This is a genomic window from Paenibacillus sp. J22R56 (assembly GCF_056269375.1).
Genome location: NZ_JBWDNV010000008.1, coordinates 345,285 through 402,955, shown reverse-complemented (window position 1 = coordinate 402,955; position 57,671 = coordinate 345,285). Strand labels below are relative to the sequence as shown.

50 protein-coding genes and 2 pseudogenes (2 of these 52 cut by a window edge) are annotated in these 57,671 nt (G+C 46.2%); 39 read left to right on the top strand and 13 right to left on the bottom strand.

All coding sequences use genetic code 11. From position 1 onward, the window contains the following. From AC0YNT_RS20925 to AC0YNT_RS20900, 6 genes are all read left to right on the top strand, one after another. Window positions 1-767, top strand: the 3' portion of a protein-coding gene (locus AC0YNT_RS20925; protein WP_475806373.1) for a Gfo/Idh/MocA family protein. It extends 205 nt beyond the left edge of the window; only the last 767 of its 972 coding nucleotides appear in the window; its start codon lies beyond the left edge, outside the window; its stop codon occupies window positions 765-767. A gap of 264 nt (window positions 768-1,031) precedes the next feature. Further along, a complete protein-coding gene (locus AC0YNT_RS20920; protein WP_475806372.1) occupies window positions 1,032-1,385 on the top strand; it encodes a CidA/LrgA family protein in 354 nt (117 codons plus the stop codon). Further along, entirely contained in the window at window positions 1,378-2,064 is a 687-nt protein-coding gene (locus AC0YNT_RS20915; RefSeq protein ID WP_475806371.1) for an LrgB family protein, read from the top strand. The genes AC0YNT_RS20920 and AC0YNT_RS20915 overlap by 8 nt, the downstream gene beginning before the upstream one ends. A 293-nt stretch (window positions 2,065-2,357) precedes the next feature. Continuing rightward, a complete protein-coding gene (locus AC0YNT_RS20910) occupies window positions 2,358-3,776 on the top strand; it encodes an ABC transporter substrate-binding protein (protein ID WP_475806370.1) in 1,419 nt (472 codons plus the stop codon). Between the two features lie 61 nt (window positions 3,777-3,837). Then, a complete protein-coding gene (locus tag AC0YNT_RS20905; protein WP_475806369.1) occupies window positions 3,838-4,812 on the top strand; it encodes a carbohydrate ABC transporter permease in 975 nt (324 codons plus the stop codon). Window positions 4,813-4,815: 3 nt separating this feature from the next. Then, window positions 4,816-5,667 (top strand): carbohydrate ABC transporter permease, encoded by an 852-nt coding sequence (locus AC0YNT_RS20900; RefSeq protein WP_167278967.1) that lies wholly within the window; start codon window positions 4,816-4,818, stop codon window positions 5,665-5,667. A 314-nt stretch (window positions 5,668-5,981) separates the two neighbouring features. Here the strand turns inward: AC0YNT_RS20900 and AC0YNT_RS20895 are convergent, their stop codons facing one another. Beyond that, entirely contained in the window at window positions 5,982-7,589 is a 1,608-nt protein-coding gene (locus AC0YNT_RS20895) for a response regulator transcription factor (protein ID WP_475806368.1), read from the bottom strand. Next, a complete protein-coding gene (locus AC0YNT_RS20890; protein WP_475806367.1) occupies window positions 7,586-9,340 on the bottom strand; it encodes a sensor histidine kinase in 1,755 nt (584 codons plus the stop codon). The genes AC0YNT_RS20895 and AC0YNT_RS20890 overlap by 4 nt, the downstream gene beginning before the upstream one ends. 395 nt (window positions 9,341-9,735) lie before the next feature. Here AC0YNT_RS20890 and AC0YNT_RS20885 point away from each other — a divergent pair, with 395 nt between their 5' ends. The 6 genes from AC0YNT_RS20885 (at window position 9,736) to AC0YNT_RS20860 (ending at window position 16,650) form a co-directional block, all read left to right on the top strand. Continuing rightward, the gene (locus AC0YNT_RS20885; protein ID WP_167279486.1) at window positions 9,736-10,626 is read left to right on the top strand and encodes an ABC transporter permease; all 891 of its coding nucleotides are present in this window, start codon (window positions 9,736-9,738) and stop codon (window positions 10,624-10,626) included. Between the two features lie 61 nt (window positions 10,627-10,687). Further along, window positions 10,688-11,599 carry a carbohydrate ABC transporter permease gene (locus tag AC0YNT_RS20880; protein WP_475806366.1) on the top strand — a complete coding sequence of 304 codons (912 nt, stop codon included), beginning with the start codon at window positions 10,688-10,690 and terminating at the stop codon, window positions 11,597-11,599. 96 nt (window positions 11,600-11,695) lie between these two features. Further along, complete coding sequence (locus tag AC0YNT_RS20875) at window positions 11,696-13,300, top strand: extracellular solute-binding protein (RefSeq protein WP_475806401.1); 1,605 nt, start codon at window positions 11,696-11,698, stop codon at window positions 13,298-13,300. A 28-nt stretch (window positions 13,301-13,328) separates the two neighbouring features. Then, window positions 13,329-14,066 (top strand): ThuA domain-containing protein, encoded by a 738-nt coding sequence (locus AC0YNT_RS20870; RefSeq protein ID WP_475806365.1) that lies wholly within the window; start codon window positions 13,329-13,331, stop codon window positions 14,064-14,066. A gap of 47 nt (window positions 14,067-14,113) precedes the next feature. After that, window positions 14,114-15,163, top strand: a complete 1,050-nt coding sequence (locus AC0YNT_RS20865) for a Gfo/Idh/MocA family protein (RefSeq protein ID WP_475806364.1) — start codon at window positions 14,114-14,116, stop codon at window positions 15,161-15,163. A 203-nt stretch (window positions 15,164-15,366) separates the two neighbouring features. Continuing rightward, complete coding sequence (locus AC0YNT_RS20860) at window positions 15,367-16,650, top strand: MFS transporter (RefSeq protein WP_475806363.1); 1,284 nt, start codon at window positions 15,367-15,369, stop codon at window positions 16,648-16,650. 375 nt (window positions 16,651-17,025) lie between these two features. Here AC0YNT_RS20860 and AC0YNT_RS20855 read toward each other — a convergent pair whose 3' ends face one another. Next, window positions 17,026-17,421, bottom strand: coding sequence for a VOC family protein (locus tag AC0YNT_RS20855; protein ID WP_475806362.1), 396 nt, complete (start codon window positions 17,419-17,421; stop codon window positions 17,026-17,028). A gap of 186 nt (window positions 17,422-17,607) precedes the next feature. On the opposite strand from AC0YNT_RS20855, the gene AC0YNT_RS20850 reads away from it, so the two are divergent. Continuing rightward, on the top strand, window positions 17,608-18,819 hold the full coding sequence (locus tag AC0YNT_RS20850) for a GTP-binding protein (RefSeq protein ID WP_475806361.1): 1,212 nt from the start codon (window positions 17,608-17,610) through the stop codon (window positions 18,817-18,819). A gap of 107 nt (window positions 18,820-18,926) precedes the next feature. Here the strand turns inward: AC0YNT_RS20850 and AC0YNT_RS20845 are convergent, their stop codons facing one another. Continuing rightward, on the bottom strand, window positions 18,927-22,745 hold the full coding sequence (locus AC0YNT_RS20845; RefSeq protein ID WP_475806360.1) for a fibronectin type III domain-containing protein: 3,819 nt from the start codon (window positions 22,743-22,745) through the stop codon (window positions 18,927-18,929). Between the two features lie 460 nt (window positions 22,746-23,205). On the opposite strand from AC0YNT_RS20845, the gene AC0YNT_RS20840 reads away from it, so the two are divergent. The 6 genes from AC0YNT_RS20840 to AC0YNT_RS20815 all read left to right on the top strand — a co-directional run bounded on the left by AC0YNT_RS20840 (window position 23,206) and on the right by AC0YNT_RS20815 (window position 33,183). Continuing rightward, complete coding sequence (locus AC0YNT_RS20840; RefSeq protein ID WP_475806359.1) at window positions 23,206-27,246, top strand: S-layer homology domain-containing protein; 4,041 nt, start codon at window positions 23,206-23,208, stop codon at window positions 27,244-27,246. 377 nt (window positions 27,247-27,623) lie between these two features. Further along, window positions 27,624-28,724 (top strand): Gfo/Idh/MocA family protein, encoded by a 1,101-nt coding sequence (locus AC0YNT_RS20835; protein WP_475806358.1) that lies wholly within the window; start codon window positions 27,624-27,626, stop codon window positions 28,722-28,724. An 11-nt stretch (window positions 28,725-28,735) separates the two neighbouring features. Further along, entirely contained in the window at window positions 28,736-29,629 is an 894-nt protein-coding gene (locus tag AC0YNT_RS20830; RefSeq protein ID WP_475806357.1) for a carbohydrate ABC transporter permease, read from the top strand. 12 nt (window positions 29,630-29,641) lie between these two features. Next, window positions 29,642-30,478, top strand: a complete 837-nt coding sequence (locus AC0YNT_RS20825) for a carbohydrate ABC transporter permease (protein WP_475806356.1) — start codon at window positions 29,642-29,644, stop codon at window positions 30,476-30,478. A gap of 71 nt (window positions 30,479-30,549) precedes the next feature. Continuing rightward, complete coding sequence (locus tag AC0YNT_RS20820) at window positions 30,550-31,932, top strand: ABC transporter substrate-binding protein (protein ID WP_475806355.1); 1,383 nt, start codon at window positions 30,550-30,552, stop codon at window positions 31,930-31,932. Between the two features lie 204 nt (window positions 31,933-32,136). Continuing rightward, complete coding sequence (locus tag AC0YNT_RS20815) at window positions 32,137-33,183, top strand: LacI family DNA-binding transcriptional regulator (RefSeq protein ID WP_475806354.1); 1,047 nt, start codon at window positions 32,137-32,139, stop codon at window positions 33,181-33,183. A gap of 803 nt (window positions 33,184-33,986) precedes the next feature. Here AC0YNT_RS20815 and AC0YNT_RS20810 read toward each other — a convergent pair. Continuing rightward, on the bottom strand, window positions 33,987-34,892 hold the full coding sequence (locus AC0YNT_RS20810) for a helix-turn-helix domain-containing protein (RefSeq protein WP_475806353.1): 906 nt from the start codon (window positions 34,890-34,892) through the stop codon (window positions 33,987-33,989). A 187-nt stretch (window positions 34,893-35,079) separates the two neighbouring features. Between AC0YNT_RS20810 and AC0YNT_RS20805 the strand changes: the two genes are divergently transcribed. From AC0YNT_RS20805 to AC0YNT_RS20795, 3 genes are read left to right on the top strand one after another with little or no spacing between them, the layout of a single operon-like run. Next, entirely contained in the window at window positions 35,080-35,928 is an 849-nt protein-coding gene (locus AC0YNT_RS20805) for a sugar phosphate isomerase/epimerase family protein (protein ID WP_475806352.1), read from the top strand. Continuing rightward, a complete protein-coding gene (locus tag AC0YNT_RS20800) occupies window positions 35,928-36,950 on the top strand; it encodes a Gfo/Idh/MocA family protein (protein ID WP_475806351.1) in 1,023 nt (340 codons plus the stop codon). Before AC0YNT_RS20805 ends, AC0YNT_RS20800 begins: the two co-directional genes overlap by 1 nt. Before the next feature lie 4 nt (window positions 36,951-36,954). Beyond that, entirely contained in the window at window positions 36,955-37,608 is a 654-nt protein-coding gene (locus AC0YNT_RS20795; RefSeq protein WP_475806400.1) for a carbohydrate-binding family 9-like protein, read from the top strand. Between the two features lie 61 nt (window positions 37,609-37,669). Here AC0YNT_RS20795 and AC0YNT_RS20790 read toward each other — a convergent pair whose 3' ends face one another. Further along, window positions 37,670-38,602, bottom strand: a complete 933-nt coding sequence (locus AC0YNT_RS20790; protein WP_475806350.1) for a ketopantoate reductase family protein — start codon at window positions 38,600-38,602, stop codon at window positions 37,670-37,672. Between the two features lie 157 nt (window positions 38,603-38,759). Here AC0YNT_RS20790 and AC0YNT_RS20785 point away from each other — a divergent pair, with 157 nt between their 5' ends. After that, on the top strand, window positions 38,760-39,320 hold the full coding sequence (locus AC0YNT_RS20785) for a TetR/AcrR family transcriptional regulator (protein ID WP_475806349.1): 561 nt from the start codon (window positions 38,760-38,762) through the stop codon (window positions 39,318-39,320). Window positions 39,321-39,814: 494 nt separating this feature from the next. Here the strand turns inward: AC0YNT_RS20785 and AC0YNT_RS20780 are convergent, their stop codons facing one another. Next, window positions 39,815-41,017, bottom strand: a complete 1,203-nt coding sequence (locus AC0YNT_RS20780) for an ROK family protein (RefSeq protein WP_475806348.1) — start codon at window positions 41,015-41,017, stop codon at window positions 39,815-39,817. A gap of 225 nt (window positions 41,018-41,242) precedes the next feature. Here AC0YNT_RS20780 and AC0YNT_RS20775 point away from each other — a divergent pair, with 225 nt between their 5' ends. The 8 genes and pseudogenes from AC0YNT_RS20775 to AC0YNT_RS20740 all read left to right on the top strand — a co-directional run bounded on the left by AC0YNT_RS20775 (window position 41,243) and on the right by AC0YNT_RS20740 (window position 45,881). Beyond that, window positions 41,243-41,872 carry a chromate transporter gene (locus tag AC0YNT_RS20775; protein ID WP_475806347.1) on the top strand — a complete coding sequence of 210 codons (630 nt, stop codon included), beginning with the start codon at window positions 41,243-41,245 and terminating at the stop codon, window positions 41,870-41,872. An 18-nt stretch (window positions 41,873-41,890) separates the two neighbouring features. Then, the gene (locus tag AC0YNT_RS20770; RefSeq protein ID WP_167279000.1) at window positions 41,891-42,430 is read left to right on the top strand and encodes a chromate transporter; all 540 of its coding nucleotides are present in this window, start codon (window positions 41,891-41,893) and stop codon (window positions 42,428-42,430) included. Between the two features lie 128 nt (window positions 42,431-42,558). Next, window positions 42,559-42,762 carry a zinc ribbon domain-containing protein gene (locus tag AC0YNT_RS20765; RefSeq protein WP_167279001.1) on the top strand — a complete coding sequence of 68 codons (204 nt, stop codon included), beginning with the start codon at window positions 42,559-42,561 and terminating at the stop codon, window positions 42,760-42,762. A 26-nt stretch (window positions 42,763-42,788) separates the two neighbouring features. Continuing rightward, window positions 42,789-43,433: a uridine kinase family protein gene (locus tag AC0YNT_RS20760; protein ID WP_475806346.1), complete on the top strand. Its 645-nt coding sequence runs from the start codon at window positions 42,789-42,791 to the stop codon at window positions 43,431-43,433. 32 nt (window positions 43,434-43,465) lie between these two features. Next, the gene (locus AC0YNT_RS20755; protein WP_167279003.1) at window positions 43,466-43,627 is read left to right on the top strand and encodes a hypothetical protein; all 162 of its coding nucleotides are present in this window, start codon (window positions 43,466-43,468) and stop codon (window positions 43,625-43,627) included. 171 nt (window positions 43,628-43,798) lie between these two features. Then, window positions 43,799-44,682: pseudogene (locus AC0YNT_RS20750) on the top strand (SDR family oxidoreductase). A gap of 40 nt (window positions 44,683-44,722) precedes the next feature. Continuing rightward, window positions 44,723-45,301 carry a TetR/AcrR family transcriptional regulator gene (locus tag AC0YNT_RS20745; protein ID WP_475806345.1) on the top strand — a complete coding sequence of 193 codons (579 nt, stop codon included), beginning with the start codon at window positions 44,723-44,725 and terminating at the stop codon, window positions 45,299-45,301. A 13-nt stretch (window positions 45,302-45,314) separates the two neighbouring features. Beyond that, complete coding sequence (locus AC0YNT_RS20740; protein ID WP_475806344.1) at window positions 45,315-45,881, top strand: hypothetical protein; 567 nt, start codon at window positions 45,315-45,317, stop codon at window positions 45,879-45,881. 14 nt (window positions 45,882-45,895) lie between these two features. Here AC0YNT_RS20740 and AC0YNT_RS20735 read toward each other — a convergent pair whose 3' ends face one another. Beyond that, the gene (locus AC0YNT_RS20735; RefSeq protein ID WP_475806343.1) at window positions 45,896-46,567 is read right to left on the bottom strand and encodes a hypothetical protein; all 672 of its coding nucleotides are present in this window, start codon (window positions 46,565-46,567) and stop codon (window positions 45,896-45,898) included. A gap of 119 nt (window positions 46,568-46,686) precedes the next feature. After that, window positions 46,687-47,136, bottom strand: coding sequence for an SRPBCC family protein (locus AC0YNT_RS20730; RefSeq protein WP_475806342.1), 450 nt, complete (start codon window positions 47,134-47,136; stop codon window positions 46,687-46,689). Between the two features lie 165 nt (window positions 47,137-47,301). Here AC0YNT_RS20730 and AC0YNT_RS20725 point away from each other — a divergent pair, with 165 nt between their 5' ends. The 3 genes from AC0YNT_RS20725 (at window position 47,302) to argC (ending at window position 50,108) form a co-directional block, all read left to right on the top strand. Next, the gene (locus tag AC0YNT_RS20725; RefSeq protein ID WP_475806341.1) at window positions 47,302-48,159 is read left to right on the top strand and encodes a DUF6597 domain-containing transcriptional factor; all 858 of its coding nucleotides are present in this window, start codon (window positions 47,302-47,304) and stop codon (window positions 48,157-48,159) included. 188 nt (window positions 48,160-48,347) lie between these two features. Then, a complete protein-coding gene (pyrH, locus tag AC0YNT_RS20720) occupies window positions 48,348-49,085 on the top strand; it encodes a UMP kinase (protein WP_475806340.1) in 738 nt (245 codons plus the stop codon). Window positions 49,086-49,148: 63 nt separating this feature from the next. Beyond that, window positions 49,149-50,108 carry an N-acetyl-gamma-glutamyl-phosphate reductase gene (argC, locus tag AC0YNT_RS20715; RefSeq protein WP_475806339.1) on the top strand — a complete coding sequence of 320 codons (960 nt, stop codon included), beginning with the start codon at window positions 49,149-49,151 and terminating at the stop codon, window positions 50,106-50,108. A gap of 843 nt (window positions 50,109-50,951) precedes the next feature. Here the strand turns inward: argC and AC0YNT_RS20710 are convergent. Both AC0YNT_RS20710 and AC0YNT_RS20705 read right to left on the bottom strand, forming a co-directional pair. Then, window positions 50,952-51,875, bottom strand: a complete 924-nt coding sequence (locus AC0YNT_RS20710) for an NmrA/HSCARG family protein (RefSeq protein WP_475806338.1) — start codon at window positions 51,873-51,875, stop codon at window positions 50,952-50,954. Window positions 51,876-51,903: 28 nt separating this feature from the next. Continuing rightward, a complete protein-coding gene (locus AC0YNT_RS20705; RefSeq protein WP_475806337.1) occupies window positions 51,904-52,914 on the bottom strand; it encodes an LLM class flavin-dependent oxidoreductase in 1,011 nt (336 codons plus the stop codon). A gap of 297 nt (window positions 52,915-53,211) precedes the next feature. On the opposite strand from AC0YNT_RS20705, the gene AC0YNT_RS20700 reads away from it, so the two are divergent. After that, window positions 53,212-53,481, top strand: a complete 270-nt coding sequence (locus AC0YNT_RS20700) for a winged helix-turn-helix transcriptional regulator (RefSeq protein ID WP_475806399.1) — start codon at window positions 53,212-53,214, stop codon at window positions 53,479-53,481. A gap of 93 nt (window positions 53,482-53,574) precedes the next feature. Here AC0YNT_RS20700 and AC0YNT_RS20695 read toward each other — a convergent pair whose 3' ends face one another. Next, window positions 53,575-53,820: an IS110 family transposase gene (locus tag AC0YNT_RS20695; protein WP_475806336.1), complete on the bottom strand. Its 246-nt coding sequence runs from the start codon at window positions 53,818-53,820 to the stop codon at window positions 53,575-53,577. Window positions 53,821-54,006: 186 nt separating this feature from the next. Here AC0YNT_RS20695 and coaD point away from each other — a divergent pair, with 186 nt between their 5' ends. The 3 genes from coaD (at window position 54,007) to AC0YNT_RS20680 (ending at window position 56,465) form a co-directional block, all read left to right on the top strand. Further along, on the top strand, window positions 54,007-54,495 hold the full coding sequence (coaD, locus tag AC0YNT_RS20690) for a pantetheine-phosphate adenylyltransferase (RefSeq protein ID WP_475806335.1): 489 nt from the start codon (window positions 54,007-54,009) through the stop codon (window positions 54,493-54,495). A 253-nt stretch (window positions 54,496-54,748) separates the two neighbouring features. Further along, on the top strand, window positions 54,749-55,180 hold the full coding sequence (locus tag AC0YNT_RS20685) for a hypothetical protein (protein ID WP_475806334.1): 432 nt from the start codon (window positions 54,749-54,751) through the stop codon (window positions 55,178-55,180). Between the two features lie 289 nt (window positions 55,181-55,469). Next, window positions 55,470-56,465, top strand: a complete 996-nt coding sequence (locus tag AC0YNT_RS20680) for a collagen-like protein (RefSeq protein WP_475806333.1) — start codon at window positions 55,470-55,472, stop codon at window positions 56,463-56,465. A gap of 292 nt (window positions 56,466-56,757) precedes the next feature. Here the strand turns inward: AC0YNT_RS20680 and AC0YNT_RS20675 are convergent. Next, window positions 56,758-57,242: pseudogene (locus tag AC0YNT_RS20675) on the bottom strand (hypothetical protein). Between the two features lie 338 nt (window positions 57,243-57,580). On the opposite strand from AC0YNT_RS20675, the gene AC0YNT_RS20670 reads away from it, so the two are divergent. Then, on the top strand, window positions 57,581-57,671 hold the 5' portion of the coding sequence (locus AC0YNT_RS20670; RefSeq protein ID WP_475806332.1) for a phosphotransferase-like protein. The gene runs 449 nt beyond the window's last position; the window shows 91 of its 540 coding nt (coding positions 1-91); it begins with the start codon at window positions 57,581-57,583; its stop codon lies beyond the right edge, outside the window.

Below are 57,671 nucleotides of genomic sequence, written 5' to 3'. Positions count from 1 at the left end.
ATATTTGTACGCCTCCTTTTGCACATGGTGAGATTGAGCTTGCACTTGTGGAGCGGGGAATTCCATTCTTGGTTGAAAAACCGATTGGTGTTGATGAAGCTACGCCAAATCGGATCCGTCAGGCCGTTAGGGAGAAAGGGCTGCTGACTTCGGTTGGCTATCACTTCCGGTACATGGACAGCACCAATCATGCTAAGGAGCTTCTTGCTAACCGGACACCACTCATGGCACTCGGACAATGGATGGGCTCGATGCCAGGTGTATATTGGTGGCGCAATATGGAGACCTCCGGTGGACAGTTTGTTGAGCAGACGACACATATTGTGGATTTGATGCGCTACTTGCTTGGTGACGTGAATGAAGTTTATGCAGCTTACGGAGATCGGTACATGTCAAGCAAGGAAGAAGGAGTTACAGCTCCTGATGTAGGGACAGTGACGATGAAGCTGGCGAGCGGTGCGGTTGCTACAATCAGCAATACGTGTGCGATTCCAGCCGGTGGTTCTGCAGGTCTGCAGATCTATACGAATACAGGGGTGCTTCAGATTACGGGAGATGCTCTTGTTGATATTGAAACCGACCAGAAGACCGAGTACAAAACATCGAACAATCCATACGTGAGAGAAAATGAAGCCTTCCTTCATGCCGTTAGAACAGGAGACAGCAGCAGAATTCTGTCCACCTATGAGGATGCATGGGAGACTCATCGAGTAACCATGGCGGCTAATGAATCAGCGAGAACGGGACTGCCTGTTAAGCTGAGATAATTTTTTGCTAGAGTTGATCACAACTTAATAAAGGCACCTATCGTTGGTTAACGGTAGGTGCCTTTTTGCAAATATAAGAAAGTATAAATTCACTCTATACTGGGCTTATATTTCACCCGCGAAACGTATGCTGCTCCTCCTAAGGACGGTGCAGCCGTTTACGCTTGACGTTACCTATTCATGATATTAACTTATACATTCAACAATTGCGCTTTTCTCCTGGTAAGGGATATTATTCTCATATATAAAGGAGATGACCAGCTTATGAGAGGATTAGCCATATTACTTGGGTATACGCTATTGGGGAATGCCATTCACACCTTACTGTCCGTACCAATCTCGGGGAACGTCATAGGGTTGGTGCTGCTTGTGATCAGCTTGTTTGCAGGATGGATTAAGCTCACTTGGATTGAGGAGACCGCGCAATTTTTTTTAAAGCATATGATGATTTTTTTCGCACCTGTCATCGTTGGAACAATGATGTTCTTTGGAGTCATTGGAGATCAGTGGTTAGTAGTGTTGGTTACTTTAATTGTTGCAACTATTATTGTTCTACTCGTTACTGCTGGAGTTGCGGCAAGGCAGTCTGGAAAGGTGAAGGAACGTACCTATGAATGAAGCATGGTTTGAGCAGCCGCTCTTTGGAATTACGATTACTGTCGTCTTTTATATGGGGGCTCAACTCCTTAACAGTCGATACCGCTGGTTAAATCCCTTGTTTGTAACATCAGGAGGAATTATTGTACTGCTGCTGCTCAGCGGTATTCCTTATGAGGCTTATCGCGCAGGAGGGGATGTCATTACTTTTTTCCTTGGGCCTGCTACGGTTGCCCTCGCGGTTCCATTTTATAAGAACTTTCAAAAGCTAAGAGATCAGCTTGTCCCTATCGTTACAGCAGTCAGTGCAGGTTTGATTTGCGGTCTGCTGGCCGTTTGGGGAATAAGTAGTCTTCTTCATGGCTCAGAACAGATCATGCTCACCATGCTGCCCAAATCGGTAACAACGCCAATTGCGATCGAAATAGCTGATCTATTAGGCGGCACACCTGAACTGGCTGGTGTATTCGCTGTACTGACAGGGCTGCTAGGCAGTATGATTGGACCCGGTATTCTTAAATTGTGCAAGTTTCGTAGTGATATAGCCATTGGAGCGGCCATGGGTACGGCCTCACATGGTATTGGTACAGCGCGCATCATGCGTGATTCCGAAATCCAAGGCGGCATCAGCGCTTTCGCAATGGGGCTTTCAAGCATATTGACGCCTATATTTTGCATACCACTCATTTGGTGGCTTTAATAGTTCATATTGAAAAAGGTATCTATCGTTATTAGTTGACGACGGGTACCTTTTTTTGCGTTACCTATTTATGAGGTCAAATGTTAAGGTACCAAGCGAACTATTCGTAGTTTGAGGCGAAAGACTTAGATAGAGTTCCATTCACTTGTGACTTTGGAACAATAAACCAATAAAAGTGGAATTTTTACCAACAATGGTATCCTTACGGCTGACAATTATTGGACATATAATTATGAATGCGGTTACAAGATAACGCACACAAAAACAAGGTTTAATTAAAAGGGAGGCAAAGTATGAAACGAATGAAACGTGCTTTAACGGGGATCTCTGCAATGCTTGTAATGACGACGGCTCTTGCAGCGTGTGGGAACTCGAACAACAACTCGAATTCGAACTCAAACTCATCTAGCCCAAGCCCAACAACATCTACTGCTACTGCATCAGAGGCGCCGGCAACAAATGATGGCAAGAAAGTCACGATCAATCTCTGGAGCTTCACTGATGAAATTCCGAACATGACGAAAAAGTATTTGGAAACTCATCCTGATGCAAATGTAGAGTTTAAAACGACAGTAATCGCTACGACAGACGGTGCTTATCAGCCAGCTCTTGACCAAGCTCTGGCCGGCGGCGGCAAGGACGCCCCGGACATCTTCGCAGCTGAAGCGGCGTTTGTACTTAAGTATACACAAGGTGATGCATCCAGCTATGCAGCAAACTATGCTGACCTTGGTCTTGACGACCAACTGGTGAAGGACGCGGGCATCGCGCAATATTCGGTTGATATCGGCAGCAAAGACGGTCAACTAAAAGCTCTTGGTTATCAAGCAACAGGAGGCGGCTTCATTTATCGTCGTTCAATTGCAAAAGATGTATTTGGAACGGATGATCCTGCAGCAATCAAAAACGAAGTTGGTCCCGGCTGGGATAAATACTTCGCTGCAGCTGATAAGCTGAAAGCAAAAGGTTATGCGATTGTTTCCGGCGACGGCGATATTTGGCACGCAATTGAGAACAGCTCCGACAAGGGCTGGATCGTTGACGGTAAGCTTCATATCGATCCTAAGCGTGAAGCATTCCTTGATTTCTCCAAGAAGCTGACAGACAACGGCTACAGCAATGGAACACAAGACTGGCAGGAAGCTTGGTATGCAGATATGTCTGGCACTGGTCCAAAACCAGTCTTCGGATTCTTTGGTCCAGCTTGGCTGATCAACTATGTAATGAACGGTCAAGTGAAAGACACGAATGGTGACTGGGCTGTTACAGAGCCAACAACCGGCTTCTTCTGGGGCGGTACTTGGCTGCTTGCTAACAAAGATGTTACGAAGGACGATGCTAAGAAACAAGCGGTTGCTGACTTCGTTAAGTGGGTTACGCTTGATACGTCTGAGACAGGGCTCCAGTATTACTGGGCTAACGGCACGATGAAAGAGGGCGAGCAAGGCACGAAGGACAGCGTTGCATCCTCTGTTGTTATGTCGAAGTCGAACGGCGAAGTTCCACTGCTTGGCGGACAAAACATGTTCGAAGCTTTTGTTCCGGCTAACGCTAACGCTACAGGCAAAAACTTGACCCAATATGACGAATCGATCAACCTGATCTGGCGTGATCAAGTTCGTGCATATGCTTCAGGCAGCAAGAGCCGCGAACAAGCGCTCAAAGACTTCAAGCAAACCGTTACAGATCAACTCGGAATCGAAAGCGAATAATTTGGCGCCGAAGGGGTGGGAGAGCTTCCCGCCCCTTTATATCAATTGATGAGGTGAGAGCATGCGCCGCAATGGAGTCAACTACTCGAAATACGGCTATATTTTTAGTATTCCTTTTATCATTATCTTTCTGATTTTCTCCCTATATCCAACGCTATATACCGCAGTTATTGGGTTCACGGATATGAAGGGTGTCATACCGAAACCGATTCACATCATGGATAATCCGTTTCAGAACTTTAAAGATCTCATTATGGAGAATGTCTCGTTTAGACAGTCCCTTATTAATACCTTAATCCTATGGATTGCCAACTTTATACCTCAAATCGTGCTTGCGCTTCTGCTCACCGCCTGGTTTACTAACCGGCGCCTTAATGTAAAAGGACAAGGCGCGTTCAAAGTTTTGCTCTATATGCCGAATATAATCACGGCGAGTACGATAGCCGTGCTCTTCAGCACCTTGTTCGCTTATCCGATGGGTCCTGTGAATAGTTTGTTTCACGCGCTGGGGTGGTCGGATGCACCGATCCAGTTTCTTCAGGACAAAAATACCGCGCGGGGTATTGTTTCGTTCATTCAATTCTGGATGTGGTACGGTAACACCATGATTGTTCTTATTGCAGGTGTTATGGGTATTAACCCAGCTCTCTTCGAGGCGGCTTCCATTGACGGCGCCAACGGGATTCAAACCTTTTTCCGCGTTACGCTGCCGAGTCTTCGCACGATCTTACTTTACTCACTGATTACGTCGATGATTGGTGGTCTGCAAATGTTCGATATTCCGCAGCTGTTCATCACTCCAGCGGGAGGACCGGACAATGCTACGCTTACCACCTCCGTGTTCATCTACGGGCAGGCATTCAAGGGAAGTTATATGTACAATAAGGCTGCAGCGGCTAGTATGATTATGTTCATTATTGCAGCTGTTCTGTCCCTAGTTGTGTTCTACCTGATGCGTGATCGCAGTGAGGCAAAGCTTAAGAAACAACAAAAGATGATAAATAAAGCTGCAAAAGCAGCGGCAAGGGGGATGTAATTCATGGCGAATATTAATATTGAGAAAACATCCCGGGGCATAAACAAGACGATTATCTACATCGTCTGCATAGGCCTGTCGCTGCTTAGTATCCTTCCGTTCTGGATTATGTTCGTCAATGCCACACGTTCTACGGCGGAAATTCAAAGTGGTCTATCCTTGCTGCCATCTACACACTTCATGACCAACTGGGACGTACTAGTCAGCAAGAGTTTCGATCCCTTAAAAGGGTTCCTGAACTCGATGACCATCTCCGGTGCTTCGACCATCTGCGCGGTCTATTTCTCATCTTTAACAGCGTACGGGCTTGTTGTGTACAACTGGAAATGGCGTCAGCCATTCTTCACTTTCATTATGTGCGTGATGCTAATTCCGGCACAGGCGAGTGCGATTGGCTTCTATCAGTTCATGTATCAAATGCACTGGACGAACAGCTTCCTGCCGCTGATTCTGCCTTCGATTGCAGCGCCGGCCATTGTATTCTTCATGCGCCAATACCTGCTTGCGACACTTTCGCTTGAGATCGTAGAGGCAGCTCGTGTAGACGGCTCCGGTGAGTTCGCTACCTTCAACAAGATCATCATGCCAATCATGATGCCGGCTGTGGCCACGCAAGCTATCTTTGCTTTTGTTGGCAGCTGGAACAACCTGTTCATGCCGCTGATATTGCTGACGGATAAATCTAAATATACGCTGCCGGTTATGGTAAGTTTGCTTCGTGGTGATATTTACAAGACGGAGTTCGGCTCGATCTATATGGGGCTGGCCCTGACGGCATTACCGCTGTTTGTGATTTACTTCCTGTTGTCCCGTTATATTATCGCGGGTGTAGCGCTTGGAGGCGTAAAGGAATAGTACTTTCGAAGAGAAGAAGGGGCAGCCCTCATAAGTCATTCAAGATGACTTATGAGGGCTGCCCCTGTTTTATTCTAGGCTGCAGCTGCTGCAGCTGCTGGTGGTCTACGTTGGATTTTCTCCAGTATGATCTGGCACTAAGTGACGAGGCAGCAGCTATATTGGATTTCTTCCATTACATTTCTCGAAATTAGGCTGTATAGCTCAACTGAACTGATTATACTGTATCAATCCAACGTAGCTTGAGCTAAGGGGTGCTTGAACAGAATTATGCTGTATATAATCCAGTGTAGCCTCAAAGTTAAAGGATGGCATTACATTGGATTCGCTGCCTCACCTTGTTTATATTCATTTGGTGTCATACCAACCTCTTGCTTGAAAATTTTTGCGAAGTAGGAATAGTTAGCGTAACCAACCTTCTTCGCCACGGCGAACACCGACAGCTGCGTCGATCGGAGAAGCTGCTTAGCAGCCTCGATTCGCGCTCCAATCACATAGTTGCCAAGCGATACCCCTGTTTCTTTCTTGAACAACCGGGCCAGATAGTCGGGATGGAGATAGACAACTTCAGCCAGATTGAGGCGGGTGAGGTCTTCTCCGTAATGCGCATGGATATATTGCTTAATTTCCTCCGCCACAGATTTGGGCTGCTCGGCGAAATCACGATACGACATGGCCGTATGTACCAGGTATCGCAGGTATGCTTCCATATCCTCAATCGAGTGCAAGGAATGGGCGAGCAGTCGTTCATTGGACTTTCCTTTGTACAGCTGATGAGCCTGAATGCCTTTCGACTTAAGGAAGGAGTAGACAAGCTGCATAAGGTCGAGACGGAATAGACCAAGCACAGAGGTGGAGCAATGGTTCTGCTGTGCAGAATCATTCAAATACGCTGTCGTTTCACGTAAGAACTCTTCCGGCAGGTTCCGCTCCAGAAGTTCCTCCAGCCTGGCTAGATCTGGTGGTCTATAGGAATCATCAGCGGCCTTAAGACCATGCTCTGCGAAGAAAATTTGATTGCGTCGCTTGGTGATGTCCTGATTCAGCTGCAGCAATTGCCGAATAATGGGGCTGATGCCCTCAAGCTTGCCTGACATAGCCACGATACAGCACGCATCGCTTTTCAGTGAGCGATTCGCCTGTTGGATGAAGGCGGCACATAACTCATCAAGCGTCTGAGAGTCAGGCGCTTCTTTCCATTTTAAGACGGCGATCCAGTTATGGACACTGTATTCAAGCACAGTCTCCACCGTAAACTGAGGATGCTGAAACAGCTCATACAGGACATTGAGCAGCGCGAAGTCGAACAGATTTTTTTCTTCGATGCCCATGCTGCCGTCGTGAGGGAACAGATTAAGCAGTACGGGCTGAATAAGATCAGTCATGCCGTACGATAGATGCTGTTCCTCGACAGCACGCGAGATGTCTGTAGGCTTAAGAGGGAAGGAGACGCTGCTGCTGATCAGCTTGCGCCAGAAATGCTCAAGAATTTTCGCTTGATTGCGCTGCCAGTAATAGCCCTCCTGAATTGCTTTCTCTTGCTGCTGCTGTTCTTTCGCACGCTCAACGGCCTTCCGGATAATAAGCATCAGCTTATCGAACTGAATGGGTTTTAGGAAATATTCAAAGCTGCGCAGCTCAATTGCCTTCTGTGCATAGTTGAAATCTGCGTAGTTGGTTAAGAAGATCGCCTGCACGTTGTAATTCTCCTCACGAATCCACGCTAGCAACTCCAAACCACTGCCTTGCGGCATTTCGATATCGGATATAAGAATTTGGACCTTGTGGTTTATCAGAATTTCGCGCGCTTGGGCGACATTATGTGCGGTATAGACTGACTCAATGCCAAGCGATATCCAGTCGATCTTCTTCTCCAGCGCGGTCACGACAAAGTAGTCGTCATCTACGAGCAATACATTCATCGTCTCTGCACTCCATTCTCGATTGGACTTACCGGAAGCTCCGGCAGATATAAGGTGACGCATGCGCCACCGCTTTCTCGATTAGAGAAGCGGATCACTGCTCGTTCACCGTACAAATATTCAAGCCGCGAAGCGGTATTCATAATCCCAATTTGCGTGCCATACGTCTGGTCGAGCGGTTGTCCTCGCTGCAGCTTCTCCAGGACATCAGGCGGGAAGCCAGGGCCAGTATCCGCAATCTGAATAACAGTCATTTTCTCTTCCTCGATAAGCTGCTCTTCGACAGTCAGTTCGATCAGCACTTGATTGTCTCGTGATACCGCGTACTTAATTGCGTTCTCGATAAAGGTTTGGAGCACAAGCGGCGGAATTGGAGTGTCCCTCGTTAGTTCGGTTTGCTCAATTCGATAGAGGAAAGATCCCTGATAACGATTCCTCTGAATCTCGAGATAAACACGGACATGCTCGATTTCGTCCTCCATGCGTACGAAGTCTTGACCATTTTGGAAAATATACCGGAAGTAGACGGATGTTGATAAAGCCATTTGCTGGATTTCCTCGGTCATATCCATCTGTGCCATGCTGTGAATGGTCGTCAGGCAGTTCAGGAAGAAATGCGGCTTGATCTGCAGCTTCATATAATCCAGCTGAATTTGCTGTTTTTCGAGCTCACGCTCGTAAATATCGATCTTATAGGTTTTGATTTGCGTTACCAGCTGTGCAAACTGTTTATTGGCCTTCTCAAGCTCCACAATCTTGCTGCTCGTACTATCAATGGGTTCGCCGTCCTCCGTCCAGAAGGCGAGGTTATAGGAGAAGCTCTTGATTGGCTGCAGCACTTTGTTCTTGAAATAAAGCATAATGAAGCTCAGGCTGCCGGCGACGATGACGGCTAGCAGCATAATTAGCAGCTGGACGATCATGATTTTCTCGAAGGCGCCGAATTGAATGACGAGCTTGACGAAGAACGAAGCATTGTCGAACTCTCCGTTGACCGTTGTTTTCGTCTGGAGCGCGTTCAAGAGAGAGGATTTGTTCTGTTCCCGCTCAATATTAAGCAGCTTCCCTTTATTCGAGATCGGACTTGTTACAAGACTACCGTCCTCGGCACGCAAGGAGGCATAGCCGTTCTCACCGAGATTAATTTGACGAAGCGGGCGGATGAGATCATCTGCCGAGATCAGGCAAATCATGTAGCTGTCGTGGTAAGGAACAATATTAACGATATAAAATTTTCCGGCCAGCTGGATGGTAGACCACCGGGAATAGAACTGCTCATAAATGACTTTATCTTCAATATAGACATTAATCTGCTTCTGAAGCTCCTGGTATGCCTTGTACGTGACCCCCATAGGTGCAATGTTAAGCATCAGTTTCTTCTTATTAAAGAAGAGGAAGAAATTATAGCTGGGATTGTAGCTTTTCTGAAGCTCGACGAACCGCCGGTATAAGGTATCGTTCGCTTTCATAAATTCGGTCTCGTTCGTGTCATGCATATCCATGATCTTTACATTCTCGTCGTTCGCCAGCGTCCAGCCCATGAAATGATTGATATAGGAGAAGTCACTGTTAATCCGATTAATGTACAAATAAGCGGTGTCACGCAAATCCCTTGCAGACTGCTGCTTGACGATTGTGATGGACGCGAAGCTGATGATAAAATCCAGAATGAGCGCGGAAAAGGAAATGACGAGAATGATTTTGACGTAATGTTGAATCGGATAGAGCTTGTTTTCCGCTTGTTTGGCCATATGCCCCCGTAACTCCTCGCTATCAGCCTCTAGTATTCGAAATCTATGTCTGATAATTATAATGCCGCTATATGAAAATGCAACCGTTTGCATGCCTCTAATAAACCGAATGTCTGGAATGTGACAGCAGAAAGTCTGGATTGTATGTCTTTCAGTTTGGATCAGGAGAGAATCCCGACATTCGTAATCGAAAAGTCCGGAATGTGTGATTCAGGATGTCCAAATCGCACCGCTTGCTGCAAGTATACTGAAGTCGTTAGAAGAGAAAGCAAGGAACTGTAAGATTAACTATACAGCTAAGCTAATGCTTACGAAGCAAGAATTGCTTCACAATTCTTTTAGGGAGGTTCAAATTCTTGATAAACAGTTCATCTAGCAGCAACTTGCAGCGTCAAATGCATCGAATCAGCAGAAACTGGGGCTTGTACCTGCTCCTCTTGCCGGCTGTCGTCCTGCTGCTTTGTTTTACTTATAAGCCGATGTACGGGGTTATTATCGCGTTTAAAGATTTCAAGCCGGCGCTTGGCATTATGGATAGTCCATGGGTAGGCTTCAAATACTTCGAGAAGTTTTTTCACTCCTACCAATTCTCGGTCACCATTAAGAACACGATATTTATCAGCTTGTACAGCTTCGTAACGTTTCCGCTTCCGATTATATTCGCGATTCTTGTGAATCAGCTGCGGGCGAACCGATTCAAACGGGTGTTCCAGACGGTCACCTATATGCCGCATTTCATTTCTACCATCGTTATCGTTGGTCTTATGATGATTCTGCTGTCGCCTGGGAACGGGTTGATCGGCAGCATCTACCGCTTATTTGGCGCCGAAGCACCAAACCTGATGGGATCGGCCAGCATGTTCAGCAGTTTGTATGTATGGTCTGATGTTTGGCAGCATACCGGATGGGACAGCATTATTTACCTCGCGGCTCTTGCTTCGGTAAGTCCAAGCTTGTATGAAGCAGCAACAGTCGATGGGGCAAGCCGGTGGCAGAAAATCCGATACATCGATATTCCGATGCTTATACCGACAGCTGTAACGCTATTGATCCTGCGAATCGGCGGATTGCTTGGCGTAGGCTTCGAGAAGGCATACCTGCTGCAAAACAACTTGAATATATCCGGCAGCGAGGTTATCTCGACTTATGTGTACAAGATCGGATTGCTCAGCTCCCAATACAGCTTCTCAGCCGCAATTAATCTATTTAATACCGTTATTAATTTCACACTGCTAATTCTGGTTAACTATATATCGAAAAAGTATTCCGAGAACAGTCTCTGGTAAGCAAATGCTTACGAAGGTTGAATTGCTTCGCAATTCATTTTAAAAGGGAGGTCAATCAGCTATGGAGGCTGCAACGAAATTAATTCTGCAACCGAAGAAATTAGGCAACAGCGATAAGATCATGGAGACGCTGCTCTACATTTGGGCTATTCTTGTACTTATTATTGTGTTATATCCGCTTTACTTTATTATTATCGCATCCTTCAGTGATCCTTCGGCTGTCGGAAGCGGGCAGGTATGGGTCATTCCGAAAGGGTTTACACTCGATGGTTATAAGGAATTACTGAATCATTCGAATATTTGGGTCGGCTACCGAAACACGATCATCTATACGGTTGTTGGCACCTTGATCGGGCTTGTCGTCAACATTTCTGCCGGTTATGCCTTATCGAGGAAAGATCTTGTCGGACGTAAGTTTTTATCGCTATTCTTCATCTTCACAATGTTCTTCAATGGGGGGCTTGTACCAACATTCCTGACCATTCGTGATTTCCATATGTATGATACATTTTGGGTTATGGTACTGCCATTCTCCGTTGCCGTGTTTGATATTATCGTGGCGCGTACGTTCTTCCGGACGGGAATTCCGACGGAATTATGGGAAGCGGCGCAAATTGATGGCTGCGGTAATCTTCGCTTTTATGCTCAAATGGTACTGCCGCTCTCGAAGCCTATTATTGCCGTGCTGGCATTATGGTTTGCAGTTGGCCAATGGAATTCTTACTTCAATGCGCTTATCTATTTGCAGAACGAGAATCTGTATCCACTGCAATTGATCCTAAGGGATATACTGGTGACAAATCAAATGCAGACCGCGCTTGGGACGGGGGAAGCTGCTCAAATCGCATTGCGGCTTGCCAACTTGCTTCGCTATTCCGTCATTATCGTCGCTACAGTCCCGATCATGTGCATCTACCCGTTTGTGCAAAAGCACTTTAATAAGGGGGTGATGATCGGCGCCGTGAAGGAATAGCTGTTGCTGTGGGATCTTCAAGTTAATGCACTTATCATGTTATAAGGGGAGTTAGACATGACAATGAATATGAACTCGAAAAGCTATACAAGAAAAATGCTGTCCAGCCTGGCCTTGGTTTCGATATTGGGCACAGCTGTGCTTGCAGGCTGCAGCAGTGATAAGGATAACACTAATGCACCTTCTAATAGCACGGGGAATGCCGCATCAGACAGCAACTTCCATCAGGAAGGTATGCCGATCGTCGACAAGCCGGTGACGCTGGACGTCTTAACGATTCGTTGGGGCAACATGGGTGACACCTTTACGAAGAACACTTGGCTGCAGGAGCTGGAGAAAAACTCGAACGTGAAGATCAATTGGCAGGTCATCTCCTCCAGTGATTGGGATGCTCAGAAATCGGTTATGCTGGCAAGCGGCAAGCTGCCGGATATGATTATTGGTGACATTGCATTTGGGGATTCTGATATCGTGAACAACCTTAGTATTTTCCGTCCGCTGGACGATTACATCGACAAATATATGCCGAATCTGAAGGCGGCTATGGCTGAGACGCCGGAGCTTAAGAAGCTGAGCACGTTCCCGGACGGCAAGATCTATTCGCTGCCTGCAAGACTGCCATCACGTCCTTACTCCTCTGTGCAGCCGGTCATTAACAAACAGTGGCTGGACAAATTGGGACTGAAGGCGCCGGAAACACTGGATGAGCTGTACAACGTTCTGAAAGCATTCAAGGAAAAAGATCCAAACGGCAACGGCAAGGCCGATGAAATTCCGTATGCAGATTCGAAGGATATCGATATGAATCTGCTTGCCCCATTCGGCATTACGGATATCCGCGGCAACCATATGGTGCTGAAGGACGGTAAGCCGGAGTACTTCCCAACATCGGAAGAATATAAAGCGGGGATCGCATGGACGAATAAATTGTATTCGGAAGGCTTGATCGATAAAGAAACGTTCACACAGGATGATACGATGCTGACTGCGAAACGGCAAAATCCAGATGCGGCTCTGATTGGGTTCTCGTATCAATGGACACCGGATGCTGTGTTTGGTCAATGGAGCAAGCAGTATGAGACAATCGCACCGATTACCGGACCGGATGGGAAGAAATATCAAATTGGCGATCCGAATGGCATGAGCTTCCGGCGTAATGAAGTGCTGATTACGACCTCTAACGAGCATCCTGAGGTAGCTGCACGCTGGGCAGATGAGTTCTACACCGGCGAAGCGAGTATCCAGAACTTCTGGGGAGCAATTGGTACTACGATTGAGAAAAACGCCGACGGCACCTATACCCTTATGGATCCGCCGGACGGCACAAGCGCAGACGCATGGTACTGGGACGGCTCTCTGCGGGATTTTGGACCAAAATACGCAAGTCCTGAATTCGAGAAGAGTATCAAGCTGGATCCTGCAAGCGGCGACGGTCTGAAGCTGCAGCTCGACAGCCTAGGCAAGGAATATGTCACAACGCCATTCCCGGATGTGATGTATACGGTTGAAGAGTATGCCGAGCTACCGACACTCCTTACAGATATCGAAAGCTACATTAAGAGCACACGCGCCAAATGGGTGACCAAGGGCGGCATCGACCAAGAGTGGGATGCTTATGTGAAGAAGCTGAACGATATGGGCCTTGCGAAGCTGATCAAAATCTACGATGACGCGTACAACCGCTATATGAACGTTCAATAACAGCATGGGATTCTAGGAGGAACCAAATATGAATAACCATTTACGAGTAACGGTATGGAATGAGAACCGCCATGAGCAGACGAATCCGAAGGCAAAGGAGATTTATCCGGATGGAATTCATCAAGCCATTGCCCGCTTCTTAACGGAAGCGGGAATGGATGCAGGAACGGCGACATTGGATGAACCGGAGCATGGTCTTACTGATGAGAAGCTGGCAAGTACGGATGTGCTCATCTGGTGGGGGCATCTCGCTCACGACGAAGTGCAGGATGAGATCGTCAGTAAAGTTCAGCAGCGCGTGCTGGACGGCATGGGGCTGATTGTCCTTCATTCCGGTCATTATTCAAAAATATTCAAAGCTCTGATGGGAACGAGCTGCAGCTTGAAATGGCGTGAAGCCGATGAGAAGGAGCGCCTCTGGGTTGTTGCGCCAGGTCATCCGATTGCTGAAGGAATCGGCGAGTATATTGAACTGCCTGAAGAGGAAATGTACGGCGAGCATTTTGATATTCCTGCGCCGGATGAGCTGATCTTCACAAGCTGGTTCGAGGGTGGCGAGATCTTCCGCAGCGGCTGTGCGTATACACGTGGCAGCGGCAAGGTGTTCTATTTCAGACCAGGCCATGAAACGTATCCAACCTATCATAACCCGGCAATTCAGCGCGTCATCGTAAACGCAGCGAAGTGGGCGCAGCCTGTGAAGCGGGAGCTTCCTGTTCGCGGTAATGTGCAGCCGCTTGAGCAGATGGGTGCTGCTATAAGATAAGGGACAGGCAGCGAGCTTAGTAGAGTCATAGGGAGAGTTGGGGATATATGAAAAAGTTTCGAATCGGATTGATTGGTCTTGGTGGTATGTCGCATTCACATATCCGGTGGATGGCGGAAGAAGGCCGTTATGAGATTGTTGCGGTAAGCGATGTGAATGAGGCGGCATTAACGGAAAGAGGCGAGCAGCTCGGTATTCCGGCTGGCAAAAGATACGGTGATTTCGTCCAGCTGATCGGTGATCCAGACGTAGACGCAGTCGTATCGGTGACGCCAAATAACGTCCACGCGGATATCGTTCGCGCCTGCCTGCATGCAGGCAAGCCATTTCTAGCGGAAAAACCGTTTACACGTGTCTTCGAGGAGGCAGCCGAGCTGCTGGGGCTGTATGAACAGCAACCTGTAACCGGCATGGTCGGATTCAGCTACCGCTACACTCCGGCTTTCCGCTATGCTCGGGAGCTTGTACGGGAAGGGAAGCTTGGCATGGTGCGAAGCTTCTCGATCCAATACTTGCAAGGCTGGGGAGCTGTATCGAACCATACGCCTTATATTTGGCGGTTTAATAAAGACATTACCGGTACAGGTACGCTTGGTGATCTGGGCTCGCATATGATCGATTTGGCGAGGTTCCTTTTCGGAGAGTTTAAGGAGCTGTCGGCACAAATGCGCACGCTCGTTCCTGAGCGTCCGGATCCGGCGACTGGCCAAATGGTGAAGATCGAGGTTGACGATTTCGTTAGCTTCCAAGCAAGAATGTCTGGCGATGAGGTTGGTATCTTCCAATCATCCCGTAATGCAATCGGCTCAGGCAATCAGCATGAAGTATCGATCTACGGCGATGCCGGTACGCTGCACGCGTCAACGCTGAATCCGGATCAGATTATTTGGATCCGTGAGGAAGCGCCGGGCCAGTTGGCGAAAGCAGTCATCGACGTCCCGGAGCGGTGCAAAGTGTCCCAGTACGGCGACTTCTTGTCGATGCTTGATGGCACAGCTGCGGAGAGCCGTCCGGGCTTCATGGACGGCTACCGCAATCAAGAGGTGCTTGATGCGGTCATTCGCTCAAGTGAGGAGAAGCGTACGATTGAGTTGTAAGAGTTAAGATGTGAAAGCCCCTGCGAATGGTCTCATTTGCAGGGGCTTTTACTCCTTACTAAACAAGTGCGGTTTAGTCGCAGCCGGTAGGGTGAAAATCATGGTAAAACAAATCTATAACCATTACCTAGCAACAGATGATAAAATGGTTTAGTTCTATGGTGCAAGTATTAACAATGGAAAGAGAAAGGTGGTTCTAAGCGATGACGCATGAACCGCAATTGAGTACAGACAGTCGTGTGAGTCCATACACTGCTTCTCCCGATATGCAGCAAAAGCTGTATAAGAGGTCGCTTCTTATCGTCGTCCTGTCGCAAATCTTTGGTGGTGCAGGACTTGCCGCAGGCGTAACCGTCGGAGCTCTTCTGGCGCAGGATATGCTGGGGTCAGAGAGTCTCGCTGGTCTTCCTTCCGCGTTGTTCACTCTTGGTTCAGCAGCAGCTGCCATGCTGGTAGGGCGTCTTTCACAGCAATACGGGCGCAGGCTTGGATTGTCAGCTGGATTTTTTACAGGAGGAATAGGGGCGCTTGGCGTTATACTGGCTGCAGTTAATAACAATGTGTGGCTCTTATTTATTTCCTTTGTTATTTATGGAGCGGGAACGGCAACTAACCTGCAGGCTCGTTATGCGGGAACCGATTTGGCGAGGCCGGATCAGCGGGCGAAATCGATTAGTACGGCTATGGTCTCTACTACTTTAGGAGCCGTTGCTGGTCCTAATCTGGTTGATGTAACGGGTAATTTTGCAACTTCCGTTGGCGTTCCGGCACTTGCGGGTCCATTTATGCTGGGGGCAGCGGCTTTTATTCTTGCAGGGCTGGTCTTCTTTATTTTCCTCCGTCCGGATCCGTTTATAGTGGCCAAAGCCATACACAATGCCCAATTCGTAGCACAGGGTCAGGCTATTGATGAGGCTAATAAGATTCGTAAAGGCAGCAATAAAGGCTTGATCGTTGGTGCGGCCGTTATGATTCTGACTCAAATTGTAATGGTTGCTATTATGACGATGACACCAATTCATATGAAGCATCATGGACATAGCTTGGGCGATGTAGGATTAGTCATTGGCGTTCATATCGGATTCATGTATTTTCCTTCTCTTATTACAGGCGTTCTTGCGGATAAAATCGGTCGTACAGCGATGTCCATCGCTTCGGGTGTAGTTCTGCTCTCAGCTGGCCTTGTTGCCGCGGCGGCTCCTCCAGATTCGATGGTTGTACTAATTATTGCCTTAGCTTTGCTTGGGCTTGGCTGGAACTTTGGCCTAATCAGCGGAACGGCGATCATCGTCGATTCAGCAGATCCAGTCACTCGTGCCAAGACACAGGGGACAATCGATGTACTTGTTGCTTTGTCCGGCGCTTCAGGCGGAGTATTATCCGGCCTTGTGGTCTCGTCTTCCAGTTACGCAACACTGTCGCTTGGCGGCGGAGCACTTGCGTTATTGCTCATACCCGTCATCATTTGGTCAAGACGAAAGTCCTGACGAAAACGAAGGGGCTATCTCATTCAAGTCAATAAAATGACGATGAGCTAGCCCCTTTTTTCATTTGGTAAGTGGTGTAGTGACGATAAGACCCTCACAGGGTCTTATCGTCACTAATTTCGCTGAACAACCACTGCATAAAGCCCTCGCAGGGTCTTATTGCACCTCCGAACGCTCAAGAGAGCTTGTTTTTCTACCAATATTAAAGAAATAAGACCCTCGCAGGGTCTTATGAATACAAAATTCACTGGGTTACCCCTGTATAAAGCCCTCGTAGGGTCTTATAGGATATAGCTAATCTTACCAGGATAGTCCATGTAGGGAGGAACTGACTTGAGCTTCCCTACATGGGGAAGCCCCTTATACTTTTGTGATCTAAGCAGCAGTAGTAATCATCCACATAATGCCGAATTTATCTTCGATTTGTCCGAAGAGGGCTCCCCAGAACGCTGGCTCTAACGGACATTTTACAACGCCACCTTCGGCCAGCTTATTGAAAGCATCACGGGCTACGGCTTCCGTCTCAAATTCTAGACTCAAATTAATGGCATTCCCCCGGATAACCGGCTCGAATACAGCATCGGACATCAGGAAGGTAACTCCTCCGGCGATCATACTTAGGTTTACAACTTTGTCCTTCAGTTGCTCGTTCGCTCCGGGAAGCTGTCCATGCGTCATAATTGATAAAATCTCCCCGCCGAGCGCCTCTGTGTAGAACTCCGCTTGAGCTCTTGCATCCTCTGAAATCAAATAAGTAGTGTGTTTAGCCATCTTCCTAACATCCTCTCATCACTTGAATTGGACTGTTAACTCAGTCTCTATAAGGACAACGAACGGGAATTAACGAAATCGACAGGTTCCGAAAAAAAATTTTAGTTTTTAGATTTGACGGAAAAAATAGATTCTGTTATGCTTCTTAAACGTAATAATTACGATTAAGGAAAGCGAGGGAATAAGATGAGTATGACTAAAATTCCGGTAACGGTATTGAGCGGTTATTTGGGGGCAGGTAAAACAACGGTGCTGAACCATGTGTTAAATAATCGGCAGGGCTTGAAGGTTGCTGTGATCGTTAATGACTTGAGCGAGGTTAATATCGATGCGGCGCTTATTAAGGATGGAGGAGGACTCTCACGGACAGATGAGAAGCTAGTGGAGATGTCTAATGGCTGTATCTGCTGTACATTGCGGGAGGATCTGCTTCGTGAGGTCGAGAGGCTGGCTGAAGATGGCCGGTTTGATTATATTCTGATCGAGTCCACAGGTGTAGGCGAACCGGTTCCTGTTGCACAAACCTTTACATACATCGACGAAGAGCAGGGCATCGACTTATCGAGGATGTGCAGGCTTGACTGTATGGTAACGGTTGTTGACGCTTATCGGTTCTGGCATGACTTCTCTTCGGGGGATTCTCTGCTGGCAAGAAGCCAGGCAGTTGGCGTAGACGATACACGGGAAGTTGCCGATCTGCTCATCGATCAGATTGAATTCTGTGATGTGCTGCTGCTTAATAAATGCGACATGATCGCCCCAGATGAGCTTGGGCAGTTGGAGGCAGTCATTAGGAAGCTGCAGCCTCGCGCGAAGCTGATTAAGACGGTGAAGGGTCAGGTTGATCCTGTAGAAATCTTGAATACCGGATTGTTCAACTTTGACGAAGCAAGTCAATCTGCGGGATGGCTGAAGGAATTAGACAAGCCGGTACATACGCCGGAGACGGAAGAGTACGGGATTACTTCATTCGTCTACGAAAAAAGCAGACCGTTCCATCCGAGTAGGTTGATGAAGTGGTTTAAGGATTGGCCCATTGAAGTGGTTCGTGCAAAAGGAATTATGTGGATCGCTACGCGTAACGATATCGGTCATAGTATCAGTCAAGCAGGTCCGTCTATCCAGTTTGGACCTTCAGGTTACTGGATTGCCGCTCTGCCGCCGGATGAACAGAAGCTGTACCTTCAAGAGGAGCCTGAATTATTAGCGGGCTGGTCGCCGGAATTCGGAGACCGGATTAACAAAGTGGTGTTCATCGGTATTCAGATGGATCAGGAGAGGATGACAGCCTCTCTTGATGATTGTTTGCTGACCGACGCTGAGATGAAGCGGGATTGGAATTCATTCCGTGATCCATTGCCTAAGCCTGTAGAGATGTGCGAATTAACGACCCATTAGAGCAATAATGAGGGACAGTCCTCGGACTGCCCCTCATTGATACTAGCTAACTTAGGATGGTTGCCTCCATTCCCAAGCCATACTTCAGCGGCGGATGAGATTTGCGTTTAAGACAACGTAAAGCTTAATAATGAACCGTTTGCTGCTGGAAGCCGGTTAGCCGTTGAATCATTTGTAATAAAGCCAAGCCGGATCGTGCTTCCGGAGCTTAGTCCAAGAGAAGAGAGCGGGATGGCCAGCTCAATAACCGTATCATTGCGGACGAACTGGGCCGTGGTAATTGTTGAAGCGAGACTCCAAGTCCAGCCGTTGTTTGTTCCGCTGTAGGCGTATAAGTTTTGATTTTCAAGCATGGTATCGACGCCGCTGGCTGTCCAGCTTACCGGATTATAGCCAGTTGCTGTGTTGTTGTCTGTGTTCAAATAAAATTGGCTTTTGGTGTTCAAACCGCTGCCTTGAATGAGCAGGTACAGATTAGTACCGTCATTCTTCGCTTTCATAGCAGTGATCGTTCCGCCTGCACTACTGTTCAACGCCGATACTGCTCCCCAATCGCTTGCGCTGCCATCAATGGTAATCGTGGTAGAGGCTTGTGGGGTGGCGCTGACGGCAGTTGTTTTAGCAGATTCATTGCTGCTTGTATCAACGGCACTAACCTGGAACGAATAAGAGGTGCCATTAGTCAATCCTGCTGCTGTGTAGGTAGTTCCTGTGATAGGCGTCGAATTTAGCTTCGTTGTACCTCGGTAAAGGTTATAGCCCTGCAGGTCTGAATCGGTATTAGCCGACCAGGAAAGGGTGACCTGACTGTTCCCTGCGGATGCAGTTAGTCCCGTTGGTACAGCTGGTGGCGTCGTATCCGGTGTTGTTCCGCCTCCACCTGTTCCGCTGCTGCCTAGTGTATAGCTTGGCAATATGCCTCCGCTACCAGGCAATCTATTAACTGTCGAGTCGTTGCTGATATAGCCTGCACGAATCGTGCTGCCATTCGTGAGATTCAGCGTGGAAAGAGGGATAGACAGCTCGACGACATTGTTGTTCCGCTGGAATTCAGGTGTGCTGAGCGTACGGACGTTGGTCCACGACCAGCCTGCCCCCGTATTGTGGTACACAATATTGTTCTCGATCATGTATTCGGCGCCGCTTTCAGCACCGGAAGCAGTCCAGCCTGCGGCGTTGTAACCGGTCAATCTATTGTTATCCGTGTCGAGGAACAGCTGTCCCTTGACGTTCAAGTTATTGCCTTGGACAAGCAGATACAACTGGCTTGTTGTATTGGCTGCTTTCAAAGCCTGAACATCGGAAGTACTGGTAGCAAGAGCGGTGACGCCGTTCCAATCAGAAGCTGAACCATCGATCGTTATGACAGTTGTGGACGTACCTGTTGGGGTGACCGACACTGAAGAGCTTAGTGAAGATTCCAAACCGGCACTGTTCACAGCGGATACCTGGAAGCTGTAAGCTGTACCGTTCGTTAATCCGGTATTGGTGTAGGAGGTTCCGGTAATTAAAGCACCATTAACCTTCACACCATTCCGGTACACGTTATACCCTGAAATATTGGCGCCTGTACTAGTTGTCCAGTTCAGTGCTGCTTGGCCGCTTCCAGCAGTGGCCGTAAGTCCAGTTGGCGCTGTTGGCGCAACAGGTGCAGCAGGGGTCACAGATACAGCTGTGCTTAGTGACGACTGCACGCCGCTCGTATTGACGGCAGCAACCTGGAAGCTGTAGCTGGTGCCATTCGTCAGTCCTGTTGCCGTGTAAGAAGGGCTTGTGACGAGTGAGCTGTTGATCTTCGTTCCACCCCGGTAAACGTTATAGCCTGCGAGATTAGTCTCTGAATTTGGGCTCCAGCTTAAAAGGGCCTGCCCATTGCCCGGTGATGCAGTTAGACCGCTTGGCGTACTTGGGACGGCAGGTGCGCCAGGAACGGTGAACTTAACGGACTGTCCGCCAAAGTTGGCTGTCCGGAGCCACATCCATATTTCTTGCCCGGCTAGCGCGCCTCCGAAAATATAATCCGCGTCGAACATCAGCTCTACCGAGTTACCGGACTGCTTCGCGATGACCGGCCAGCCGTTGTTGCCAACTGTTGTAGTTGGGAACTTGAACACATCGCCCTGCCCGCTTACATGCGGGGCAAGATACACCTTGTTCATATTTTCAAAGTAGATGCGGGAGTCGGGGGTAATTGGCCAGGATACGCCTTGCCAGCCGGTAGTTCCTTTTTTGTCATAATCGAAATAGAGCATTTCGCCCTGCATATTTAATGCGGATAACGAATCGATCTTCATCAAGAATTTGTCACCGGCAAACTTGGTATATACCTTCGTAATCCCTTTGGCGTTACTTCCGGCCGGATCGCTATAGATTGGTGTTTCACTTGCCCATTCGTTGAACTGGCCGTCAATGTTGAAGCCGCCGTACAAATCGGTTGGGTGCATACCGGTGAGGGAGGAGGAAGGCTGGCCGCTGGCATCTAACCAATTTTTAGCGTCGTGGTACATAGTGGAGAAAGCGGTAGCGCCGCTGACATCATAGCCCATGTAGTGGCTGTTGCTTACGATTTCGTTCATCCATTTGTTCGTGCTCGTTGAGGGGATGGTAAAGTCGCAAATGATGATGTTGAAGCCGTCCGCCTGATTCGCCTGAGCGTTCATGTAGTCCTTCCAGAAGCCTCCGAAGTTGTCGCGGCTGCGGTAAGTAGGGGAAGCGGAATTGGTATTCCAGTTGTCTGCGAAGGCCGGGTTCTCATCATAGAATTTGGAGCCTGAAGTAATGTAGGGGTTAAAATACCAGGATTCAGTCAGAAAAATGTTGATCGCATGCCGGTAGCGTTCGGCGAATTGAGAGGTTCCTTCATCCGGGTTGAAATACCAATAGCCGCGGTTCGCTGCCACGATTTTGGTCGGGTCAACGGCTTTTACCGCTTCAACCAGCTCGACCATCCCTTTGGCCGTAAAACCAAAGTTGCCGCGTGGCCCCCAGGAGGTTGTTGGACCGGCGCCGCCAATGGGATCAGGTGTATCAACGGTGTCGAGGAATACGCCGTCATATCCGGCGTCATGCTCCAGCTTATCGGTCATAAAAGTAATGAGCTTTTTCCACGTTGGGTCTCCACCGTTAATATAGCCGCCTCCGTAGGTTTTGTTCTTGTCGGGGACACCATCTCCGTTCTTCCAATATCCGCCGTACATATAACGGGTATCGTTAATCCACGTCCCTTGCTGATCCAGATACCAGGGCATAAGACCGTTATTACTCCAACTGAGCAGATTGCCTGTGGAGGAATAATCGTTTGCAATAGATATACCGGTATAACTGTTGTATCCGGAATTAGCAGTCCCATCCGGTGTTGCTCCGCCCTCGACGTTAATATAGCTGCCGGAGCTGTTGTAGTTCCATGGATTAGGGCCATGCAAAGGTCCACTTGGTCCGCTGTAATTCGCTGGCAGCAAGCCAACATCCTTGCCGTTCTGGATCGTCATGTCACCGGTAAAACCAGTGAATACGCTGGAGGTGGCGAGTTCCCCGACTGACATATAAGCGAGCACGATCACGTCATCAGTGGTACCTAAGATGCCATCTACACCTCGTTTTACTTCGTTCACTTGATTGGGAGTAAACGTCTCGAAGTAGAACTGATTATTCGCGACGTTAATAATGCGGATTGTCGGCTCAAGGATAACAAGATCATAGGTCTTCAAGGAATCCAGCTGTGTTTGGGTGGCGGTGTTGGTGCCGTACCAGATCATAACCCGGCTGTATTCGCTTAGTCCAGGTACCTTTCCGTACAGCGGATCTTTTCCTATTGCCGCATGAGCGGTTGGTGTAAGACCTGGGACTTTGAAGGCGGGAAATAGAAGCAGAAGTACGAGTGAAACAGCGAGCATTCGTCTAGCCAAACGATGAAAGGCTGTAGGCAAAATAGTCACTCCCTTTTCTCATTAAATGCTTAATCAGATCAGAAAATTCCGAATATTCACCACCTTAAGGTCTAATATATTTGGCGCAAATTTTATGTATATATAATCAAATAGTAAGCAAACGCAATACGCCAACGACGCCATTATAATCCAGCGTAATAGCGAATACAACAAGAAGTTTTCGACTTTTACTAGAAGCTAAATGATTTAAGAAAAGGATTAAGGAGGCTAATTATTTTAGAGATAAGAGAAATCAAATGATTTAATTTGCCGCAAATATATTTAAATATTTTCCTAAATTATATTGAATTTTGCGTAAATATTAACTAGAATGGGTGACAAAGAGCGCCTCGCGCTTAATCAGAAGAAGGAGGCAGTGTCAGCAAAGGGTTCATGTTCAAGGGAGTTCATTCCAGGTATCACTTCAAAGGCAAGCGGTATAAGAAGGGATGGGGAAACGATGGGCAATGGTTGGACTGTGGGGAGAAAGGCGGCCTTGGCTGCGATGGCGCTGATGATTGGGGTGCTGCCAAAAGCAGGAGTGCCGACTGTGACAGCAGCGGCATCTGATGCAAGCTTGTACGGTAATTTCGAGGATTGGGATGGCGGAGTTACGAATCAGGCAGAGGCATCGAATCGAATGGAACGGATTAAGGCGGTTAATCGGGATGGCAAGCTCTATGTCATGGCTAGCGGGCAAGAAATGGATCGCTCCAAGACGCTGTATTTGAATGCCGATAATGATACGTCGACAGGAGCAAATATCGCGGGATGGAAGGATTCAGCAGGAATTGACTACAAGATTGAAGAGCGCGATGTGTATGCTTTCGAGAATGGGGATTGGGTACAGAAGGGTCAGGTGTCGTTGCAGGACAGTGATACAGTTGCGGAATACGAGATTGATCTAGCAGCACTCGCTGCGGCTGATTCTGCTGGCAAGATCAAGGTTGGATTGTTGTCAGATGGTGCGATGCTGCCGGAGCTTGGTGAACTTATGGTTGCTGTGCAGCCATCCTCATCTGGCGGAGCAGCACAGGAAGCGCCACCTGCGCCGGCTGATCTGACAATTGATGGTAACGGTGCCGAATGGGTGGATGTGCCCGAGCTGCTGCGCAGCGCGGATGGGAAAACAACTGTGAAATACGCGGTGTCAGCGGATGCTTTACATATGCTGATTGAGGGACGTATCGATAATGGCGAGTTTCCTGATTTGTGGGAGCATCTGCTAATTGACGTCGACCGCAAACCGACAACTGGAACGGCCATGTGGGCTTGGGCAAGCACGCTTGGCTCGGAATACCTCGTGCAGTCCGGCTTACTCTATCAGGCGAATGGCAGCGGCGGCTGGCAGGAGGCGGCAACCGATTTAAGCTATGCTCGTTCCGGAACAGGAGATGCCAAGACGATTGAATGGAGTCTGCCTCTTGCGGATTTAGGTGCAGAGGATACGAAAGGCGTTCACATTGCTTTCCTGAGCAATAATTACGCCATGCCTGATCCAGCAGGTGATCCCGCAGAGATCAGTCTTGTTGCGAAGCCGCAATTATCCGTTGATGGCGACACATCGGATTGGGCTGGGATTCAGCCGCTTACGGTAACAGCTGATGGACTGACTACGGTGAAGACTTATGTGGCGGATGGGCAGCTATATGCACTTATTGATGGCCGAATTGATAATGCGGAGTTCCCGAATTTGTGGGAGCATCTATTCCTCGATACAGACAAGAATCCTTCTACCGGAACCTCCAGCTGGGCTTGGGCAGGTAAGCTCGGCGCTGAATATCTGGTGCAGACCGCTATCCTATATGCTTCGAATGGGAGCGGCGGCTGGGATCAGACCGATACTGTATTTCCTTATATCAGCACCGGAACGGGCGATCATAAAGTGATCGAATGGTCGGTGCCGCTGAGTAGGCTTGGCATTGATGATGAACAGTCCATTCATGCCGGATTCCTGAGTAACAGCTATGTCTCCCCTGAAGCGAATGGTGATCCTGCTGTTATCCCTTTGCGCAGCAGTGATTCTATTATTACCGTTGACGGTGATGATAGTGATTGGAGTGAGGTGGAGATTGGCGCTTCTGCAAGTGGTGCGCCGTACCTGCTGGATGCTGTTCAGGATGAACAGAAACTGTATGTCCGTGTGAAGGGGCAGAACCTGGATCTGCGCAGTGTTTATTATTTGAATACGGATGGGGATTCAACTACTGGTGCGTCAGTTGGTCGATGGACGGAAGATGGCTTTGATTACAAAATCGACCGTGGCAACTTGTATAAATACCAGCAGCAGGATGGAGATTGGGAAGAGAAGGGACCGGTCTATTTGGCCGCATCGGACGACTCTCTCGAAATTAATGTTTATCTGGATGAGCTTGGTCTTGATGCGCCAGCCCCAATTAAGCTGGGCTTCGTGAACCGTGAGATGCTCCAGCTCCCGTTGGGCGGTACTTCACCGCTGACCGTAGATAAGACGGTTCAGACGCATGCGGCATCCGGAGTATTTTATCCGCGTCAAAGCTTCGAGCTGTTGAACAACCCTTATATGGGTTGGGTAGCTTGGGCGAAGGATTCATCGAAGCCGGAAGGAACGCCATACCCTCAGCAGCACAGTCTGGTCTACGCGGGTATTACGTGGCGCGAGCTGGAGCCGGTGAAAGGTCAGTTTGACTGGGAAGCCATTGAGCAGAAGTATCAATTCAACTATTGGGCTTCGCAGGGCAAACGGATCAATCTGCGGATTGTGCTGGATACACCAACCTCGGACCCAGCACACAAGGATATTCCAGATTGGTTGTATGACGAGTTGGCTGCAGAAGGGGATGCTGGGACCTGGTACGATACGCAAGAAGTAGGCTCAGGCTTTAGTCCGAACTACAATAGTTCGACGCTTCTTGCTGAACATGAGCGGATGATCGCTAAGGTTGCGCAGCGCTACGACACAGACGAGCGGATTGCTTACGTTCAGCTCGGAAGCCTTGGTCACTGGGGAGAGTGGCATACCTGGCCAAGCGGCTCGGGTGTATTCCCTAAGCTGAGTATATCGGATCAATATGTTCAGCATTATTTGAATGCTTTCACCCACAAGCAGATTGGTATGAGGAAGCCGTTCCCGATCGCAAGCGAGGAGCAAACGGGATTATTTAACGATGTATTTGGCATCAAATCCAGCACGGATGAGTGGGTTGGCTGGACGCAAAATGGCTGGGCGGGTATTGGCGAGTCCTTGGATAATCCGGCGGATGCTGCAGCCCAGCAGGCTGCGTCTGCTATGCCGGACTTCTGGAAGTATGCCTATTCGGGCGGCGAATTTGCCAACGGCAATCCGGAGAGTTGGCTGACGGATGATGCGATTATGGAGTCGCTGCGACAGTTGAGGGTCAGCCATACGTCATGGCTTGGGCCGTCTTCACCTGCGCGTACCGCGTATGGCACAGAGATTCAATCCAATATCGAGACGATGCACAAAATGATGGGCTACCGCTATGTTGTAGAAGCGATTAAGCATGTGGGATCGGTTCCGCGTGGTGCATCAGCCGATGTGGAAACCGTTATAATTAATAAAGGCGTTGCACCGTTCTATCAAGATTGGAAGCTGGAATACAGCCTTGCTGCGACGGATGGAACCGTTGTGTACAGACAGCAGCAGGATACGGATTTACGCACGCTGCTGCCGGGCAGGTTTGTTCTTAGCAACAAAATTAATGTGCCTAATTCACTTGCTGCAGGCAGTTATAAACTCCTGATTGCCGTAATTGATCCAGCAACGAATGCACCTGGAATGAAGCTGGCGATTGATGGGGAGCGGTCTGATGGCCGGTATGAAGTAGGCAGTTTGAACGTAACAGGTTCTACCTCTAACGGTGGAAACGGCAGTACGCCTTCAACGCCAACGCCGGTTCCAGAGGATAACGGTGTGCCAAACCACATGACATATACGGATGTGCCAGGCAGCCATTGGGCAGCCGAGGCAATTCAGGAGCTGGCTGCGAAGAAAATTATGAATGGCGTTGCTGAGGGCCGATTTGCGCCGAATCGCTCCGTCACGCGTGCTGAATTCGCCGCTATTATGGCCAGAATACCGGGAATTGGGGTAAGTGAAGGAAGTGATGTAGTTATTCCGTTTAAGGATGTTCCGGCTAATGCTTGGTATACGCAGGAGTTGGCTGATGTATTAGCTGCTGGTTTGATTAATGGTTATGGTGATACCTTCAAGCCGGAAGCTGGGATTACACGCGAGGAGCTTGCTGTCTTGGCAGTTCGAGCGGTTGAGAAGGCGGCGGCAGAAGCAGGCGTTGTTTTGGAGCTGACAGGTGAGGGTAACGCAGAACCATATACAGATAACGACAGCATTAGTGGATGGGCAGAGGATGGTGTACGTCAGGCCCATCAGCTTGGTTTGTTGCTTGGTGACACCAAAGGCAGTTTCCGTCCGCAGGACAGTGTATCACGTGCGGAAGCCGCGGTTATGGTGGTTCGGTTATTGGGATTACTGCCGAAATAAAGGTTGGCGGGAGACTGTCTGGGATGCCAGGCAGTCTCTTTTTTTGCCTTGAAGTTTAATGTCAGGAAAATCCAGTGATAAATTTGATTTATTTGATTTATATTTGGCGCAAATATTTTATTAAAAACTTTAAACAAATATGCCTAATTCCCAATACTTATTAGCTAAAACCCGGTTGAAAAACACTATTAACCCGCGTTATAACTGAAGAAATTCACATCTAAATATTTGGCGCAAAATAATAAAATATTATACCCAAAAATTATTGACTTGTTGTGAAGGCTGCGTTATTATCAGAACATGTAAAACGATTGCTCCCCATACCGGTAATGAATTGGAGCATATTTGGCGCAAAATTATTGATGGAGAGTGTAGACATGGAGAAACTGAGAATGGCATTTATCGGCGTTGGAGATATGGGCTCGCATCATTGTATCGGCTTTGATCTGCTGCCGGATTGCAAAGTGAACTATATCTGCGATATGAACCAGGCGAACGTTGATCGTACGCTGGCGGAACTGAAGAACAGCAGTCCGGTTATCCTGACTGACTATAAGGAGCTTTTACATAAAGAAGATATTGATGCGGTTGTGATCAGCGTACCGAATTACATGCACCGGGAGGTGGCAGTTGCTTTCCTCGAAGCCGGCAAGCATGTGTTCCTGGAGAAGCCGGTTGCACACACTTTGGAAGATTGTAATGCCATTATTGAAGCAGCCGAAGCGAATAACCGGATCCTGCAGATCGGTCTCGTCTATCGCTACTCCAATGTTTATCGCAGAATGGCTGAGGAGCTGGAACGGGGGCGTCTTGGCGATGTGAAGCTGATGTGGTGCAAAGAATTCCGCGATCCGTTCCCGCCAACAGAATGGTTCTATGACAAGAACAAGTCGGGCGGTGCGCTGGTTGAGAAGGACTGCCATCACTTTGATATTTTCAACTGGATGATTGGTTCGAAGCCGCTTCGGGTGTTCGCAACTGGCGGACAGCATGTGATGAAGCAGGGGCAGCCAAATATGATTACAAATTCGTACAGCCATTACCCGCCTAAGCCAATTGAGGATGTCTCGATCGTGGATCATGCCTGGGTAACCATTGAATACGAGAATGGAAGCAAAGCGAATCTGGGATTGTGCATGTATCTGAAGCCCCGCAATTTGATGGGAGACGGCCTTGAGATTGGACTAATCGGGGACAATGGCGGCCAGATGGTTGCGAAGAACGACAAAACGATCGATATTGTGGGCGGGCAGAACTTCACTCGCGATCATCTCGATATTGACGTAACCTCCGATTCGATTATGGGAGGACATACCGGCGGTCAGACGCAGCGGATTGAGTTTGTTAAGAGTGTTAAAGAAGGCACGCAGCCGTTTGCTTCCGCTTATATAGGCCGAGATGCACTGCTGATTGCTTTGGCGGCAGAGAAATCGATTGTTGAAGAACGCTATGTATACGTGAATGAACTAATGAAGTAAGGGGTGCCGGGATGAAAAACAAGCTGAGAAGGTATGATACACTCGTTTTCTTCTTATTTATATCCCCTTGGATAATCGGTTTCTCGCTCTTTTTTCTTGTTCCTTTTGGTACTTCTGTGTTTTATGCGTTTACCGATGCCAGGCTGCCGGGAGCGGTGGACTACAACTTCGTAGGATTGTCTAACTTTGTGGATATGTTCAACAATCCGATCTTCAGCAAAAGCCTTCAAAACACCGGCTATTTCGTTATTGTTGGTGTACCCGTCGTAACGGCCGGGATGCTGCTGATAGCTTTAATTCTTAATATGAACGTCAAAGGCATCGCCCTTTACCGGACATTCTATTACTTGCCAACCCTTGTGCCGATTGTGGCAACCGTCATTATATGGCGGCTCGTGTTCAACTCGGAATTCGGCATTCTGAATGCAGGCCTTGCGAAGCTTGGAATTGGCAAGACTGATTGGATGGGGAGTGAGGGGTTAATTAAGCCGGTTATCATTTTGCTGCAGGTGTGGATATCGGGGAGTGGGGTACTAATCTTCCTGGCGGCTCTGAAAAATGTGCCAAAACATCTGTATGAAGCGGTGCTCATCGATGGAGCGAACAAGGTTCAGTCCTTCTTCCGTGTGACGCTGCCGATGATCAGCCCATCTATCCTATTCGTTGTCATTATTCAAACGATGTATAACTTCCAGATGTTTACCGAAGCGCTGCTGCTGACGAAGGGCGGACCTAATTATGCAGCGTACACCTTTGTCTACAACATCTACAAGTCAGCATTTACGGATTTGAAATTCAGCATGGCGATGACACAATCGATCTTCCTGTTCGCGCTGATCTCACTTGTCACCTTTGTACTTATGAAGTTGTCCAAACGTTTTGTCTACTATGAAGGCGAGAAATAAGGGGGGATCACGATGAGTCAGTCTAACCGTATAGTGAAGCAAACTGGCAAATATGTCCTGCTTACTGCCGCTTTGGTCTTGTTCGCCGGACCACTCGTATGGATGCTGTCGACGATGATGAAGACAAAGGCCGAGACGTATAAGGTTCCTCCAACGATTCTGCCGGAGTCGCTTAACTTCGAAGCTTTCCAGAGATTGTTTGATGTGCAGCCGCTTATGTGGAGATGGATCCAAAATTCCTTCACTATATCAGCTCTTGTTGTTATTGGTGCGGTACTGTCGAGCTCCATTGTAGCCTACGGCTTCTCGCGTTTTTCGACCAAATACAAAGACAGGCTGTTCCCAATCGTCTTAATGACGTTAATGATTCCACCTTCTATCCTGATGATCCCGTCCTATGTGTTGTTTACAAAGCTGCATTGGGTGGATACTTGGCTGCCGCTTATCGTTCCAGCTTGGCTCGGCGGCGCGTACTACATCTTCTTATTCCGGCAATTTTTCATGACGATCCCGCAGGAGCTGGATGAAGCGACTTACCTAGACGGCGGGAACCGTTGGACGGTGTTTACGAGAGTCATTATGCCGCTGTCCAAACCCATTGTTGTTACAACCGTTATCTTTGCTTTTGTGAATTCATGGCTCGATTTTCTTGGACCATTCCTTTACATCAAGAGTAATGATATGTTCACCCTCAGCGTTGGTCTGCAGATGCTTATCGGCCAGACGAGCCAGGACTTCCCGGCGCTTGCCGCAGGAGCATTCATCAGCATTGTGCCGATTGGTCTCTTGTTCCTGTTCGCACAACGCTACATCGTGGAAGGGGTGGTGCTCACGGGTTCGAAGGGTTAGGCGAACTGCATGGGTAGACATAAGATGATCAGTGACTGCTGTTTTCAAATTAATCTAAAGGGGAACTGGATATGAAAACGAACAGAAAATGGTTATTGGGTCTTTTTACGCTAGTATTATCAATGGTATTTATCATTTCCGGATGCGGCAGCAACAATAATAGTAACTCTAATTCAAGCCCAAGCACAGCGGCAAACGCAGAGAAGAGCGATAACGGCAGCGCCGAGCAGACAGAGAAGCCTGCTGAACCCGTGACCATTACCTACTCACAGTGGGGAACAGCGGAAGAGCTGCAACGGACGCAGGAGCTCCTGAACAAATTCATGGAGGCTAATCCGAACATTACCGTGAAGCTTGAAGGCAAAGACTGGGGCAGCTACTGGGATGGCCTGACGGCAAATGCAGCTGGCGGTACATTGCCTGACGTATTCAAAACGAGCTATGCGTTTATTGAGAAATACGCTGAGCTTGGCATCTTCAAAGAGCTGGACGGTTTACTTGCGGACAACGGCTTTGAACTGAGCAATATTGACGAAAGCTTACTTGGATTACATAAATATGGCGGCAAGCAGGTATCTCTTCCGATTGATGCAAACGTAATTGTCTGGTACTACGATAAAGCGATGTTTGCCGATCCGGCGAAAAATCCAAAAGGTGCAGCAGTCCCTTCCCTTGAGCCAACTTGGACTGAAATCCTGGACATTGCAACGAAGATGACCCTGGACAAAAACGGCAAGAACCCTGGTGAAGACGGCTTTGATGCCGACAATGTCGTGCAATGGGGTATGTCCGTATCACCGGGTTCGACGATGGATTGGTTCCTTGAGCCAGAGCTGTGGTCGAATGGAGCGAAGCTTGTGAACGATGATGGTTCCCTTGCTCTTAATACTCCTGAAGCCCGTGAAGTACTGGACTTCTTTATTGATGCAACGAAGAAACATATCAATACGACCCCAGCACAGATTGAGGGTCTTGGTGGTCAAGTAAACTTGGGTATTACTACAGGCAAAGTAGCGATGAACCCAGGCGGCAGCTGGAACACAACCAACTTCCAAGAAGCAAAAGTGGATTATGGTATTACGTACCTGCCGAAGTTCAAAGAAAACAAAACGGTTGTACAGCCAGCCGGCATGGCGATCTCGCATAATACGAAACATGAAGAAGCAGCTTACACACTGCTCGCATGGCTCGCTGGTCCAGAAGGTCAATCGGAGCTTGCGAAGCAAGGTTATTCAATCCCGGCAAATAAAGCAGCATCCGATGCTTATATCGCTAAGGTAGGCGAAGCAAATAAAATCTTCCTTGATGCGCAGCAGTTCGGTATCATCTCTCCGTTTACTGTGAAGAAAACGGATCTGGTATGGACATACGGTGAGCAATCGCTCAAAAATCCGCTTGCCGGCGACGGTGACGTGGATGCGGCTATCAAGGATCTAGAGTCGAAACTGAAATAAACCAGGTACATGGTACAACAGGGGAAGAGGCGTTTGATCGCTTCTTTCCCTTTTTTGCTTAAGCTAAGAAGCTTGAAACGGCGGTGTTTCTTGACTATTGAAGGATAGCGCTATACAATAGATTTGCCGCAACTTTTCGCAACTTTTTGAGAGTTGCCGCAATTATATAGAGCATATATTCGATATAGGAATAGAGAGGAACGTATGATGGCCAAGTTGAAGGACATTGCAGAGCAGGTTGGGGTATCGATCTCGACGGTATCGCGAGTAATGAAGAATGATTCGACCCGTTCCGTGAGCGAAGAGACCCGCAGAAGAATTTGGGAAGCTGCGGAGAAGCTCGGCTACAAGGCGAACCGTTCCGAGAAAAGCAGTAAATCCGATGCCAAGCTGATGGTTCATATCGGCTGCGTCGTTGCCATTCCTCAGAATAAATATAATAATCCTTATTTCTCCGTTATTCTGGAAGGCATTGAGAAAGCATTGACGGAATCCGGCCTCCGGCTGGAGTTTGTATACAGTATCGAGAACCAGGCGGATATTCAGCAGCTGCAAGCGCTGGTGAAAGAGCATCGGATTGACGGTATGATTATTGTCGAGCGAATTGATGCGGATGCTTACCAGTGGATCAAGCAAAATGTAAGAGCTGTTGTGGGTGTAGATTTGGCGGATCGGAGTATTCCGGTCGTCTGCTATGACCGTGAGGCTGCGGCGAAGGAAGCTGTGGAGCATCTGATCAAGCAAGGTCATAAGCAGATTGGTTATATCGGCGGTCCGGAGCTGAATGATCCTTTCCGTATGGAGAAGCGGTTCCTTGGCTACCAGAGTGCGATGCATGAAGCGGGCCTGGAGCTGAATGACAACTGGATTATTGATGTGAAGTGGGATGTATCGCTCAGCTACGAGCTGACCAAGCAGGCGTTCGAGAAAAAAGGTTATTCGCCAACTGCGATATTTGCAGCCAGTGATATGATGGCGATCGCCGCCATGCGTGCGGCTTCGGAGCGGGGGCTTCGTATTCCTGAGGATATTGCCGTCGTTGGCATTGATAATATCGAGATCTCTGAATTCACATCACCGCCACTGACAACGGTTCATGTTCCAAAGATTGAGATGGGGATGTACGCTGTGAAGCTGTTGCTTGACTACTTGGATGGTCAATACTCGCTGCCGGTGCGCATGACGATACCGTATCGAATGATCTGCCGCCGCTCTTCGGAGTCGCAGCAGGCCGCGATTAACTTGAAATAAAATAAGGAGCTGTTACGGAAGTCGTTAATACGACTTTTGTAACAGCTCTTTTTTATTTGGGGTTACACCTTCACTCACACCGCAGACTGTATATTATCCAACGTAGTGTTGCGACAGGGCTAAGTAGCTAGAGCTGCGTTGGAATTCATCCAGCAGAATGCGCACATTTGTCTGAAAGAAGCTCATTGTGGAGAAAGTTACTGGATAGAATCCAACATCATGTGCAATAGCCGGTAATGGATCTAAGTTACGTTGGATGAAATCCAACGTGGGGTAGCAACTAATGCTTAGGTAATAGCATTAAGAATAGTTCCTCCTGCTCCCACCACAGAATGTATATTATCCAATATAATGATGCGCCAGTGCCAAGTAACTAGAGCTGCATTGGAATTCATCCAGTAGAATCAGCACATTTGTCTGAAAGAAACTCATTATGGCGAGAGTTACTGGATGGAATCCAGCCTAATGGAGCAATAGCCGGCAATGGATCTAAGTTACGTTGGATGAAATCCAACGTGGGGGAGCAACTAATGCTTAGGTAATAGCATTAAGAATAGATCCTCCTGCTCCCACCGCAGACTGTATATTATCCAACGGAATGGTGCGTCCGGGCCAAGTAGCTTTGGCTGCGTTGGAATTCATCCAGCAGAATTCGATTATTTAGTTGAAAGAAGCTCATTGTGGAGAAAGTTACTGGATAGAATCCAGCGTAATGCGCAATAGCCGGCAATGGAGCCGAGTTACGTTGGATGAACTCCAACGTAGTCGCCTCGCGTAGTGGGTGTTGTGCGGTATCCCTATGGCTATAGCTTCACACGCGCCTTGGCGGAACGCGCGTAATCGGATGGCGGCATCCCGGTCGCTTTCTTGAAGTCGCGGGAGAAGTAATGAATGCTGCTGTAGCCGAGTTTGGCTGCGATCTCCGTCATGTTGTCCTGCTGCTCGCGGATCAGGGTCTTTGCTTCTTCAATCTTTAACTGCTTGAAATATTCCATCGGACCAACGCTGGCCTGTGCATGGAAAATCTCCTTCAGCCGGCTTTTCCCCAGATGCAGCTCCTGGCATAGCCTGTCCAATGTTAGCTGCTCTGATAGGTTCTCGCGCATAAACGAAATAATCTGCTCAGCCATCTGCTGCTCCGCCTTCTCGGTCTGGAAGGAGGCAGGTTTGCGTACGGTATGTCTATCGCGGTCGGCATCGTCCTGCAAACGAATCAGTTGTATCAGCAGTGTCTCCAGATAATTACGCATCGCCTGCTCACTGGCAAATGGGGCATTTTCACGGCTGATAAGCTCGTGGATGTGGGAATTGTCATAAGGCGGTTCGAAGGAGTGGAAACCCTCCTGCAGCAATAGTGACAGCAAATTCCGTTCTCTAGTACCAAGCTGCATAGTTAGGTTCTCGAACCTCGCCATACAAGGAGCAGAACACTCGAAGGACAGAACAAATAGATTAGGCGGTTTGTGCTGCTGACTGACATTTATGGTGTGGAATTCCCCCGGTTTATGAAAGATAATCATGCCTTGCTCAAGCTGATGAGTTCGATCATCCGCCTTAACCTCGACAGAACCTTTGTCTACGTAAAGCAGTTCCCAGAAGTCATGCTGCTCCCCTTCGAACATATAGCCTTTGGCGAATTCAAAGTAATGGAACGAAATCAGCTTGCGCACCGCGAGTATTTCCTCGAGCGTATGACGAGTGAATTCCATCTGCCAATCTCTCCCTTTTTTCTTCCTCTTTGCACTTATTATAAAGCCTTTTTTAGCTGTGCAAAAGATACGGCTGATTTGCTAAAGGCGCGCCCAAGGACGGCCTATATAATTAGCTTTATAAAGAGCATTATGCTAATGCTTACGAAGCAGAATTGCTTCAAAATTCTTTAGGAGGCTGCCTAACATGAAAAAAGGGATTAATATCTGGTCTTTTCCGTCAGGCATGAGTATAGAGGAAAGTGTTGTTTTGGCTAAGGATGCCGGCTTTGACGGTATCGAGCTGTCACTGAACGAGACTGGTCAGCTAAGCTTGGAGAGCACGGAGAAGGAAGTCCGCTCCGTTCGCCGTTTTGCAGATGATACTGGTATTGAGCTGTCGAGCTTAGCCAGCGGCTTGTATTGGGATTATCCGCCGACCAGCCAGAATGAGCAGGTGGCAAGCAAAGCTTTTGATATCGCGAAAAAGCAATTGGAATCGGCTGCAGCACTTGGCGTAGATACGATTCTGATCGTACCTGGCGCTGTTGGCGTTGATTTTATTCCAAATGCTCCGGTGGTGCCTTACGACCGGGCTTATGATAATGCATTAGCGTTCTTCTCGAAGCTAGCGAAGGAAGCAGAAGCGCTGAAGGTATCGGTTGGCATTGAGAATGTATGGAATAAGTTTCTGCTATCGCCGCTTGAGATGAGAGGCTTCATTGATGCAGTAGGTTCTGATTATGTTGGTTCTTACTTCGATGTGGGCAATGTTGTTTATTCCGGCTATCCCGAGCATTGGATCTCGATTCTGAACAAGCGCATTAAGAAGGTTCACTTCAAGGATTATCGTCGTCAAGCGGGTGGACTACATGGCTTTGTGGATCTGCTGGCGGGCGATGTTGATTATCCGGTAGTGATCGAGGCACTGAATGCGATTGGTTATAACGACTATGTGACGGCTGAGATGATCCCGCCATACACTCATCATACGAAACAAATCGTGTATAACACTTCTGCTGCAATGGATGCCATCTTAGGGAGGACGGAGCGCTAATGCTGAATATTGGACTAATTGGACTTGGGTTTATGGGGAAAACGCATCTCGAGAACTATCTTCGTTTGGAGAGAGAAGGCGCGCCGATTCGTGTCGTTGCCCTATGTGATGTAGATGAAGCGAAGCTGAACGGCGGCGGTGGTGGCGGTAATATCGATACGTCATCGGATAACGAGATTGATTACAGCCGTTTTAATAAATATACGTCGGTGCAGGCGATGCTGGAGAGCGAGCAGCTGGATGCGGTTGATATTACGCTGCCAACGTTCCTTCACCGTGATGTTACTATCCAAAGTCTGAACAGCGGTGTTCATGTGCTTTGCGAAAAGCCTATGGCGATGAACGCGGACGAGTGCGACATCATGATCGAAGCAGCAGAGGCAAGTGGCAAGCAGCTGATGATCGGGCAATGTCTGCGCTTCTGGCCGGCTTATGTCTATTTGCAGGAGCTTGTTAGCGGCGGCAAATTCGGCAACGTGACAAGTGCTTATTTCTACCGCGGTGGCGGGACACCTTCCTGGGGACCTTGGGTGCTGCAAAATGAGAAGGGCGGCGGGGCACTGCTCGATATGCATGTGCATGACACCGATGTCGTCAATTGGCTGTTCGGCAAGCCGGAAGCCGTATCTTGCTATGGCCGGAATGTGATTCCAGGCAGCGGCTACGATATAGTCTCGACCCATTACCGTTACGAGGACGACAAAATCGTATCCGCTCAGGTGGATTGGACGCTGAATGGCGATTTTGGCTTTGAGATGGGCTATAAAGTTAACTTCGAGCATGGCAACGTACAGTTTAACGGTGCTTCCGTGAAAGTGAATCCGAATGATGGCACAGGCTTCACAGCTGAGCTGCCTGTGGATCAAGGCTATTATTATCAGCAAAAATATTTCGTAGAGTCGCTAGTTCAAGGCTTGCCTCTGGATACCGCGACACCAGCCAGCACCAAGGCTAGCATCGAGATCGTAACAGCGGAGCGGGAATCGGCAGATCAACGCGGCGCATGGATTGCTGTTCCTTAAGGTGATGAACAAATCCTATGAGATCCCTTATGATGAAGCGGCGGCAGACTTTGATAACGCACATTGGCAGCAGTTGACACCTGTGTCTGTGGCTCATCAGCAATGGTTGATTCTAGATCATCCGCCGGAGACGGAGGTTCGTACGGTATATGATGCCAATGCACTGCACCTGCAGTTCCGAGTATTCGAGATAGCACCGCTCATTCGGCACAGACATAACGGTGCACCAGTCTATGAGGACAGCTGCGTAGAGTTTTTCCTCCAGCCGCTTCCTCTACAAGACGAGCGTTATTTTAATTTTGAGCTGAATGCCGCCGGGGTGCTGCTGCTCGAAATCGGCGAGCGGGGGAAGGCACGAAAGCGGATTACAGCCGAAGATAACGGACAATTCGGTATTCGTTCCGAGGTCGGCCTATGGGATCGGGCAAGCAGCAGGATGTATTGGGAGCTTCATCTAAGTGTTCCCTTTGCTTTTGTGCAGCATTGGTTTCCCAGCTTCCGCGCTATTCCTGGCGTGGTGATGAAGGGGAACTTCTATAAGTGCGGCGACCTGACGCCTGAGCCTCATTATGTGAGCTGGTCACCTGTAAAATCCGCTATACCAGATTTTCATCGCAGCTCCAGCTTTGGCATGCTGATGCTGGGGAGCCGCAACTAATGTATTAGAAATAACCGCTTTCCTATTGAGGAGAGCGGTTTTTTCTGATAGAGACGCTTTATTATTTCTGCCCAACAAACTTAGACATCGCTTGCTTCTCCATTTCGTCCCAATGGGGAGTAGCGACATTGGTTTGGCTTTTCAGCCTATTGAAGGACTCGAATAAAGCGGCAATTTCATGAAAAGAGCCATCTACCAATTTCATAAAAGGTAATTTGTGAATCATTTTTAGACCGTAATAAACGATCTGCTTATGCTTTCGTACAAGGTTGACCTGACTAGCAGGTGTAATCGTGTAGTTCAGCTTTTCTAAAAGCTTGAACCCGTCATCCATCATGTCTACTGCAAGCTTTAATCGGTTTTTGTCCCTCGATACTTGATTTATATTGCCATCGTGAATAAAACTAACCGAGTTTAAGGCAACGATCGTGACGATATGGCTTTTAAGCCAAGCATCCATATCCTCGTGATAAGCTAGTTTATATTTAACATTCTTAAATGCGTTCTCTAGGATAGGCTTTATGGAGATCTCCCCGTGTAAGCTGCCTAATACCATTTGCCCGCCCCCTCGGATGCAGATGATGCGTCCACTTTCCTCCCGAAGTCCACCGCTAAACTGAAAGCCAAAGATGACGTTTTTCTTCATTTTTGCCTGAAGTATATCCTGCATCCCCAAAGGATCTGCATTATTACCTACCACAACGATATTGGAAGACTGATTCTCAGCTAGAATAGGCAGAACGGTTGGGAAATCATTATATTTCATAACGACAAAAATAAGATCATAGATATCATCGGCTGCAAGCTCACGAATGACGTTTACTTCATCAACCGTATTGCGGCGCTGGAAGTAATGGCGAATGACAAGCCCTTTAGTCTCCAGTTGATCAGCTCTTTTGCCTCTTGCCAGTACAGTAATCTCATTCCCGCCACGCACCAATACATGAGCAAGATAGCTGCCTAGAACGCCAGCGCCGTAAACCAATATTCTCATCGCCTTATCTCCTTTATTCAACATTCGTTGTTTTTCGATCATGTATTGAATAAAATCAGAATAGCAGTCGCTTGAGCAGCCAGCAATCGCTAGATGCATTGGTTTTGTTGGTTTTTCAACAGACTATACAGGTTTGTTCAATAAAGGAGAGCTCTCTGTGGATAGAAGAATTAGAAAAAACCAAACCGCCATCATGAGTGCATTAATGCAACTGATCGCGGAGAAGGATTTCGAGAAAATAACGATTAATGAAATTGCGGAGCGGGCAGATGTTAATCGAGGCACCGTTTATTCGCATTACTCGGATAAATACGATTTATTAGATAAGTGCATAGAGAATCAACTGATTCATTTGATGGAGAGCTGCTATTCCGTAGATGCGACAGGTCCTTATCCAACGAAAGCACCATTACTCCTTACGATTAAAGAGATTGAAAAGAATGCTCTTATGTATAAAACTTTGTTAAGCATTAAAGATGTTACGTCCTTCCGAGTTCATCTAAGCAGCATGATAAATAAGCAGATCATGGAGCACATGAAGGATAACGAATTAAGCTTAGATGAACTGGATAAATCGATATACGCGCAATTCATGAGTTCAGCGATCGTCGGAGTAATTGAATGGTGGTTCACTCAATCCATGCCTTGTTCTGCGGAAGAATTGACAGAACGGTTATGGTCTCTTCTAGAGATGAATCGGATGATTCTGGGCCTCTAACACTTGGAACGGCATTCCAATTCAATATATTGTTTTTTTATCGGACAGTTGTTCATTGGAAATCGAAGTTATTCACATAGTTACACACATATCAACCAATACCTATATGGGATGTAATATACTATTCACAATTATTATCCACATATCCACAGGCTTCATTATCCACAATAGGTGAAAAACAAGCAGAACAATATGTTGAATACCATGGTTTTTTTCAGCCCATTAAATATCACTTCCGCCTCCAAAAGAAAGCGTGTACAATTGGATTTCGGTGAGCTTTATTGTGTTTGGAGGGAAGAATTATGTGAAGTATAGCTTCATTAATGAGCCGATTTTTTACTCTGAAGAGGGAAAAGCAACGACAGATAAACTTACTTATCAAGGATATAAATTAATCGATGATAGAAGATAACAGGAAAACGATAAATAGGCTTTAATAATTCAAAAACCCGGAAACTCGCATGCTGCGAGGCTCCGGGTTTTTTTCATTTTACTCAACCTTCAAAATTCAATTTCTCCCTGATGAGAAGGGCTGCCCCAGTTGCGACAGCATCCTCTCTTAGTGCTCCCTTGGAGAAATGTGGTGTGTACTCCGGGTAGTAATAGGTATTCTGAAGGGCGGTTTCGATGGCCGTCTGATAGAACTGTTCATGAGAACTGATCAAGGTCCCGCCTAAAATGATGGTTTCGGGATGAAAGGTGTTAATCAGATTGGCTAATCCAATACCAAGATGCTTTGCTGCTGTTAGAAACAGCTCAAGCACATGCGAATTGCCATGAGATAACTCTCTTAATAATTCGTCGTACGGAATAACTTCTGATCCACCGCGGAACGTGGATTTCATCCCTTCTTCTTTTAATCTCTCATCGGTCAGGGCTTGCTTCTCAAGCGCTAGGAGAGAGGCAAAAGCTTCAAGAGCGCCTCTATTGCCATTTTTCTGCAGTCTTGGTCCATCCGCTTGTATAATCATTTGACCAATGGACCCTTCCATATCGACGGAACCATGAATGATACGTCCATGCGACATCATGGCAGACCGCAGACTGACGCCAACGTGTACATAGAGCATATGCTGCAGCTTTTCTTGGCGTAAAGCCCAGTGCTCCCCAATAAGCGCCGTATTAGCCCCGTTATCTAAAGAAGCTGGAATACCGCAAGCATCCTCAATCATTCGGCAAATAGGAACATTAATCCAGCCTTGAGCACGGAAGTGCAGCGGCTTTAAGATCACACCTCCGGTTCGGTCGAGTGGGCCAACTGCGCCGATGCCAATTCCGATAATTTGCTTGTGTGATAAATCATGATCCTTGAGCAACGCGTTGATCTGCTGAGCCGTATGTGTGACGAACCTTTCGGGTGTCATGTCCTCGTCCATCCGCCATCTGACAAATGACTTTGCATTCATCTGCATATCGAATAAGCCAAGTGAGGAGTAAAACCGTGATATCTCAATGCCAATGATATAGCCATAATCCGGATTAATCTCGAATAATATCGGTTTTCTGCCGCCAGTGGAAGAGCCTCGGCCAGATTCTCTAATGATCCCATCAGAAGCCAGCTCTTCCAACAGACGATTCATGGAGCTGGTCTTGATCGAGAAGAACGATAAAAGATTGGCTTTCGAAACAATGCCTCGATTGGCGATATATTGATAAAGCATTTTTTTTGACGTTGCTTTAGCGTGAGGAGTTTCCATTTCATTATCCCAACTTAACCTATTGAATTTGATAGATTCTATATAGCCATCTTAGCTTAAGCGATAACGCGTTACAACTGATAATGTAGACATTTTGCAAGATAAGAACAACCGATGATGATCATAAAAACGTTTGATAATGAAAATTAGGCGAACTTTCTTCCAAATTGGAAAAAAGCATGTATAATGAGGTTAGTGATGGTGGTACGGCTAGGGGGAAATACAATGGTAAACGAAAAAATGTTGATGTTAGTCCGGATGTTTTTAGTATTCTTACGCATTGGTCCATCTACGTTTGGCGGCGGTTACGCGATGATTCCGGTTATCGAAAAAGAAATTGTTACGAAGCGGGGATGGTTACCACAGTCCGAAATGGGGAACTTGGTTACGATCGCGGGATCGGCTCCAGGCGGAGTCGGTATTAATGCCGCTGCTTTTATTGGATATCGGGTAGGAGGTATTCCTGGCGCCGTTGCGGCTGTAGTGGGAATAACGATGCCAACGTTCATCATTGTCTGTGTGCTGAGTCTTTTCTATTCGGTATTTGAGCATCAGGTGAAGGTGGCTGCAGCTCTAAAAGGAATACATGGCGCTGTTATTGCCTTAATTATTCTTGCTGCTTATAGGATGGCAAAATCCGCTTTGTTTGATTGGACCACGAAAGCTGTTTTTGCTGCCGCGCTTTTGTTGCTGCTGTTTACCTCTGTGGACCAGATAATTGTTATGTTAGGTGGAATCGGGATTGGAATTGTAGCTGTAGTAGCCAAAGAAAGACGAGGTCATAAAGCAAAGACCGAAAAGAGTGAAGAGACAAAGGATGCTCATGGGCTTAGCTACCCTGAATACTATATTTAAGTAATGGAGGGATTCGTAATGGCATCCCTGTTTGAAATGTTTATTGTTTTTATCAAAATCGGGGTTGTTTCTTTTGGCGGTGGTTATTCTGTCCTCTCCTTAATGGAGAAAGAGACGAGTGCTCATAGCTGGCTTGCGGACGGAAAGTTTCAGGAACTTGTCTCTGTTGCAGGGACGGCGCCAGGGCCGATTGCAACCAATGCAGCTACACTCATCGGATACGAAGCGAATGGTCTTAGTGGCGCGATAGCGGCAACCCTCGGCATTGTATTGCCATCGCTGCTCATTATCATTCTTGTTGCTGCGATAAGCTTCAGATTATTTGACAATAAAATTGTGAAGTCATCTCTTTACGGACTTCGCCCTGTCATTACAGGTGTAATCGCGTATTCGGCCATACATTTCGGGTTCTTATCCCATCAATCATCCCTTTTGACTTGGCAGACGGTGGCGACCTTAATTATTAGTGCAGGAGCATTACTTGCAGTCATCAAATATAAATTGCACCCTATAATGGTGATTCTCGCTTCCGGAGTTGCTGGAATTGTATTATTTTAAAAATTAGAAATGGCTGTTCCCAATGTTGGGGCAGCCATTTGTCATGTAGACAGGAATAAATTTTTTGCAACCTTCCAAGTATTGGGATCGTATGGAGGATATATCATTACTTAAGGAGTGAAATATTTATGAGTGAAAAAGGTTGTATCAAATGCGGCAGCCAGGATGCAAGGACAAAAGAAGTAGCAATGACCGGTACAGGTCTATCCAAAATGTTTGATATTCAGCACAATCAATTTCTTGTTGTATACTGCGCAAACTGCGGGTATTCTGAATTCTACAATAAAGAAGCGTCGGCGGGCTCGAACATTCTTGATTTCTTTTTCGGTTGAGAGGTTAGCGGGCAATGGAGGACATCATGGATAAGGTACTACAAGATATTGCAGACTGGATTAGCGGTGAGGATCGAAGAATCATTGTTGGGATTTCGGGTCACGGTGCCTCTGGGAAAACGACATTTGCTCACAATCTTATGAAGCTTCTGGGGCAAACTGCTGTGAATTATATCAATACCGATCCCTATATTATCGGCTCTCATCTAAGGAAGTACGCTTTTATCGACTACGAATATAACAATGAACATTATCATGATAAAATGACGGCTTGCCATCCTGCTGCTCATCAGCATTTCGCTTTAGAGAGAGACATTCATATGATAAGAGATGGACTGGATCTCTATACAATCGGTACGAATTTTACCAAGAGCACGTTAATATCCTCACAAAACAAGATAAATATTGTGGAGGGTATGAGTGTTGCTTTTACCGATCCTAATCTGTACGATCTGAAAATTTACTTGTATACAGATGGTGAAACGGAGCTGGAACGAAGGGGCATACGTGATGTTTCTGAAAGAGGAACAGATATGAGTTATCTAAGGAAATCTCATGCACAGCGTAGAGCTCAATATGATTTATTTATGCATCCTTATCATCAGAATTTCGATATTGTGATAAAAAATTCGAATGAAGATTATATCCTTGAGAATATAAATAAAGGTTAAATACGAGCAAGGAAAAGAGGAGGGCCGTACACATGGAAACGTTCGGAAGAGGGTGTCTCTGGCTCATTCTTGGCGCTGTAGGCTTGCTGGTGCTCGCCTTTATTACCCAGAGTTCGATTCATATTCCCTGGTTCATATTTATTCTTATTGTGATTCTTGTCTTTTGGATGGCTTCAAAGAAAAGTAAAAAGTAAATCGGTAGTACTTAATGCAGGGAGTCAATCCGTTAAAGGATTGGCTCCCTTTGTTCTCGGATGTATAGGTGTACAAGCTTTCCAATTAAGCTGTTTACTTATTCCATGACTTGGTATACTATCGAGTTAATAAATGAATGATTGGTTCATTCATAAAAAGGAGTGCTGACAATGGAAACGAAAAGTTGGTCAGTAAAAGGCAAATACGTCATCATTACGGGTGCAACTAGTGGAATCGGTCTAGCCGCGGCAAAAGAGCTTGTGAAGAGAGGAGCTATTTTAGGCATTATCGCCCGCAACCCGGCGAAGGCTGAAGCGACAGTAGCGGCATTAAAGGCGGTGGCAGGGGATGATGTTAAGGTGGATGTTTTCCATGCCGACATGACTTCGCAGCAGTCCATTCACGATGTGGCGAAGGCTATTCAGAATAGCTGGCCGAGGCTGGATATTCTGATTAATAATGCAGGCGCAATGTTCGTTAAGTATCAGACTACCGAAGATGGGATCGAAATGACATGGGCGGTTAACCATCTGGCTCCTTTCCTGCTGACTAAGCTGCTGATGAACAAGTTAGAGGAAAGCGGCAACGGGCGCATTATCACGACTGCCTCCCATGGGCACAAGATGGCCAGGAATGGTATCGGATTCGATGATCTGAGCGGCCGGAAAAACTATCGTTTTCCACATCTACTGATGGGTGGTCCTAATTACCGTTATGGCGAAACAAAGCTTGCCAATATCATGTTCACGGCGGAATTAGGAAGGCGTTTGGAGGGTACCGGTGTTTCTGCAGCCTGCTTCGATCCAGGGCTCGTGGCGACGAACTTCAATCAAGACAACGGTGCTTTGGCCCGTATGACCATGTCGGTCATGAAGCGGTTTTCACGTACACCGGAGAAGGGGGCCGAGACATTGGTATGGCTCGCAGACTCTGATGAAATGTCTTTATCAAGTGGGTCTTATTACAAAGATATGAAGCGAACCGTTCTTTCCAGCAGGCACAGGTTCCGGTCGCAGCGAAACGGTTATGGGAAATGAGTGAGAATCAACTATAATATTGGTATAAAGAAGCCGATTGGAAAGGAAGAAATGTTAATGAAGCAAGTACAAGATCAGAAGACAGAAGCTGCAGGCGACGACCGAAGGGAACGGATTAAGAAAGCAGCTTTGAAAGTGTTCGCTAAGCGGGGGCTGCAGGCCACAAAGATGAGCATGATTGCGGAAGAAGCCGGCGTCAGCCAAGGATTGTCTTACCGGTATTTCAGCTCTAAAGAAGAGCTCTTCTCGATCCTTGTGCAGGAAGCACTCGACGAAGCGGAGACATCCTTGGCGGATGTCTCGCGGCTTCCGGGTTCACCAAAGGAACGATTAAGAGCATTCACGTTGACCATGCTGGATGAAAGCCATAAGAGCTACTTCATGCTTCTGCGATACGCACAAATCGAAGAAGATGTACCGGAGCAGACGAAGCAAATCTTAGCGAGCCATTCTCCCGACCGGACAATCGGGCAATTGGTTCCGTTGTTCCAACAAGGACAGCAAGCAGGCGAATTCAGCGAAGGTCAGCCGGATAGGCTGCTGTTTTTCTACTTTTCAGTCCTCACCGGTCTGATGCTACAGGATGGCGATTGGCAGAGCGATGTGGACCGGTTAATGAAGCTGATTTTGAAGTGAGAGGTTGGACATCTTGAATAACATGATCAAGAAAAGATATTATGTTGCCTTTCTAATTCTGCTATGTCTTGGATTTTCAATGAATTATATGAACAAGTATCATATTGATAATGAGAGTGTATCCATTCAATCGAGTTTGAAAAACAGTTTAAATAGAGGTTCAGTGGATGAACTCAACCCTAAACTGATAGAGACTGTACGATTAGGAGAGTCTAGTTCCTACATTGCTTTATTTCAGCTCGAAAATAATGAAATAGGCTATTCACAAATGATTAAAGGGTTAAACGGAAAGTTTAAGTCTGAAGGATACGGATATGGGACTAATATTGTATCTTATCAAAAGATTCATACCAATAAAGGTAACTATGGGATATTGGTTGGTCACAATCCCGATCAAAAAATCAATCATATTTCAGCAAAGCTAATTAATGAAGAATTCCAGTTTAGCGCAGATGTTTCTAGTGATCGAATATTCGTGAAGGACGAGAAGCTGCCGAGTAATTTGAAAGAGATATTCCCTGCTGAGTTAACTTTTTATGATGAGAATAATAGAGTTATTCATGCAGCTGATCACATGTGATCGGCTGCTTTTATTTACGCGAGCTCTGACAGGATTGCCCTCATGCGGACCGGTATTTCAACTCGCAGCTCGTCCCAGGTAACGAAGGCCTCCGGATCCCATTCGTGAGGGATGTAGTCGAACGAAGGCTTGAAGCTGAACGTACGAAGATGCTTCTCTGCCAGTTGGTCTATATACTCTCCTGACTTGAATTGCCCGCTGAACAAGACATTCTCCAGCACACCGTCAACGCCCGCGTCCTCTTGGCAGCAAGATTCTACATTAGGGAGTATGCGAAATAACTCAGACAAAGGCGACAGGGCATGCTTGCCAGGTTGAACAAACAGATTAACGCGTTGGCCCTCTGACAAATTGCTGCGATCGCGCAGGAGGCCAAGCAGATAACGACCATGGAAGCTAGCTTCACAAGAAGCGATGTTACCTTCATGATCGACATAGATCCACACATGCTCTAAATCGTATACATGCTGGATGTCATAATCCCAATACAGCGCATATTCGATGACCATTTGAATCTTTTCTTTATCCACCACAATATTTCGGTTGAAAGAGGGAGAAGGAGCGGAGGTCTCAAATATCGTAATACCGACTCGAACGAGTTGAAAAGGTTCTAATCGGTCCATATGCAGCGTAGGGGCATAACGAAGTGCGAGTTCCTGTATCATCTGTTTATTGGTCAAAGGCATGATTACGATTCACCTCTAATGTAGTAGTCCACTCGATTATATAACGGTTAGATATGGATTTGAATAAGTAGTAAAATGGCTGCCTCCAAACCTGGGAGCAGCCATTTATTCGTTCATTACTACCAGCCGAAATCGAGTGTTTTCCCCGTCTCCGTGTACGTCTTGATGTTGCTAAGCATCATCCACCAGTGTTCCTTTGCATTAGCAAAAGAAGGGTGATCCAACGTCCATTGATCATTGAGAAGTGTCAGCTTAGTACATGTGCCCACCGTCTCCATAGTGAAGGTTACTCGTGATTCAAGCTCAGCATGGTTCTCCCTATAAGATGGTCCTGGATGTTCCAGATAGCTCAGCACCTTACCCGGATCGGCTTGAAGGATGGTGCCGTATACGTGCACGGTATCAGCACCGTCATTACCGGGGCCAATATATTCGAAGGCAGCACCTGGTTCTAATGTCGAGTTCAAAATGGTGCCGAAAAAGGTGCTCCGAGTGCCTTCCGGACTGACAATTGTCTGCCAGACCTGCTCGGGAGTGGCGTTGATATAAAATTCATACTTTAGTTCCATGCTTGCTGTTCCTCCTTAAATTAGCTTGTTCTTTTTTACATATCTGTCAGGCTTGCTCTAGGTTGTATGGTAAACTCATTATAAATCTAGCTTTTTGAACCGTATTGTAAAAACGCGACAGGGCAGTGCCCTTCAATATGTATTCTTCAGGACTGGAGTGAAAAAATGAATCAACCACAAACTCGTCCCAGTATGGGCGTTTTGGGACTGCATGGAGCTGGAGACCGATTCCGATTGGAGCGTTACTCTCCATCGGAGGTATCGTCACCTTTTATTAAGCATTACTGGGTCGTTCAGTGGAATTTGGATGGAGATACTCCCTATCATCAGCACGTTGTGCCCAATCCTTGCGCCAATCTGGTGGTGGAAAAGAACAAGACATTGTTCTACGGACCTGGCAAAGAGCGGTTTTCCTATCTGCTTGAGGGAAGCGGGATTGTCTTTGGGGTTAAATTTCAGCCGGGAGGGCTGTATCCCTTTGTAAACAGAGAGCTGTCCGAATTGACCGGCAAGCCGCTTGAGGTTGAGGCTATACTTGGAATCAAAGGCTCCGTTCTTGAAGAGCTAGTGCTAACACAGCCAGATGATTTGCATAAGATTCAGGTGATGGAACAATTGTTTTCAGACAAGCTGCCGGTCTATGACGACAATATTACGCTAGTGAACCAGATCATCGATTTTATAGCTGATAACGGGGAAATATCCAAGGTGGAACAGGTCGCCCTCAAGTTCAATATGAACATCCGGCGGCTTCAGCGTCTATTCTCCAAATACATTGGCGTTAACCCCAAATCGGTCATCCGATTGTTCCGGCTGCAGAATGCTGCAGAGGCGATGGATCTTGGACAGATGCAGGATCTAGTCTGGTTGTCTGCAGAGCTGGGGTATCATGATCAAGCGCATTTCAGCAAAGACTTCAAGGCAGTAATAGGCAAGTCGCCGGAGCAGTATTTGGCTGAAATGCTTAGAGGATTCATGAATGAAGCAGGGAACAAGCCAGGAGAATTTCAACATTTTATTTAAGCTATACAGTTGCAGAATCCCTTGGTCGGGTATACAATAAGCCGATGGAAAAAATATGAAGGGGTGAGAATATGAGAAGAAAACGTTGGATAGACGTTCAGTCAGCTGTAACAACTCATATTTTCATTTCATTTAAACACTAAAGCATTTATTGCTTTAGTGTTTTTTATTTGACGGAGGTGTGGAGCTTGGTCAGGTATAGAAGAGTGCTTATTAAGCTTAGTGGCGGTGCTGTTGCGGGGAATTCAGAATTTGGTTTCGAGCCGGAACGATTAGATCATATTGCAAATGAGATTATGTCCGTGGTGAATCTAGGAGTTGAGGTAACGCTGGTTATTGGTGGAGGCAACATCTTCCGTGGCAATATGGCGGAAAGCTGGGGGATAGATAGAGCCGAGGCTGACAACATCGGGACGCTCGCTACGGTAATTAATAGCTTGATGCTTCGTGGAGTTCTTAAAGCCAAGACCAATAAAGAAGTTCGTGTCATGACAGCAATACCCACTACATCAGTTGCAGAGCCATATATTCGACTAAGGGCGATTCATCATCTGGAAAAGGGCTACATTGTTATTTTTGCAGGAGGCAACGGGCAGCCCTATGTGACAACAGACTACCCTTCCGTTCAGAGGGCAATTGAGGTCAATTGTGAAGCACTGTTAGTCGCTAAGCAAGGTGTTGATGGTATTCTTAATGCAGACCCTAGGACTAACAAAGAGGCGAGGAAATTTAAATCGCTTCACTACAATGATGTTTTGAGCCATAACTTGAAAGTCATGGATCAGTCCGCTTTTATACTAGCCAGAGACTACAACCTTCCGATGCATGTATTTAACTTTGATAAGCCGGGATCTATGAAAGAGATTTGTGAAGGGATAAATAACGGAACGATTATTAGTGGAGAATCCGCATTAGAATTGGAATGAGTTGGTTGTATATAAATACTGTCTAACGTATAATTATTCATTATATATGCGGAGGTATTTTATATGAAAGTATTTGTTGATGGCCAATATGGAACAACGGGACTAAAGATACATGAGAGACTTATGGCGCGAAACGATGTCGAGCTGCTATCGATTTCGGAGGAGCATAAGAAGAATCCCGAAATTAGAGTTAAGCTAATGAATGAAGCGGATATTGTATTCTTATGTCTGCCAGACCAGGCTGCTCGTGAGGCTGTTGCACTCATTACTAATTCGAATACACGGGTTCTTGATAGCAGTACGGCTTTTCGTACCGATGACGAATGGACTTATGGCTTGCCGGAATTATCTGCGTTCCAAAGAGAGAAAATCGCCAATGCTAGCCGTGTGTCTGTGCCAGGTTGTCATGCTACAGCATTTGTGCTGGCGGTTCAGCCCCTCGTTGAGAAGGGAATCCTACCGCGAGATTATCCAGTCAGCTCCCACTCTTTAACGGGTTATAGCGGTGGGGGCAAGGCATTAATTGAACAACATGAGACAGCGAGCTTTGGAGATGGGAACAATAGCAGCCTGAAGCATCCACAACACTATAGTCTAAACCTTAATCATAAGCATCTACCCGAGATGAAAAAGTTTACGGATCTAGCGTTCGAGCCTGTATTTCTTCCGACGGTTTGCGATTTCTATAATGGAATGGTTGTAACGGTTCCTCTGGTTACTCGTCAGCTTAATAATCAACCTGACCTTAAGGAAATACATACTGTTCTCACTGACTATTATCAAGGAGAAACATTCGTAAGGGTTGTCCCGCTTGAGGATACAAAAGGATTTTCCCAACATGCTCTTGACCCGACACTCTGCAACGGGACCAATGCTGCTGAAATTTTTGTCCTGGGGAATGAGGAGCAAGTGCTCCTGGCATGCAGACTAGACAACCTTGGGAAAGGTTCATCAGGAGCAGCCATTCAATGTATGAACATCATGATGGGACTTGATGAGGGAGTTGGGCTTTGTTCTCCGTGAAAAAATGCTGAAGTCAATAAAGAGGAAAATTTAAAAGCCATTCAAGCTGATGATCCAGACAATAAAAATCACAAATTTTACCATAATGCGTTAATTAAAACTAACTCCGTCCCCTCAAAACGGAGTTTTTCGTTTCACTTGGCTATACAGCTGCGGCTTGCAGGTGTTGCATAACCCGACTGCCTGCCGGAGGCTTCCGATACACACCCAACCGGTCGTCATAATGAAGTCCCCTTGTTGGCGTATATGGACGATTTTGCAGTGCATGCAGAAAAAAGAATCGGTATTGATTAACAATTGTTTAACCACCTTGTTGAATTTGTTTACAGAACTATAACATAATCCTTTTACGTTGGGATGGGGTTAGCTTTAGGAGTGTGGTAGAGAAAATTAAGATATTTGCCGATTCCGCAACAACTGAGAAGGCCGAGGTCGTTAAGCTAGTTTGCACTGAGCAAGATCACTATTTATGCCATGAAAACTGCACTAAACTGTCTGCTGTTACCGGTACGTGCGCTCATGTTATGTTAAGAGGAAAACCTTTGCGACATGCGCAGATGGTTCGATACATATTGGCATGAGGTCCTGATAGAATTGATGGAGCACCAGATAAAAGAATAGATAAGTGTTTGATGACAAGAGGGGCTAGTTTTCGGTAGAGAATCCTACTATACAACAAGGGCAGCAATCAATTAGATTAGCTGCCTTTACTCAACTAACGGGCAGGTTAGTTTGAAAAGCAATAATAAAAAATGCTTGTTATAAAACAAGAAAACCTTAGCTCGATACATTATGAAAACAGCCGCTCATTGTGAGCGGCTGCTTTATTCATCTAACAGGCGGTTAATTTATTTTAAACTTGTCTTTATATTTTTCTGCAAATTCTTTAAACGAAGTTAATTTAATATTGTAATTCTTTAATAAATCAATATCTACATTATAACCCGCTACGTTATTCCATTGTTCACCTCGTACAGATAATGGATGAATTCCTTGCTCCAATGCTTCTTCAATACTAAGTGTTGTGATTTTAAGCTCTTTTCCTGTTACCTCCGAGATGATCTCGGCAATTTTTTTGTATGACAGCGATTCGGCAGCTAACTCAATATTATGTTCATTGAATTTTTTAGGATCTGCAAAGGCAGCACAAACAAAAGAAGCAATATCTTCAACTGCAATGTGATCTATACGTGTATCCGCAAACGTAACAGTTTTAATTTCCCCGTGTTTTAAATCAGGATACATGAACTCAGGTTTTTCAGTGAAATTTTCCATAATATTTGCTGGTTTCACGATTGTCCAAGAAGAAAAGCCTGCTGAACGAACAGCTTCCTCTATATCCCACTTATCTGTCCAATATTTTTCAAACCAATAACCTGTTCCCCATTCTGGGAATTCAGTATATCTGCTTGTGGCTGCAACGGAAGTATGCACAAATTGTTCTACGCCACTTTTTATTGCACTTTGAATTAATGCAAAAGCCTGTTTTCTCTCTCTATCCGTTTCATTGGTATCTACGCCAGAAATCGGCACAGAAAAAACAGCATCGACATTTTTCATAGCATTTTCCAGAGAGGATGGGTCATCGAAATTACCTACTACAGCTTCTGCCCCTTTTTTTATAAGTGCCTGGGCTTTAGAAGAATTTTCATCTCTAACTAGAATACGAATTTTAAATCCCTGTTTTAATGCTTCATTTGCAATAGCACCGCCTTGTAATCCAGTAGCGCCCGTAACTAAAATCAATTTTTGATTGTTAAGATTCATTTTTATAACACCTTTCATGGGTATATTTTTAGTTTCGTTGTAGATTATAGAGCTCAGCAAGTTTCTCATACAATTTTAATCGCGTATCAAAGCCTTCTTGGGCAGTTGACACGATGAGTTCTTGGACACCTAGGGTATCCGCCAAGAAGTCCAATTTCGGCTTCAAATCGCTCCACGTACCTATTACTATCGTAGATAAAAACGATTGCGCAGCTTGATGATGAGCTTCAGAAAACCGTAACTCATGTGCCTTCAGTGGATCAAAACCGTTGAAGTACCCTAAGCTTTGTAAAAATTTTAAACTTAGGATTTTTTGTTGATATTCTACTTCTTTATCCGTATCTCCGCCGATTACTGAAACGCCTAAAATAACATCTGGTGCTGACACGCCATGATTTTCTTGATAAAGCTTGCGATACAAAGAGATGACTTCTTTTGCCCCTGCGGGATTGAAATGATATGCAAAAGAGTAGTTGGTTGCTTCAATTGCCGCAAGTTGGGCACTATAAAAACTGGACCCTAAAATCCAGATTGGCGGAAGTGGTACGTCTTGTGGCATCGCAATGATCTGGGCAATTGAATTATCTGGCAACGAATCAGAAGGATGGTCATATCCTCTTAATTCACGAAGCAATTCTTGTAAATCATCTGCGTTTAAGGAATTCATAGAGCGCCGTAAGGCAAGCGCGGTTTTACTGTCAGTTCCAGGTGCACGGCCCACACCTAAGTCAATGCGATCTGGGTAGAACGTCTGCAGTAGTTTGAAGTTCTCAGCTACTTTTAACGGAGAATGATTGGGAAGCATGACGCCACCAGAACCAACCCGTATGCGCTGCGTATTCGCAGCTATTTGACCGATTAACAGTTCGGGCGAAGCGCTGGCTACGGAGGAAAGATTATGATGCTCCGTGACCCAAAAGCGTTCGTAACCTAGTTCATCCGCTTTACTCGCTAGTTTAACCGAATTTATTAAAGCTTGTTCGGCTGATGTTTCATGATCGACTGGAGCCATATCCAATATAGATAAACGTTGAACCATGTTCTGCCTACATCCTTTCTAGTGATTGATCTCACGTCCATATTGATAAGGTAATCCTAAATGCTCACGTAAAGTTGTTCCTTCATAATCCTTCATGAAACAATTATTTTAAAACCACAGCAAAAGTGGTACCATTACCTTATTCCTTATAAGCAATAATAACAAGTACTGTTATTTTTAATAGGTACTATGTTTTTTGATAGTAATGAGATTTCATTTGGCTATTTTAGGAGGAGAAATGTGACTAACAATACGAAGTTCCATTTACCTGACTGTGGTTTAACAAAAGTTCAACAAATGTTAGGAGGGAAATGGAAACTCTTACTTCTATGGTATCTCTCAGAGGGGCCTAGACGTTTTGGGGAGATCCGTCGATGTTTCCCAGAGACTACTGAGGCCATGTTGACAAAACAGTTGAGGGAACTGGAGCAGGATAAATTAATCCATCGTGAAGTATTCAAGGTAGTTCCGCCAAGAGTAGAGTATTCATTAACAGATTTAGGATCAAAATTTTTCCCAATTATACAGGCAATGAATGATTGGGGGGAAGATAATTTGAAGGATTAAACCCATTCGATGATTACTTGATATAGTTGTTTTTTGATAGTCGCTAAACACAATTAGCATTACTATTAGGGGATTCGTTGCTCATATTTTGAGCTAGGCAGCGAGGCATAGCCAGTAGTGACCGGTGGGTTCCATGTCGATGATGATGTCGCTTAGTTGGTGCGTTTCCTGCAGCTCTTTCATCCACTGCAACAGTTGGTTGAAGCCGGCAGCGTCGTTGGAGAAGTGAAGAGGAGTGCCAAGAAGAATTCCACGGAAGTTGACGGCGCGAGCAACATTGGACAGCTGGACGATGTCGATGCCAACGACAAGATGCACTTCAAGATAGAACGAACTCATTAAAAAGGCTAAAAGGGCTATGACCCGTGACTAACCCATCTTACGGGGCGCTCGTTTTTGTGCAAAGCGCAAAATTAACGCTCTACAGGATCCTAACGGGCAGGTTACGCTAATTACACCATCATTCAGGCAGTATGATATTTTATACAATCAAACCTTTTATTAACATCAAATAGGAGTCCATATATGAAACGTATTGCGATTTGCCCAGGAAGTTTTGATCCGATAACAAACGGACACTTGGATGTAATAAAGAGGACTGCTGATCTCTTTGATGAAGTCATCGTAGCGCCGTTATACAACCCTAACAAGAAAGCATTGTTCTCCTTGGAAGAGAAAATCGAGCTTATTTCTCAGTGTACCTCTGACATCCCCAATATAAAAATTGAAAGCTTTTCTGGTCTTCTTACAGATTTTTTTGTAATTAAACAAGCCACTGTCGTAGTAAAAGGTCTACGGGCAGTTTCGGACTATGAGTATGAACTTCAGATGGCAGTAGGTAACCGACATTTAAATAACAAATTAGAAACACTTTTTATGCCGACTTCAACAGAATTTTCATATCTTAGTTCAAGTATGGTTAAAGAAGTTGCGAGATTAGGCGGTACAGTCGAGAAGTGGGTACATCCTAGGGTTGTAGAAGCACTTGAACAAAAATATCGAGGCAAATTTTAGACTGTTAATACATATTTCCATGAAGATTAAGCGAACATTACGTGTTAAGCTAACTGGGAACGATAGTTGAAAAGCCAAACGAATAAAGCTGCCGGCGTGCAACCGGCAGCTTTATTACGTTAACGGGCAGGATAGTTGCATAAGTGATAAAATATTTATGATAGCCTTAGCCTTTGATTTATAAGATTAAATATATTCCGGTTATAAGAACAACAAACCCATTTAAATTAACAAAAGAATATGAGGAATAGGTATGTACATAGTAGGAATTTTCAGGCATATAAAAAGAAATACGATAATTTTGAATGCTAGGGCTCTTAACGAAATTGGTATTGCGCAAGCTACAAATAGGATAATATTAATTGAACATCCAGTGAACGCTGAAGAAATAGGTAGTAAATTTATCGAACTTATCTCTTACTGTATGGATAATCCATATCTGACGTCAGATATGGGGGATGGAAAACTCGAGGCTTTATTAGGTTACAAATCATTTTCCAAGTTTCTAAAAGAACATATACATGTAACTTCTGAACTTTCTAGTGATATGGTCACGTTGAATTTAAATTCAACTCGTCATGTAAGCGGAGGGTTTATTGGTATTGAATATGAAGAGAACTTAAAATTAAGTGATAAAACAGAGGTGGGAAATAGTATCATTAGAGCATTAGATAATTCACGTTAATTTTTCTTATTAAAATTAATCCTTAAAGTTCACAGATTTTAGGATATTAAGCTAACGGGAAACAATAGCTCAGCAACACGACAGTAGCCGGTGTATTTCATTCGGCTGCTTTTTTGTTGAACTAAGGGCAGATTTTCTCAACTAAAGGGCAGGATAGTTACATGAACCTCCCTATCATTAACCCATTTTTCTATAAATAGTTTCTAGTCTAGCCAATAGTTAGCTATTAGTCCATGCTGAAGAAAAACAACTCACGTACACTGTACAATCTTTATAGGAGGTGTCATGGTTGAGTTGTCCCGATACAAAAAAACGGTGCAAAAGGAAACCCATTATTGTATCCCATCCAAAAGGGAAGAAAAAGAAACGTCATCCGCATAAAAAGCATATTTGTATAAAGTGTCCCCCGCTTAACGGACAGCAATTATTAAGTGGACTTGCTGAAGCAATTGTAGAGGCTGGGCCTCAAGGACTTGCGGGAGCACTTGGACCCCAAGGATTAACAGGACTTGTGGGAGCAATCGGCGCACTTGGACCTGAAGGATTAGCAGGAGCACTTGGACCCCAAGGAGCAGCAGGCCTTGCAGGAGCGATTGGCTCACTTGGACCCCAAGGACTCGCAGGAGCACTTGGACCCCAAGGAGTAGCAGGCCTTGTAGGAGCGATCGGTTCACTAGGACCTGAAGGCCTTGCAGGAGCACTTGGACCCCAAGGAGCAGCAGGCCTTGCAGGAGCGATTGGCGCGCTTGGACCCCAAGGATTGGCGGGGCTTGCAGGAGCAATTGGCGCAGCTGGAGTGACGGGTCTAACAGGAGCAACTGGACCAGCTGGTCCAGCAGGACCTGTAGGGCCGACAGGCGGAGTATTAGGCTTTGCGGACTTCTTTGCCTTGATGCCTCCTGATAATGCAGCAACTGTGGCTCCTAATACGGACGTTAGTTTTCCGCAAGATGGTCCAATTAGCGGGACAGCAATTACCCGTTTAAATGCGAGCTCATTTAACTTGGCGGCAATTGGCACATATCAGGTTTTGTTTCAGGTAAACGTAAACGAAGCGGGTCAATTGCTTTTAACGTTAAATGGAGCTGACCTAGCTTATACGGTGGTTGGGCGTGCAACTGGAACTTCTCAAATCGTAGGAATGGCGCTTGTGCAAACAACGGTCATTAATTCAGTGATCACAGTTCGGAATCCTGCAGGTAATGCCGCGGCACTCACAATTACCCCATTAGCTGGAGGGACCAGGTCGGATTCTGCACATCTTGTTATTATGCAGATTGCATAGAGGGTAAAAATCTATACGGGATTCTTTACTCCTATGATTGGGCGCATTCTCCGTATGCACTGGACAGAATGGTAAAACAGGGATATTTTCTATTTGACATAGAGAACATCCCTGTTAGATATTTAGTTAGAAAAGGTATATAAATTAGATATTATCCAACATTTTTTTGTATAGTTGTTCAAGCTAACGGGAGACGTTAGTTCTAAACAATATACCGGCAGCAGATCAGAGATCCGCTGCCGGTTTTTATTGAAGTAAAGGGCAGATTAGTTGGAATTTTCTATAATGCTCCCTAACACAAAACTATAATTCTATAGGGTATGGTTTGGGCGGGGGGACTTTCTGTGGTAGGTCCATATATAACAATTAGATCTCGGTTCGCAGGGGTTCTAGAAAAGCGTTGCCCATTTGTTAATACTATTTGAGTATATGGAGCAATATTTAATCGTAATCGTCCATCACTACTCACCAACTCAGTATTAAAATAATCTACTTTTACATTCTGATAGGGGCTATTTTTTACTATGACAATTGCTTGATACTGTGGAGGGTAAATTAGAAGAGCAGGTGCATTTCCGTCATAATATCCAGTCACTTGATCTCCTACTGACACCATTACATGGTCTACAAAATAAGTTTTGGGTGACACCACGAAATTTACTAATGCTCCCAATCCGTTGTCTACAGAATTAATTTATAGCATCCTTCACCATTTTGACCTGTAAAAAAATCATTAATCGCAGTGATAGTCCCGTGAAAAGAATAAAAATTTGTCATACAATACCTCCTTTTGCTTTGCTCTATAAAAATAATGCACTATTCGTAAAGTCAAATAACCTGTATTTACAATATGTAGGTTAATAACTATATGATTGTGCAAATACCCATAAAGGAGATTCCTCAGTGAATAGCGTGTTGCGCTAACGGGAGACGTTAGTTGAGCAGTCCTGAGCATTTTTGTCGAGGCAGCTACTCTTTTGTTCATTCAGCTATTGGGCAGTTTAGCTCAAATAAAACTGTGTTTAACCTGGAGGAAAAAGCTTCCTAATTACGAATGATGTACTTAAGAAGATATATTCCATAAGATTATCATTCACGAAAAAAAGGAGTTTACTATGATTAAAGGTAAGGTTATCCTGTTGAACGGTGTTTCAAGTTCAGGCAAATCTACAATAGCAAAACTATTGTCGGAAAAATTACCAAACT

Coding starts and splice junctions, on each gene's coding strand:
- AC0YNT_RS20855 (WP_475806362.1), bottom strand. CDS start 17,421: ATGGCTAAACACACTACTTATTTGATTTCAGAGGATGCAAGAGCTCAA.
- AC0YNT_RS20705 (WP_475806337.1), bottom strand. CDS start 52,914: ATGGTTCAACGTTTATCTATATTGGATATGGCTCCAGTCGATCATGAA.
- AC0YNT_RS20825 (WP_475806356.1), top strand. CDS start 29,642: ATGAGTCAGTCTAACCGTATAGTGAAGCAAACTGGCAAATATGTCCTG.
- AC0YNT_RS20910 (WP_475806370.1), top strand. CDS start 2,358: ATGAAACGAATGAAACGTGCTTTAACGGGGATCTCTGCAATGCTTGTA.
- AC0YNT_RS20850 (WP_475806361.1), top strand. CDS start 17,608: ATGAGTATGACTAAAATTCCGGTAACGGTATTGAGCGGTTATTTGGGG.
- AC0YNT_RS20820 (WP_475806355.1), top strand. CDS start 30,550: ATGAAAACGAACAGAAAATGGTTATTGGGTCTTTTTACGCTAGTATTA.
- AC0YNT_RS20780 (WP_475806348.1), bottom strand. CDS start 41,017: ATGGAAACTCCTCACGCTAAAGCAACGTCAAAAAAAATGCTTTATCAA.
- AC0YNT_RS20915 (WP_475806371.1), top strand. CDS start 1,378: ATGAATGAAGCATGGTTTGAGCAGCCGCTCTTTGGAATTACGATTACT.
- AC0YNT_RS20815 (WP_475806354.1), top strand. CDS start 32,137: ATGATGGCCAAGTTGAAGGACATTGCAGAGCAGGTTGGGGTATCGATC.
- AC0YNT_RS20735 (WP_475806343.1), bottom strand. CDS start 46,567: ATGCCTTTGACCAATAAACAGATGATACAGGAACTCGCACTTCGTTAT.
- AC0YNT_RS20710 (WP_475806338.1), bottom strand. CDS start 51,875: ATGAATCTTAACAATCAAAAATTGATTTTAGTTACGGGCGCTACTGGA.
- AC0YNT_RS20895 (WP_475806368.1), bottom strand. CDS start 7,589: ATGAATGTATTGCTCGTAGATGACGACTACTTTGTCGTGACCGCGCTG.
- AC0YNT_RS20920 (WP_475806372.1), top strand. CDS start 1,032: ATGAGAGGATTAGCCATATTACTTGGGTATACGCTATTGGGGAATGCC.
- AC0YNT_RS20875 (WP_475806401.1), top strand. CDS start 11,696: ATGCTGTCCAGCCTGGCCTTGGTTTCGATATTGGGCACAGCTGTGCTT.
- AC0YNT_RS20890 (WP_475806367.1), bottom strand. CDS start 9,340: ATGGCCAAACAAGCGGAAAACAAGCTCTATCCGATTCAACATTACGTC.
- AC0YNT_RS20770 (WP_167279000.1), top strand. CDS start 41,891: ATGGCATCCCTGTTTGAAATGTTTATTGTTTTTATCAAAATCGGGGTT.
- argC (WP_475806339.1), top strand. CDS start 49,149: ATGAAAGTATTTGTTGATGGCCAATATGGAACAACGGGACTAAAGATA.
- AC0YNT_RS20795 (WP_475806400.1), top strand. CDS start 36,955: ATGAACAAATCCTATGAGATCCCTTATGATGAAGCGGCGGCAGACTTT.
- AC0YNT_RS20830 (WP_475806357.1), top strand. CDS start 28,736: ATGAAAAACAAGCTGAGAAGGTATGATACACTCGTTTTCTTCTTATTT.
- AC0YNT_RS20730 (WP_475806342.1), bottom strand. CDS start 47,136: ATGGAACTAAAGTATGAATTTTATATCAACGCCACTCCCGAGCAGGTC.
- AC0YNT_RS20745 (WP_475806345.1), top strand. CDS start 44,723: ATGAAGCAAGTACAAGATCAGAAGACAGAAGCTGCAGGCGACGACCGA.
- coaD (WP_475806335.1), top strand. CDS start 54,007: ATGAAACGTATTGCGATTTGCCCAGGAAGTTTTGATCCGATAACAAAC.
- AC0YNT_RS20880 (WP_475806366.1), top strand. CDS start 10,688: ATGGAGGCTGCAACGAAATTAATTCTGCAACCGAAGAAATTAGGCAAC.
- AC0YNT_RS20810 (WP_475806353.1), bottom strand. CDS start 34,892: ATGGAATTCACTCGTCATACGCTCGAGGAAATACTCGCGGTGCGCAAG.
- AC0YNT_RS20870 (WP_475806365.1), top strand. CDS start 13,329: ATGAATAACCATTTACGAGTAACGGTATGGAATGAGAACCGCCATGAG.
- AC0YNT_RS20865 (WP_475806364.1), top strand. CDS start 14,114: ATGAAAAAGTTTCGAATCGGATTGATTGGTCTTGGTGGTATGTCGCAT.
- AC0YNT_RS20775 (WP_475806347.1), top strand. CDS start 41,243: ATGGTAAACGAAAAAATGTTGATGTTAGTCCGGATGTTTTTAGTATTC.
- AC0YNT_RS20835 (WP_475806358.1), top strand. CDS start 27,624: ATGGAGAAACTGAGAATGGCATTTATCGGCGTTGGAGATATGGGCTCG.
- AC0YNT_RS20725 (WP_475806341.1), top strand. CDS start 47,302: ATGAATCAACCACAAACTCGTCCCAGTATGGGCGTTTTGGGACTGCAT.
- AC0YNT_RS20900 (WP_167278967.1), top strand. CDS start 4,816: ATGGCGAATATTAATATTGAGAAAACATCCCGGGGCATAAACAAGACG.
- AC0YNT_RS20885 (WP_167279486.1), top strand. CDS start 9,736: ATGCATCGAATCAGCAGAAACTGGGGCTTGTACCTGCTCCTCTTGCCG.
- AC0YNT_RS20860 (WP_475806363.1), top strand. CDS start 15,367: ATGACGCATGAACCGCAATTGAGTACAGACAGTCGTGTGAGTCCATAC.
- AC0YNT_RS20790 (WP_475806350.1), bottom strand. CDS start 38,602: ATGAGAATATTGGTTTACGGCGCTGGCGTTCTAGGCAGCTATCTTGCT.
- AC0YNT_RS20755 (WP_167279003.1), top strand. CDS start 43,466: ATGGAAACGTTCGGAAGAGGGTGTCTCTGGCTCATTCTTGGCGCTGTA.
- AC0YNT_RS20685 (WP_475806334.1), top strand. CDS start 54,749: ATGTACATAGTAGGAATTTTCAGGCATATAAAAAGAAATACGATAATT.
- AC0YNT_RS20800 (WP_475806351.1), top strand. CDS start 35,928: ATGCTGAATATTGGACTAATTGGACTTGGGTTTATGGGGAAAACGCAT.
- AC0YNT_RS20760 (WP_475806346.1), top strand. CDS start 42,789: ATGGATAAGGTACTACAAGATATTGCAGACTGGATTAGCGGTGAGGAT.
- AC0YNT_RS20840 (WP_475806359.1), top strand. CDS start 23,206: ATGGGCAATGGTTGGACTGTGGGGAGAAAGGCGGCCTTGGCTGCGATG.
- AC0YNT_RS20805 (WP_475806352.1), top strand. CDS start 35,080: ATGAAAAAAGGGATTAATATCTGGTCTTTTCCGTCAGGCATGAGTATA.
- AC0YNT_RS20765 (WP_167279001.1), top strand. CDS start 42,559: ATGAGTGAAAAAGGTTGTATCAAATGCGGCAGCCAGGATGCAAGGACA.
- AC0YNT_RS20905 (WP_475806369.1), top strand. CDS start 3,838: ATGCGCCGCAATGGAGTCAACTACTCGAAATACGGCTATATTTTTAGT.
- AC0YNT_RS20695 (WP_475806336.1), bottom strand. CDS start 53,820: ATGAGTTCGTTCTATCTTGAAGTGCATCTTGTCGTTGGCATCGACATC.
- AC0YNT_RS20700 (WP_475806399.1), top strand. CDS start 53,212: ATGTTAGGAGGGAAATGGAAACTCTTACTTCTATGGTATCTCTCAGAG.